The sequence below is a fragment of the Roseateles sp. P5_D6 genome (assembly GCF_054049415.1).
The window spans coordinates 1-52,061 of the sequence record NZ_JBFUMK010000035.1 but is presented as its reverse complement, the minus strand read 5'-3'; the positions used below and the strand labels follow the sequence as shown (position 1 = coordinate 52,061).

Annotated in this window: 51 protein-coding genes; 34 read left to right on the top strand and 17 right to left on the bottom strand. The window is 67.2% G+C overall.

The window, feature by feature from the left end; all coding sequences use genetic code 11:
• The 12 genes from ACXJKM_RS29050 to ACXJKM_RS28995 all read left to right on the top strand — a co-directional run.
• The coding region (locus ACXJKM_RS29050; protein WP_457356530.1) for a glycoside hydrolase family 1 protein at positions 1-1,051 on the top strand (1,051 nt) is incomplete at its 5' end.
• Positions 1,048-2,490: an MFS transporter gene (locus ACXJKM_RS29045; RefSeq protein WP_457356529.1), complete on the top strand. Its 1,443-nt coding sequence runs from the start codon at positions 1,048-1,050 to the stop codon at positions 2,488-2,490. The genes ACXJKM_RS29050 and ACXJKM_RS29045, both read left to right, overlap by 4 nt.
• A gap of 123 nt (positions 2,491-2,613) precedes the next feature.
• Positions 2,614-3,312 carry a substrate-binding periplasmic protein gene (locus tag ACXJKM_RS29040; RefSeq protein WP_457356528.1) on the top strand — a complete coding sequence of 233 codons (699 nt, stop codon included), beginning with the start codon at positions 2,614-2,616 and terminating at the stop codon, positions 3,310-3,312.
• 97 nt (positions 3,313-3,409) lie between these two features.
• A complete protein-coding gene (locus ACXJKM_RS29035; RefSeq protein ID WP_457356527.1) occupies positions 3,410-4,972 on the top strand; it encodes a sugar ABC transporter ATP-binding protein in 1,563 nt (520 codons plus the stop codon).
• Positions 4,969-5,952, top strand: a complete 984-nt coding sequence (locus ACXJKM_RS29030; RefSeq protein ID WP_457356526.1) for an ABC transporter permease — start codon at positions 4,969-4,971, stop codon at positions 5,950-5,952. Before ACXJKM_RS29035 ends, ACXJKM_RS29030 begins: the two co-directional genes overlap by 4 nt.
• A gap of 30 nt (positions 5,953-5,982) precedes the next feature.
• A complete protein-coding gene (locus tag ACXJKM_RS29025) occupies positions 5,983-6,924 on the top strand; it encodes a substrate-binding domain-containing protein (RefSeq protein WP_457356525.1) in 942 nt (313 codons plus the stop codon).
• Positions 6,925-6,954: 30 nt separating this feature from the next.
• The gene (locus tag ACXJKM_RS29020) at positions 6,955-7,974 is read left to right on the top strand and encodes an aldo/keto reductase (protein WP_457356524.1); all 1,020 of its coding nucleotides are present in this window, start codon (positions 6,955-6,957) and stop codon (positions 7,972-7,974) included.
• Positions 7,974-8,822: an amidohydrolase family protein gene (locus ACXJKM_RS29015; protein WP_457356523.1), complete on the top strand. Its 849-nt coding sequence runs from the start codon at positions 7,974-7,976 to the stop codon at positions 8,820-8,822. Before ACXJKM_RS29020 ends, ACXJKM_RS29015 begins: the two co-directional genes overlap by 1 nt.
• Positions 8,823-8,826: 4 nt before the next feature.
• Positions 8,827-9,837 (top strand): zinc-binding alcohol dehydrogenase family protein, encoded by a 1,011-nt coding sequence (locus ACXJKM_RS29010; protein ID WP_457356522.1) that lies wholly within the window; start codon positions 8,827-8,829, stop codon positions 9,835-9,837.
• Positions 9,838-9,994: 157 nt separating this feature from the next.
• Positions 9,995-11,125 carry a mannitol dehydrogenase family protein gene (locus tag ACXJKM_RS29005; RefSeq protein ID WP_457356521.1) on the top strand — a complete coding sequence of 377 codons (1,131 nt, stop codon included), beginning with the start codon at positions 9,995-9,997 and terminating at the stop codon, positions 11,123-11,125.
• Between the two features lie 14 nt (positions 11,126-11,139).
• Entirely contained in the window at positions 11,140-11,469 is a 330-nt protein-coding gene (locus tag ACXJKM_RS29000) for an L-rhamnose mutarotase (RefSeq protein WP_056197501.1), read from the top strand.
• Positions 11,459-12,994, top strand: coding sequence for a UxaA family hydrolase (locus tag ACXJKM_RS28995; RefSeq protein ID WP_056197503.1), 1,536 nt, complete (start codon positions 11,459-11,461; stop codon positions 12,992-12,994). The genes ACXJKM_RS29000 and ACXJKM_RS28995 overlap by 11 nt, the downstream gene beginning before the upstream one ends.
• 22 nt (positions 12,995-13,016) lie before the next feature.
• On the opposite strand, the gene ACXJKM_RS28990 is transcribed toward ACXJKM_RS28995, so the two are convergent.
• A complete protein-coding gene (locus ACXJKM_RS28990; RefSeq protein WP_056197505.1) occupies positions 13,017-13,748 on the bottom strand; it encodes a FadR/GntR family transcriptional regulator in 732 nt (243 codons plus the stop codon).
• Positions 13,749-13,892: 144 nt separating this feature from the next.
• Positions 13,893-14,621, bottom strand: coding sequence for a FadR/GntR family transcriptional regulator (locus tag ACXJKM_RS28985; protein WP_457322484.1), 729 nt, complete (start codon positions 14,619-14,621; stop codon positions 13,893-13,895).
• A 311-nt stretch (positions 14,622-14,932) separates the two neighbouring features.
• Here ACXJKM_RS28985 and ACXJKM_RS28980 point away from each other — a divergent pair, with 311 nt between their 5' ends.
• The 15 genes from ACXJKM_RS28980 (at position 14,933) to ACXJKM_RS28910 (ending at position 35,560) form a co-directional block, all read left to right on the top strand.
• Positions 14,933-16,594 (top strand): GH35 family beta-galactosidase, encoded by a 1,662-nt coding sequence (locus tag ACXJKM_RS28980; protein WP_457356520.1) that lies wholly within the window; start codon positions 14,933-14,935, stop codon positions 16,592-16,594.
• Positions 16,591-17,904: a GDSL-type esterase/lipase family protein gene (locus ACXJKM_RS28975; RefSeq protein WP_457356519.1), complete on the top strand. Its 1,314-nt coding sequence runs from the start codon at positions 16,591-16,593 to the stop codon at positions 17,902-17,904. The genes ACXJKM_RS28980 and ACXJKM_RS28975 overlap by 4 nt, the downstream gene beginning before the upstream one ends.
• A gap of 88 nt (positions 17,905-17,992) precedes the next feature.
• Positions 17,993-19,555 (top strand): family 43 glycosylhydrolase, encoded by a 1,563-nt coding sequence (locus tag ACXJKM_RS28970; RefSeq protein ID WP_457356518.1) that lies wholly within the window; start codon positions 17,993-17,995, stop codon positions 19,553-19,555.
• Between the two features lie 70 nt (positions 19,556-19,625).
• The gene (locus ACXJKM_RS28965; protein WP_457356517.1) at positions 19,626-19,772 is read left to right on the top strand and encodes a hypothetical protein; all 147 of its coding nucleotides are present in this window, start codon (positions 19,626-19,628) and stop codon (positions 19,770-19,772) included.
• A 90-nt stretch (positions 19,773-19,862) separates the two neighbouring features.
• Complete coding sequence (locus ACXJKM_RS28960; protein ID WP_457356516.1) at positions 19,863-21,503, top strand: alpha-L-fucosidase; 1,641 nt, start codon at positions 19,863-19,865, stop codon at positions 21,501-21,503.
• Positions 21,504-21,596: 93 nt separating this feature from the next.
• Entirely contained in the window at positions 21,597-22,700 is a 1,104-nt protein-coding gene (locus ACXJKM_RS28955) for a glycoside hydrolase family 5 protein (RefSeq protein WP_457356515.1), read from the top strand.
• Positions 22,697-25,555: a beta-galactosidase GalA gene (gene galA, locus ACXJKM_RS28950; RefSeq protein ID WP_457356514.1), complete on the top strand. Its 2,859-nt coding sequence runs from the start codon at positions 22,697-22,699 to the stop codon at positions 25,553-25,555. The genes ACXJKM_RS28955 and galA overlap by 4 nt, the downstream gene beginning before the upstream one ends.
• A 63-nt stretch (positions 25,556-25,618) precedes the next feature.
• Positions 25,619-27,115 carry a tryptophan halogenase family protein gene (locus tag ACXJKM_RS28945; RefSeq protein WP_457356513.1) on the top strand — a complete coding sequence of 499 codons (1,497 nt, stop codon included), beginning with the start codon at positions 25,619-25,621 and terminating at the stop codon, positions 27,113-27,115.
• Between the two features lie 97 nt (positions 27,116-27,212).
• The gene (locus ACXJKM_RS28940; RefSeq protein ID WP_457356512.1) at positions 27,213-28,163 is read left to right on the top strand and encodes a PA14 domain-containing protein; all 951 of its coding nucleotides are present in this window, start codon (positions 27,213-27,215) and stop codon (positions 28,161-28,163) included.
• A gap of 37 nt (positions 28,164-28,200) precedes the next feature.
• Positions 28,201-29,193: a hypothetical protein gene (locus tag ACXJKM_RS28935; RefSeq protein ID WP_457356511.1), complete on the top strand. Its 993-nt coding sequence runs from the start codon at positions 28,201-28,203 to the stop codon at positions 29,191-29,193.
• Between the two features lie 24 nt (positions 29,194-29,217).
• Positions 29,218-30,135 (top strand): alpha/beta hydrolase, encoded by a 918-nt coding sequence (locus ACXJKM_RS28930; RefSeq protein ID WP_457356510.1) that lies wholly within the window; start codon positions 29,218-29,220, stop codon positions 30,133-30,135.
• A gap of 17 nt (positions 30,136-30,152) precedes the next feature.
• Positions 30,153-31,601, top strand: a complete 1,449-nt coding sequence (locus ACXJKM_RS28925; protein ID WP_457356509.1) for a nucleoside hydrolase-like domain-containing protein — start codon at positions 30,153-30,155, stop codon at positions 31,599-31,601.
• A complete protein-coding gene (locus ACXJKM_RS28920; protein WP_457356508.1) occupies positions 31,598-32,176 on the top strand; it encodes a hypothetical protein in 579 nt (192 codons plus the stop codon). The genes ACXJKM_RS28925 and ACXJKM_RS28920 overlap by 4 nt, the downstream gene beginning before the upstream one ends.
• 61 nt (positions 32,177-32,237) lie before the next feature.
• Complete coding sequence (locus ACXJKM_RS28915; RefSeq protein WP_457356507.1) at positions 32,238-33,386, top strand: hypothetical protein; 1,149 nt, start codon at positions 32,238-32,240, stop codon at positions 33,384-33,386.
• 353 nt (positions 33,387-33,739) lie between these two features.
• A complete protein-coding gene (locus ACXJKM_RS28910; RefSeq protein ID WP_457356506.1) occupies positions 33,740-35,560 on the top strand; it encodes a hypothetical protein in 1,821 nt (606 codons plus the stop codon).
• 87 nt (positions 35,561-35,647) lie between these two features.
• On the opposite strand, the gene ACXJKM_RS28905 is transcribed toward ACXJKM_RS28910, so the two are convergent.
• The 3 genes from ACXJKM_RS28905 to ACXJKM_RS28895 all read right to left on the bottom strand — a co-directional run bounded on the left by ACXJKM_RS28905 (position 35,648) and on the right by ACXJKM_RS28895 (position 38,268).
• Positions 35,648-37,204, bottom strand: coding sequence for a methyl-accepting chemotaxis protein (locus ACXJKM_RS28905; protein WP_457356505.1), 1,557 nt, complete (start codon positions 37,202-37,204; stop codon positions 35,648-35,650).
• A 60-nt stretch (positions 37,205-37,264) separates the two neighbouring features.
• Positions 37,265-38,020 carry a ThuA domain-containing protein gene (locus tag ACXJKM_RS28900; protein ID WP_457356504.1) on the bottom strand — a complete coding sequence of 252 codons (756 nt, stop codon included), beginning with the start codon at positions 38,018-38,020 and terminating at the stop codon, positions 37,265-37,267.
• 98 nt (positions 38,021-38,118) lie between these two features.
• A complete protein-coding gene (locus ACXJKM_RS28895; RefSeq protein ID WP_157281602.1) occupies positions 38,119-38,268 on the bottom strand; it encodes a hypothetical protein in 150 nt (49 codons plus the stop codon).
• 178 nt (positions 38,269-38,446) lie between these two features.
• Between ACXJKM_RS28895 and ACXJKM_RS28890 the strand changes: the two genes are divergently transcribed.
• Positions 38,447-38,995: a hypothetical protein gene (locus ACXJKM_RS28890; protein WP_056199530.1), complete on the top strand. Its 549-nt coding sequence runs from the start codon at positions 38,447-38,449 to the stop codon at positions 38,993-38,995.
• Positions 38,996-39,082: 87 nt separating this feature from the next.
• Here the strand turns inward: ACXJKM_RS28890 and ACXJKM_RS28885 are convergent, their stop codons facing one another.
• Positions 39,083-39,700 carry a BON domain-containing protein gene (locus ACXJKM_RS28885; protein WP_457356503.1) on the bottom strand — a complete coding sequence of 206 codons (618 nt, stop codon included), beginning with the start codon at positions 39,698-39,700 and terminating at the stop codon, positions 39,083-39,085.
• A gap of 225 nt (positions 39,701-39,925) precedes the next feature.
• Here ACXJKM_RS28885 and ACXJKM_RS28880 point away from each other — a divergent pair, with 225 nt between their 5' ends.
• Entirely contained in the window at positions 39,926-40,429 is a 504-nt protein-coding gene (locus ACXJKM_RS28880; RefSeq protein WP_457356502.1) for a hypothetical protein, read from the top strand.
• Positions 40,430-40,483: 54 nt separating this feature from the next.
• Here the strand turns inward: ACXJKM_RS28880 and ACXJKM_RS28875 are convergent, their stop codons facing one another.
• The 4 genes from ACXJKM_RS28875 to ACXJKM_RS28860 are packed head-to-tail and all read right to left on the bottom strand — an operon-like array spanning position 40,484 to position 42,143.
• A complete protein-coding gene (locus ACXJKM_RS28875; RefSeq protein ID WP_457356501.1) occupies positions 40,484-40,882 on the bottom strand; it encodes a response regulator transcription factor in 399 nt (132 codons plus the stop codon).
• Positions 40,883-40,895: 13 nt separating this feature from the next.
• On the bottom strand, positions 40,896-41,432 hold the full coding sequence (locus ACXJKM_RS28870) for a ferritin-like domain-containing protein (protein ID WP_457356500.1): 537 nt from the start codon (positions 41,430-41,432) through the stop codon (positions 40,896-40,898).
• Positions 41,425-41,871: a BON domain-containing protein gene (locus ACXJKM_RS28865; protein WP_457356499.1), complete on the bottom strand. Its 447-nt coding sequence runs from the start codon at positions 41,869-41,871 to the stop codon at positions 41,425-41,427. The genes ACXJKM_RS28870 and ACXJKM_RS28865 overlap by 8 nt, the downstream gene beginning before the upstream one ends.
• A gap of 14 nt (positions 41,872-41,885) precedes the next feature.
• Positions 41,886-42,143: a hypothetical protein gene (locus ACXJKM_RS28860; protein ID WP_457323593.1), complete on the bottom strand. Its 258-nt coding sequence runs from the start codon at positions 42,141-42,143 to the stop codon at positions 41,886-41,888.
• Positions 42,144-42,332: 189 nt separating this feature from the next.
• Here ACXJKM_RS28860 and ACXJKM_RS28855 point away from each other — a divergent pair, with 189 nt between their 5' ends.
• Positions 42,333-42,968, top strand: coding sequence for a response regulator (locus tag ACXJKM_RS28855; RefSeq protein ID WP_056197556.1), 636 nt, complete (start codon positions 42,333-42,335; stop codon positions 42,966-42,968).
• 59 nt (positions 42,969-43,027) lie between these two features.
• Here ACXJKM_RS28855 and ACXJKM_RS28850 read toward each other — a convergent pair whose 3' ends face one another.
• Both ACXJKM_RS28850 and ACXJKM_RS28845 read right to left on the bottom strand, forming a co-directional pair.
• A complete protein-coding gene (locus tag ACXJKM_RS28850; RefSeq protein WP_157281608.1) occupies positions 43,028-43,204 on the bottom strand; it encodes a hypothetical protein in 177 nt (58 codons plus the stop codon).
• Between the two features lie 102 nt (positions 43,205-43,306).
• Positions 43,307-44,230 (bottom strand): VTT domain-containing protein, encoded by a 924-nt coding sequence (locus tag ACXJKM_RS28845; RefSeq protein WP_457356498.1) that lies wholly within the window; start codon positions 44,228-44,230, stop codon positions 43,307-43,309.
• A gap of 84 nt (positions 44,231-44,314) precedes the next feature.
• Between ACXJKM_RS28845 and modB the strand changes: the two genes are divergently transcribed.
• The 4 genes from modB to ACXJKM_RS28825 are packed head-to-tail and all read left to right on the top strand — an operon-like array spanning position 44,315 to position 47,218.
• Positions 44,315-44,998 (top strand): molybdate ABC transporter permease subunit, encoded by a 684-nt coding sequence (modB, locus tag ACXJKM_RS28840; protein WP_457356497.1) that lies wholly within the window; start codon positions 44,315-44,317, stop codon positions 44,996-44,998.
• The gene (modA, locus tag ACXJKM_RS28835) at positions 44,995-45,726 is read left to right on the top strand and encodes a molybdate ABC transporter substrate-binding protein (RefSeq protein ID WP_457356496.1); all 732 of its coding nucleotides are present in this window, start codon (positions 44,995-44,997) and stop codon (positions 45,724-45,726) included. Before modB ends, modA begins: the two co-directional genes overlap by 4 nt.
• Positions 45,723-46,424 carry an ABC transporter ATP-binding protein gene (locus ACXJKM_RS28830; RefSeq protein WP_457356495.1) on the top strand — a complete coding sequence of 234 codons (702 nt, stop codon included), beginning with the start codon at positions 45,723-45,725 and terminating at the stop codon, positions 46,422-46,424. Before modA ends, ACXJKM_RS28830 begins: the two co-directional genes overlap by 4 nt.
• A complete protein-coding gene (locus ACXJKM_RS28825; RefSeq protein WP_457356494.1) occupies positions 46,421-47,218 on the top strand; it encodes a TOBE domain-containing protein in 798 nt (265 codons plus the stop codon). Before ACXJKM_RS28830 ends, ACXJKM_RS28825 begins: the two co-directional genes overlap by 4 nt.
• On the opposite strand, the gene ACXJKM_RS28820 is transcribed toward ACXJKM_RS28825, so the two are convergent.
• From ACXJKM_RS28820 to ACXJKM_RS28800, 5 genes are read right to left on the bottom strand one after another with little or no spacing between them, the layout of a single operon-like run.
• Positions 47,215-47,676, bottom strand: a complete 462-nt coding sequence (locus tag ACXJKM_RS28820; RefSeq protein WP_457356493.1) for a nuclear transport factor 2 family protein — start codon at positions 47,674-47,676, stop codon at positions 47,215-47,217. The two genes, ACXJKM_RS28825 and ACXJKM_RS28820, sit on opposite strands and share 4 nt — an antisense overlap.
• Before the next feature lie 2 nt (positions 47,677-47,678).
• Positions 47,679-48,122, bottom strand: a complete 444-nt coding sequence (cynS, locus tag ACXJKM_RS28815; protein WP_457356492.1) for a cyanase — start codon at positions 48,120-48,122, stop codon at positions 47,679-47,681.
• Positions 48,119-48,997: an ABC transporter ATP-binding protein gene (locus ACXJKM_RS28810; RefSeq protein WP_457356491.1), complete on the bottom strand. Its 879-nt coding sequence runs from the start codon at positions 48,995-48,997 to the stop codon at positions 48,119-48,121. The genes cynS and ACXJKM_RS28810 overlap by 4 nt, the downstream gene beginning before the upstream one ends.
• On the bottom strand, positions 48,987-49,859 hold the full coding sequence (gene ntrB / locus ACXJKM_RS28805; RefSeq protein ID WP_457356490.1) for a nitrate ABC transporter permease: 873 nt from the start codon (positions 49,857-49,859) through the stop codon (positions 48,987-48,989). Before ntrB ends, ACXJKM_RS28810 begins: the two co-directional genes overlap by 11 nt.
• Positions 49,856-51,238 carry a CmpA/NrtA family ABC transporter substrate-binding protein gene (locus tag ACXJKM_RS28800; RefSeq protein ID WP_457356489.1) on the bottom strand — a complete coding sequence of 461 codons (1,383 nt, stop codon included), beginning with the start codon at positions 51,236-51,238 and terminating at the stop codon, positions 49,856-49,858. The genes ntrB and ACXJKM_RS28800 overlap by 4 nt, the downstream gene beginning before the upstream one ends.
• Between the last annotated feature and the right edge of the window lie 823 nt (positions 51,239-52,061).

The window sequence follows — 52,061 nt, the reverse complement described above, 5'->3', positions numbered from 1 at the left end:
CTTCTATCACCGCCTCTTCGCCAGCATGAAGAAGCACGGCATCGAGCCCTGGGTGACGCTCTTCCACTGGGACCTGCCGCAGGCGCTGGAAGACCGCGGCGGCTGGACGTCGCGCGTGACGGTCGACGCCTTCGGCCGCTACGCCGACACGGTCGTCAAGGCCTTCGCTGGTGAAGTGAAGCACTGGATCACGATGAACGAGATCCGCTGCTTCACGCAACTGGCCTACGGCTATGGCACCAAGGCACCGGGGCGCAAGGAGAGCGCGGCCGTCGTCAACCAGACCTTCCACCACGCGCTGCTGTGCCACGGCCACGGCGTGCGCGCGGTGCGCGAGTTCGGCGGCGCAGGCGCCGTGGTCGGCCTGACCGACAACTGCGATGTCTGCGTGCCCGTCACCGAGACACCGGCCGACATCGCCGCGGCCAAGGCCTGGTTCCTGGAGAAGAACGCGCACGTGCTGGGCGCCATGCACGCCGGCCACTACCCGGCCGACTATCTGGCCCGCGTGGGCAGCGATGCCCCGCAGGTGCTGCCCGGTGACTTCGAGCTCATCAGCCTGCCCACCGACCACCTGGGCCTGAACATCTACACCGCCACGTACGTGCGCGCCGGCAAGGATGGCGCCGCCTGGGAGGCCGTGCCGCTGCCGGCCAACTACCCGCGCGCCGACAGCCTCTGGCTCAACCTGGTGCCCCAGGCCATCTATTGGGCCACCCGTTTCTGCCATGAGCTGTACGGCCACGCTTCGCTGTACATCACCGAGAACGGCTGCGGCTACAACGACGAGCCAGTCGTGAACGGCGAGGTGCTGGACCTGCACCGCCGCGACTTCCTGCGCAACCACCTGCGCGAGGCCCACCGCGCGATTGCCGACGGCGTGCCGCTGCACGGCTACTTCCTGTGGAGCTTCATCGACAACTACGAGTGGGAAGACGGCTACCAGCGGCGCTTTGGCATCGTGCACTGCGACTACGCCACGCAGGTGCGCACCCCGAAGCTGTCGGCGCGCTACTACGCCGAAGTCATGCGCGAGCGGTGCATCCTGTGAACGCGAGCACCCTTCACCTGGAGCGCGTCGTGCCGCCGGCGGCGGATCGCCTGCCGATGCGGCAGAAGATCGGCTTTGGCCTCGGGTCCATCCTGGACATGTGGGGCCACTGGCTCTATCCGTCGCTGGCCTACCAGGTCTTCAACATCTTCCTCGGCGTGGCCCCCGGCCTGATCTCGACGGTGCAGATGATCAAGATCTTCGTCGACGCCGGCTCGGACGCCGTCTTCGGCTGGCTGTCGGACAACACGCGCACGCGCTACGGGCGCCGCCGTCCCTTCATCCTGGTGGGCGGCGTGCTTGCCGGCATCGGCCTGCCACTGATGTTCGCTGTCGGCAAGGGGTGGACCCAATCCGAGTACTTCATCTTCATGCTGGTCAGCACGGTGATCTACGTGCCCATCATGAGCTGCTTCAACATGCCCTGGAGCAGCCTTGGTGCGGAGATGACGCCGGACTACCACGAGCGCACGATGGTGATGGCGATCCGCAACGCCATCCAGAAGGGGCCCGAGCTGGCGATGTTCTTCGCCGCCCAGTTCACGACGCTGGCCATCTTCAACCAGGCCAACGGCAAGCCCGACATCCTGCGCGGCGCGCAGACCTATTGCGCCATCCTCGGCGCCATCATGGTGGCTGCTTCCATCGCCATCTTCCTGCTGGTGCGCGAGCGCTACTACGAGAAGCTGGTGTCGCGCACACAGACCCACATCCCGTTTGCCGACACGCTGTGGCGCACGCTGCGCTGCAGGCCCTTCCGCCATGTGCTGGGCATGATGCTGGCCTACGGCACCGGCACGGCCATGGTGGGCACGCTCGGCTACTACGCGACGGTCTACTACGTCTGCGGCGGCAACGTCGTGGAGGGCGCGAAGTGGAACACGGCCATGGGCCTGTCGGGCATGGCCTTCGGCTTCGCGGGCATCCCCTTCTTCGCGTGGATCGCGCGCCGCCAGGGCAAGCGGGTCGGCCTGGCGGCAGTGCTGTTCCTGGCCATCTGCGCCTTCATCGGCGACTGGTGGCTGTACGACCCGGCGCGGCCTTATCTGCAGCTGCTGGCCTGTGGCTTCGTGGCTTTCACAGGTGCAGGGTTCTGGACGCTGTACAACGCCACGCTGGGCGACGTGGTGGACTACGACGAGATGCAGACCGGCCAGCGCCGCGAGGGCTCGTTCTCGGCCTGCCAGTCGTGGATCTCCAAGGTCGGCATCGCGCTGGGCACGGGCGCCTCGGGCTGGATCCTGCAGTTCACCGGCTTTGACGCCAAGCTGGAGGCCCTGCAGACGCCGCACGCCATTTTTATGATGCGCATCCTGCTGTCCACCATCCCCGTCATCGGCCTGGTGCTGGCGCTGCTGTCGCTGCTGCGCTTCGAGCTGACCGAGAAGCGCATGGCCGAGATCCGCGTGCAGCTGGAAGCCACGCGGGGGCAGGTATGACAGCCACCGGAGCGCGTTGATTTCGCCACCCAGGTCGACGCAAAGCACCCCAAAACGATGATGCAGGAATGCAAGAAGAGCCCACGCCCTTCCTGGGCTCGATGGCATCTGCTCGCCCTGACCTTGACCTTGCTCGCGTGGGTGTGCCCATGTCCCGCTGAACCGGCGGTCTTGCGCATCGTGGCGCCGACCAGCCAGTCGATGCCGGTGCTCAGGATGGCTGAGCAGCGACCCGTCGCAGGTTTGCTCAAGGACCTGGGCGAGGTGTTCGCCCGGCAACTGGGGCTGAGCCCAGTTTTCCTGCCGCTCCCGAGCAAACGCGCGGCCCTGGCCGTGGAGTCTGGTGCCGCCGATCTGCTGTGCTACGCCAAGCCGGAATGGCTGGAGGCCGATGTGCTCTGGACGCAGCTTTTCCTGTCGGGCACGGGCATCATCGCGGCCGGCCCGGACTCGCCCGCCGTGTCGCAGTTGCAGGATCTGCGCGACGAACCACTTGGCACCGTGCTGGGCTACCGCTACCCGGCAATCGATCAGGTGCTGGCGCGGCCGATCGCCCGAGAGGACGTCGCCGACGCAGAGACGAATCTGCGTCGTCTGGCCCTGGGGAGAGTCCGCTACGCCGTGACGGACCGCGCCGCGTTGGCGCATTACGTCAAGAGCCATCCGACGTCAAACCTGCGCGAAGTGCTCGAGGTCGAGCCCTACCGGCTGGGCTGCGCGCTGTCACCGGCCAAGGCCGACCTCCTTCAGCCTCTGAACCGCGTCATCGATCGCATGCGCGTCGACGGCACGTTGGAGAAGCTGTTGAATCGCTACCGCTGATCGGCAATCCGGCCCGGGTATTCACTGGTCTTACCAAATTTTCCATATGGCAAAGTGGCATGACCAATATTTTGACTATTAAGGAAACCTTGTCGCGATGACCTCGCTCCAGGCCGAGTCCTCCACTTCATCGTTGCTGAGCATGCGCGGCGTCTGCAAGCGTTTCGACAGCGTCACCGCGTTGTCGGGCGTCGAGCTGGACGTTCGTCGCGGCGAGGTCCACGCGATCTGCGGTGAGAACGGCGCCGGCAAGTCGACGCTGATGAAGATCCTGAGCGGCGTCTATACACCCGACGAAGGCGAGATCCGCATCGACGGCCAGCCCGTTCGCATCGGCGGCCTGCATCACGCGCAGGAACTCGGCATCGTCATGATTCACCAGGAGCTGAACCTGGTGCCCCACCTGACCGTGGCCGAGAACATCTGGCTGGGTCGCGAGCCGCGGCGGGGCTGGTTTGTGGACAGGGCTCAGCAGCGCAAAGGCGCGCTCGCCTGCCTGCAGCGGCTGGGCATGGACATCGACCCGGATACCGAGGTTTCGGCCCTGTCGATCGCGCAGCAGCAAATGGTCGAGATCGCCAAGGCCCTGTCGATGGATGCGCGGCTGCTGATCATGGACGAACCCACGTCATCGCTCGGCGAGGCGGACGCTTCCCGCCTGCTGGCGGTGGTGCAGGAACTGAAGCGCTCCGGCGTGGGCATCGTCTACATCTCGCACCGGCTCGACGAACTGGACCACATCGTCGACCGCGTCACCGTGCTGCGCGACGGCCACTACATCACCACCCGGCACTGGGCCGAGACGTCGATCGACGAGATCGTCAGCCTGATGGTGGGCCGCGAGCTGAACCAGCAGTTCCCGCCGGCCACGCGCCAACCTTCCACCGAAGTGCTGCTGCGGGTGCGCGGCCTGCGGCGTGAGGGTGTCTTCGGGCCGCTGGATTTCGAGCTGCGGCGCGGCGAGATCCTCGGCTTGGCCGGCCTGGTCGGCGCCGGCCGCACCGAGGTCGCACGGGCCATCTTCGGTGCCGATGCTGTCGATGGCGGCGAGATCGAACTGGATGGCCAACGCCTGCAGATCCGCTCGCCGCGCGATGCCATCGCTGCCGGCATCGCCTACGTCTCCGAAGACCGCAAGGCCCACGGCCTGGCGGTGAAGATGAGCGTGGCCCACAACATCACGCTGGCCAACCTGGGCGCGCTGGCCAGCGGCCTGGGCTTCATCGACGCGGCGCGCGAGCGCAGCACGGCCGAGCGCTTCATCAGCCAGCTCGGCATCCGCACGCCGTCGCCGGACCAGATCGCCCGGCTGCTGTCGGGCGGCAATCAGCAAAAGGTGGTGATTGCCAAATGGCTGTTCCGTGAAGCGCGCGTGATCCTGTTCGATGAACCCACCCGAGGCATCGACGTGGGCGCCAAGTACGCCATCTACGAGCTGATGGACCGGCTCGCGGCCGAAGGCGTGGGCGTCGTGCTGATCAGCTCCGAGCTGCCGGAGATCCTGGGCTTGAGCGACCGCGTGGCGGTGTTCCGCCAGGGCCAGCTCGCCACGCTGCTGAACACCCGCACGTGCAGCCAGCACGACATCATGCACCATGCCTCCGTCGGCTCATCCGAGCCGGCCAAGCCCTCCATGGCATCCCTCGAACCGACGACATGAACGACCGCCAGAAAGACCTGATCCAAAAATTTGCCGCGCTGGCGGGCCTGCTCATCCTGGTGCTGGTGTTCTCGCTGACGAGCAACGCCTTCTTCTCGGTCGGCAACGCGATGACGGTGTCGCTGCAGGTGAGCACCATCGTCTACCTGGGCATCGGTGCGACCCTGGTCATCCTGACCGGCGGCATCGACCTGTCGGTGGGCTCGGTGCTGGCGCTATCGGGCGTGGTGGCGGGCATGCTGGTCAAGAACGGCATGCCGGTGCCGCCGGCCATGGCCATCGGCGTCGTCGTCGGCGCGCTGTGCGGTGCCATCAACGGCCTGTGTGTGACCCGCCTGCGCCTGCCGCCTTTCATCGCCACGCTGGGCATGATGCTGGTGGCGCGCGGCGTCGCGCTGCAGCTCACCGACGCGCGGGCCATCTCCGGTCTGGGCGAAGCCTTTGGCGAACTGGGCAACGGCGCGCTGTGGCGCATCGAGAAGATCGACGAGCAGGGCTTCCCCGATATCGTCTTCCCCGGCATCCCCTATCCGGTGCTGCTGATGATCGTGCTGGCCATCGTCGCGGGCATCCTGCTGCGGCGCACGACGCTGGGGCGGCATCTGCACGCTGTCGGCTCCAACGGCGAGGCAGCGCGGCTGTCGGGTGTCAACGTCGGGCGCGTCGCTATGTTTGCCTACATCGCCTCGGGCGCGCTGGCGGGCCTGTGCGGCTGCGTGCTGATGTCCCGCCTCGTCACCGCGCAGCCCAACGAGGGCGTGATGTACGAGCTCGATGCGATCGCGGCAGCCGTCATCGGTGGCACCTCGCTGCTGGGCGGTGTCGGCACCATCTCCGGCACGCTCATCGGCGCCTTCGTCATCGGCATCCTGCGCAACGGGTTGAACATGAACGGCGTCTCGTCCTTCACACAACAGATCATCATCGGTCTGGTCATCCTCGTCACCGTCTGGATCGACCAACTCCGCAACCGGCGCTGAAGACCGGTTCCATTCCTCAGGAGACATCCCATGCCCCGTCCTTTGATTCACGCGCTCGTGAGCGCCTGCCTGGCTCTGCTCGGCACCGCATCCCAAGCCGGCGAGATCGCCGTCATCGTCAAGACCACGAACTCGACCTATTGGCAGAACGTCAACAAGGGCGCCGAGACCGCCATCAAGGAGATCGCCGGCCACACGCTGACCTTCTCCGGCCCGGCCAGCGAATCAGCCATCGCCGACCAGGTCAACCTCGTCGAGAACGCCATCAACCGCAAGGTGGCCGGCATCGTGCTCGGCCCGTCGGACCCCGACGCGCTGGTGCCGGTCATCAAGAAGGCCTGGGAAGCGCGCATCCCCGTCGTGTTGATCGACTCGCACGTGTCCGAGGCCGGCAAGCCCTACTACCAGTCCTTTCTGACGACGGACAACCGCGCCGCCGGTGAGCTCTGCGCCAAGCAGCTGATCGAGAAGGTCGGCACCACCGGCAAGGTGGCCGTCATGTCCTTCGTTGCCGGGGCCGGCTCCGAGGTCGGGCGCGTCGGCGCCTTCACAAGCTACCTGAAGGCCAACTCCAAGCTCGAGATCGTCGGGCCCTTCTATTCGCAGTCGCAGATGGCCACCGCGATGAACCAGACCACCGACGTGCTGGCCGCCCACCGCGACCTCAAGGCGATCTTCGGCGCCAACGAGCCCACCGCCGTCGGCATGGGCCGCGCGCTGGTGCAGAGCGGCCGCGCGGGCAAGCTGGTCGCCATCGGCTTCGACGGCAACCAGGACCTGCAGAAGTTCGTCCAGGACGGCACGCTCACGGGCATCGCGGTGCAGAGCTCCTTCCAGATGGGCTACCTGGGCGTCAAGACCATCTCCGACGTGTTGCAGAAAAAGCCCGTGCCCAAGTTCCGCGACACCGGCGTCGTGTGGGTCAACAAGGCCAACCTGCAGTCGCCCGAGGCCAAGGCCGTCCTGTACTGAGTCGACAAGCGACGAACTTCAATGCCGCGCTTGAATCACCTTCCCAGCCGCCCTCTCACCGGCGCCGGCCTGCAGCTGACGACGCTGGGCCTGGGCGCCGCGGCCCTGGCCGGCCTTTACGAGGCCGTGGATGACGCCACGGCCATCGCGACGCTGCAGGCCGCCTGGGGCGCCGGCGTGCGCTATTTCGACACGGCCCCTTTCTACGGCTACACGCGCAGTGAACGCCGCGTCGGCGAGTTCCTGTCGCGCCAGCCGCGGGACAGCTTCGTGCTGTCCACCAAGGTTGGGCGCCTCATGCATTCCGACCCGAAAGTGGCGGCCGGCAGCGACGGCTGGGCCAATCCCCTGCCCTTCCGCCCGGTGTATGACTACAGCTACAGCGGCGTGATGCGCTCCTTCGAGGACAGCCTGCAGCGACTGGGATTGGCGCGCATCGACATGCTGCTCGTCCACGACATCGGCCGCTTGACCCACGGCGACCAGCACGACCTTCATTGGCACGCGCTGACCACCGGTGGTTTCCGGGCACTGGAGGAACTGCGCAGCCAGGGCGTCGTGCGGGCCATCGGCCTGGGCGTGAACGAATGGGAAGTGGCGCAGGACGCCATCGCCGCCGCCCCCCTGGACTGCGTGCTGCTCGCCGGCCGCTACACGCTGCTGGAGCAAGGCAGCCTGGGCTTCCTGGACCAATGCGCAACTGCAGGCGTGCGCGTCGTCATTGGCGGCCCCTTCAATTCGGGGCTGCTGGCCGGACAGGCCAAGTACAACTATGGCGGCGTGCCGCCGCAGGTGATGCGCCAGGCTCAGGCCCTGGACGGAACCTGCGCCGAGTTCGGCGTGCCGCTGCAGGCCGCGGCGCTGCAGTTTCCGCTGGCGCATCCGGCCGTGGTCAGCGTGCTGGCGGGCATGCGCTCGCCTGAACAGGTCGCAGCCAACGCCGCCTGGCTGGAGCGCGCCATCCCGCGCGAGCTCTGGCATCGGTTGCGCGGCCGTGGCCTCATTGCCGGCAATGCGCCTCTGCCCGAGCGCGACCTCCAGGACGACTGATGAAGGTCGACTCACATCAGCACTTCTGGCGCCTGGCCGATCGCGAGGGCCAATGGCCGCCCGCTTCGCTGCAGGCCATCCACCGCGACTTCGGCCCCGAGGATCTCGCACCTCACCTGCAGGCCGCCGGCATTGACGCCACCGTGCTCGTGCAGTCCTTGCCGAGCATCGACGACACCCGTTGGATGCTGGCACTTGCCGAACGCACGCCCTGGGTGCGCGGGGTCGTCGGCTGGGTGGACTTCAAGGCCGCCGATGCGGCAGCGCAGATCGCCGCGCTGGCCCGCCACCCGCTGCTCAAGGGCCTGCGCCCGATGCTGCAGGACCTGCCCGAAGACGACTGGATCGCCGACCCGGCCTGCAGCCCGGCCGCCGAGGCCATGCAGCGCCATGGCCTGGTGTTCGACGCGCTGGTGCTGCCGCGCCAGTTGCCGGCGCTGTGCCGTTTCGCCGCACGCCACCCGCGGTTGAACCTCGTCATCGACCACGCTGCCAAACCCCTGATCGCGCGCGGCGAGCTCGAGCCCTGGCGCAATGACATCGCCGCATTGGCCGCCCTCCCCCAGGTGCACTGCAAGCTCTCGGGCCTGCTGACCGAGGCAGGCGAGCGCCGCGATGCGGCGGCCCTGCACCCTTACGCCCAAGCGCTCTGGACGCTGTTCGGCCCGCGCCGCCTGCTGTGGGGCAGCGACTGGCCCGTGCTGCGCCTGGCTGCCGACTACGCCGACTGGTGGCAGCTCGCCCACCAGTTGGCCCGCCAATTCCACCCGGTTCCCCAACCTGACGACCTGCAGGCGCTTTTCGGGGGCAATGCCGCTCGCCTCTACCGCCTCGCCTCCACCACCTAGAACCATGTTGACTGTTTCCTGCGAATCCCCCGGCGTTCTCGTCGCTCACCAACGCCCTCGCCCCGAGCGCGGCCCCGCGGAGGTGTTGCTGCGCGTGAAGCGCGTGGGCGTGTGCGGCACAGACCTGCACATCTTCACCGGCCACCAGCCCTACCTCAGCTACCCGCGCGTCATGGGGCACGAGCTCTCGGGCATCGTGGAGGACGCCGACGCCGACAGCGGCCTGAAGCCGGGCGACGCGGTCTACGTGATGCCCTACCTGTCCTGCGGCCACTGCATCGCCTGCCGCCAGGGCAAGACCAACTGCTGCGTTCGCATCCAGGTGCTGGGCGTGCATCGCGACGGCGCCTTTGCCGAATATGTCAGCGTGCCGCAGCGCTTCGTCGGCAAGGCCGATGGCATCACGCTGGACCAGGCCGCGATGGTGGAGTTCCTGGCCATCGGCGCACACGCGGTCCGCCGCGGCGAGGTTGCGGCCGGCCAGCGCGTGCTGGTGGTGGGCGCAGGCCCCATCGGCATCGGTGCAATGCTGTTCGCCCGCCTGCGTGGCGCCATCGTCACCGCCCTCGACAGCCGCCAGGACCGCCTCGACTTCGCGCTGCGCCATGCCGGCGCCACTGCGGCCGTGGCCCTGGGTGAAGGCGACGAGGAGCAACTGTCGCGGCTCACCGAGGGTGAGTTCTTCGACGTGGTGTTCGACGCCACCGGCAACCCAGGCGCCATGGAGCGCGGCTTTCGCTTCATCGCCCATGGCGGGCGCTATGTGCTGGTGTCCATCGTGCAGGGCGATATCCGCTTCTCCGACCCGGAGTTCCACAAGCGCGAGGCGACGCTGCTCAGCAGCCGCAACGCCACGACGGAAGACTTCGAGACCGTCATGAAGGCGATGCGCGAGGGTCTGGTGCCCGACGTGGCGCTGGCCACGCACCGGCTGACGCTGGCCGACGTACCCGCCGGCTTCCCGCGCCTGCTGGACCCTGCCGAGGGCGTCATCAAAGCCATCGTCGAATGCTGAGCATGAAGCCCCTCGTCCAAGGAGTACCTTGGCCGGTCCCCCGAGGGGACGGCGATGCTTGCCGGTTCGACCGGCAAGCACATCGCCCTGGCGGGCCGGCTTGGGAGCGGCCCGGCGCTCGGCCCGCGATGCCTGAATTCGAAACCGCTCGGCACCCATGAACCCAGGCCAGCCCATCCTGCAGTTCGGCACCAGCCGCTTCCTGCAGGCACATGTCGACCTTTTCGTCAGCGAAGCCACCGAGCGCGGCGAGGCGCTGGGCGGCATCACGGTGGTGCAGAGCACCGGCAACCCGGCAAGCACGATGCGCACCCAGGCCATGGCCCGTGCCGAAGGCTTCGACGTCATCGTGCGCGGCCTGGCGCAGGGCCAGCCCGTGGAAGAGCGCAGAACCTGCCGCTCCGTGCGCGAAGCCTTCCATGCCGCGACGGACTGGCCCGCCGTGCGCGGGCGCATGCGGGGGCCTGTGCAGGTGATCGTTTCCAACACCGGCGACGGTGGCTGGGTGCTGGACGCTGCTGACGCCGTCGCCCTGCTGTCCGACGACGCCGCGGCGCCCTCATCCTTCCCCGCCAAGCTGCTCGTGCTGCTGCACGACCGCTGGCAGGCGCAGCCCGACGCAGAGCTGACGCTGCTGCCCTGCGAGCTGGTGTCGCGCAACGGCGACGCGCTGCGCGACCTCGTCGTGGCGCTGGCGCGCCAATGGCAGTGCAAGCCGGCCTTCATCGACTGGCTGCAGGCCCGGCCGGTGTGGGCCAATTCGCTGGTGGATCGCATCGTGTCCGAGGCCCTGGAGCCGGTCGGCGCCGTGGCCGAGCCCTATGCACTGTGGGCCGTCGAGGCGCAGCCGCGGCTGCAGCTGCCTTGTCGACATCCCGACGTCGTCCTCACCGACGATCTCGCGCGCTTCGAACGGCTCAAGCTCTTCTTGCTCAATCTTGGCCACACACTGCTCGCTGAGCAATGGCAGAAGGGCCGCCTTGCAGCCGACATGACAGTGCTGCAGGCCATGCAGGACCCGGCGCTGCGCGAGCCGCTCGAAGCCGCCTGGCAGCAGGAGGTGCTGCCGGTGTTCGACGCGCTGGGCCAGGGCGATCAGGCGCGGGACTACCTGGTTGCCCTGCGCGAACGGCTATTGAACCCCTTCCTGGCCCATCGGCTGGCCGACATCGCGCAGAACCATGAACAGAAAAAATCACGGCGCCTGCGTCCAGTGGTTGAATTAGCACGGCTGCATGTGCCCGGCCTGGTGCAGCCCCGGCTGAACGCCGCGCTGGCCGCGCAATGAACAAGGAACACGCAATGCAACGCATGGGCATGGTGATCGGCATCGAGCCGGACCGTATCGCCGAATACAAGCGCCTGCACGCGGCCGTCTGGCCCGCGGTGCTGGCGCGCCTGGCCGCCTCCAACATCCGCAACTACAGCATCTTCCTGCGCGAGCCGGAGAACCTGCTGTTCGGCTGCTGGGAATACCACGGCAGCGACTACGAGGCCGACATGGCGGCCATCGCCGCCGACGCCGAAACCCGCCGCTGGTGGACCTTCTGCAGCCCCTGCCAGCGTCCGCTGGAAAGCCGCGCGCCTGGCGAGCACTGGGCAGCCATGGAGTGCGTCTTCCATGTCGACTGACGAAGCGCCGCCGCTGATCCTGCTGCACGCCAGCGACAACGTCGCCGTGGCGCGCGTGGCGCTGGCGGAAAACGCAGAAATCGCCGCGCCGGGTGGTGCTGCCTTGCGTGTTCGCGCTGCCATCGACGCGGGCCACAAGATCGCATTGCGCGCCATCGCGCCCGGTGAGGTGGTACTGAAGTACGGCCAGCCCATCGGCGTGGCCAGCACCGCCATCCAGGCCGGCGACCATGTGCACGTCCACAACGTCGACATGGCCAAGGAAGCGCCACCCCAGGCGGCCAGCCGCTCGCCCGCAGCGCCACTGGCCGCTGGCGAGGCGGCCAGTTTCGAGGGATTCGTGCGAAATGACGGCCGCGTCGGCACGCGCAACTACATCGGCGTGCTTTCCAGCGTGAACTGCTCGGCGACCGTCTGCAAGGCCATCGCCCAGGCTTTCAGTGGCGAGGCGCTGGCTGCCTTCCCTGGCGTGGACGGCGTGGTCGCCATCACGCACGGCAGCGGCTGCGGAATGAGCGCCGAGGGCGAAGGCCTGGAACTGCTGCGCCGCACGCTGCGCGGCTACGCGACCCACCCGAACTTTGCCGGCGTGGTGCTGATCGGCCTGGGCTGCGAAGTGAATCAGGTCGACCCGCTGGTGCAGGGCCTGCCTGCCGCAGCGCGTGAACGCATCCATGTGCTGACGATCCAGCAGGCCGGCGGTACCCGCGAAGCCGTCGAGCAAGGCAAGCAGCTGGTCCGCGAACTGGCCGCGCAGGCCAGCACGGCGCGACGCAGCACGGTCGCGCTGTCCCATCTCGTCATCGGCCTGCAATGTGGTGGCTCGGACGGCTATTCCGGCATCAGCGCCAACCCGGCACTGGGCGCCGCGGTGGACCTGCTGGTGCGCCACGGCGGCACGGCCATCCTGTCGGAGACGCCGGAGATCTACGGCGCCGAACACCTGCTCACCGCGCGCGCCGCATCACCTGAAGTGGCCGAGCGGCTGCTGGCCCGCATCCGGTGGTGGGAGACGTATGCCGCCCTGCACGGCGCGCAGCTGAACAACAACCCGTCGCCCGGCAACAAGGCGGGTGGCATCACCACCATCCTCGAGAAGTCGCTGGGCGCCGTGGCCAAGGGCGGCAGCAGCACGCTCAATGACGTGGTCGAGTACGCGCAGCCCGTTCAGGCGCACGGCCTGGTGTTCATGGACACGCCGGGCTACGACCCCGTGTCAGCCACGGGCCAGGTGGCCGGTGGCGCCAACCTGATCTGCTTCACAACGGGGCGTGGCTCGACCTATGGCTGCAAGCCCACGCCTTCGCTGAAGCTCGCCACCAACAGCCGCCTGTTCGAGCGCATGCCCCTGGACATGGACTTCAATGCCGGCGGCATCGTCGAGGGCTCGCAAACGGTGGCCGAGGCTGGCGAGGCGCTGTTCCGGCTGATCGTGGAGACGGCGTCGGGCCGTCTCACGCTGAGCGAGCAGCATGGCCTGGGTGACAACGAGTTCGTGCCCTGGCAGCTGGGCGCCGTCATGTGAGGCGCGTGGTGCCAGCGCCGCGCTAGACGGCGATGGCGCGCCGCACAGCCGATTCGGACGGTTCGCCGATCCAGCGACCGTGCGAGGCCAGCAGATGGCTGCACATGGCCGCCGCTGCGGCCTGTGGGTTGCGCGCCTCCAGCGCGTGCAGGACTGCTTCGTGCTCAGCCATCGCCGCCTGCCAGGTGTGGGTTGACTCGACACGCCCGCTCATGCGCGAGGAGATCGGGCTGTGGCGGCCGTCGAACAGCGTTCCCACCATGCCGACAAGCACCGAATTGCCGCACATCTCGGCAATGCTGAGGTGAAAGCGCCGGTCCGCCTCGACAGGCTTGCGGTCATGGGCGTGATCTTCGCGCATCGCTTCCAACGCGTCCTCGATGCGCCTCAGCCCGGCCTTGGTGACCCGGGCCGCGGCCAGCGTGATGACCGCACTTTCGAGCACGACGCGCGCCTGCATGAGCTCGGCGGGGCTCTCGCCCAACGCGGGTGTCGCCACATTGCCGCGCTCGGTGGCGGCGCAGAGGTACACGCCCGAGCCGCCGCGGATCTCGACGCGGCCGTCAATCTCCAGCGCGATCAGCGCCTCGCGCAACGATGGCCGAGACACACCCAGCTGCAGCGCCAGCTCACGCTCCGCCGGCAGGCGTGATCCGTCGGCGATGCCTTCGGTCTCGATCAACGCTCGAATCCGGTCCGCGACCAGCTGATATTGGCGGCGGGCGTCGCCGCCGCCGCGAGGTTGACTGGCCATGGCTCACTTGAATCAAAAAATTGGACTGACCAAATGCTATCGCGCGCCACGCGAAAGATTCGGCTTCGCAAGGAAAACCCTGGCGAAATCGCTCAAGGATCTGACCGTTTGAGGCGCCATGCCGGCGCGAGGCTGGTCGTTGCCTCAGTCGGCGACAGCCGCCCCGGCCGGCGGATCGGACGGTTCGCCGATCCATCGGCCGTGCGACGCCAGCAGGTGGCTGCCCATCGCGGCAGCCGCAGCCTGCGGGTTGCGCGCCTCCAGCGCATGGAGGATGGCCTGGTGCTCCGCCAGCGCCACGTGCCAGGCATGCGTTGGCTCGAAGCGCCCGCTCATGCGCGAGGAGATCGGGCTATGGCGGCCATCGAACAGCGTTCCCACCATGCCGACAAGCACCGAATTGCCGCACATCTCGGCAATGCCCAAGTGAAAACGCCGGTCGGCCTCGACCGGCTTGCGCCCAAAGGCATGGTCTTCACGCATCGCCTGCAAGGCCTCCTCGATACGCTGCAATCCAGCCGGCGTGACCCGGGCTGCCGCCAGCGTGACGACCGCGCTTTCGAGCACGACCCGCGCCTGCATGAGTTCGCCGGGGCTGTCTCCCAGGGCCGACGTTGCCACATCGCCCTGGTCCTGGCCGGCACAGACATACACGCCCGAGCCGCCGCGGATCTCGACGCGGCCGTCGATCTCCAGTGCAATGAGTGCCTCGCGCAACGACGGCCGTGACACGCCGAGCTGCAAGGCGAGGTCACGCTCCGCCGGCAGCCGCGACCCGGCCTCTCGGCCTTCCGTCTCGATCAAGGCTCGAATGCGGTCCGCGACCAACTGGTACTGGCGGCGCGTGTCGCTACCGCGAGGGTGTTGAGCCATGTTTCCCTGGATGTGGCAATTGGACTGACCACATGCTAACGCCCCAAATTGCGAAACTCGCGGCCACGTCACGAAAATCCCACTGAATAGCCCCTTTGTGCAGGATCAATTAGGGTATTCACTGGTCTTACCAAAAAGTCGAAATGGCAAAGTGGCAATACCAAAGTGGTTTGACCGAACGCCGCAGGCCATCGGCCTGAAAGCGCGAACTGCCTTCGCTTCAGGCCGCCGCGACACCCTCCAGGTTCGCTGCACCTATTGATCCCTCTGCCGGCCGGCGCGCAAGTGCTGGCCGGCCCGTTCCCGCCGCCATGCCGAATCTTCTTTCGCGCCGTCTCGCCCAAGTGGCGCTGGCGGTTGCCCTGCCCCTCGCCGCCACGGCCACCCTCGCGGCCGACATGCCCCGCCTCGCCCAGCGCGACGGCCGTCACGCGCTGATCGTTGACGGCGCGCCATTCACCATCCTGGGCGCCCAGGTCCACAACTCCAGCAACTACCCAGAGGCGCTGAAGAAGGTCTGGCCCGCCATTGCCGACATCCACGCCAACACCGTGGAGGTGCCGGTGGCCTGGGAGCAGATCGAACCCGTCGAAGGCCACTTCGACTTCTCCTTCGTCGACACCCTCGTCAAGCAGGCGCGCGAGAACAAGGTGCGCGTGGTGCTGCTGTGGTTCGGCACCTGGAAGAACACCAGCCCGCAGTACACGCCCGCCTGGGTCAAGTTCGACAACCAGCGCTTCCCGCGCATGGTCGAGCCGGACGGCAAGAACAGCTACTGCCTCTCGCCCCTCGGCGAAGAAACGCTCAAGGCCGACAGACGAGCCTTCACGGCGCTGATGGCCCACCTGAAGAAGATCGACGAGAACGAGCGCACCGTGCTGATGGTGCAGGTGGAAAACGAGGTTGGCACCTTCGGCCTGGTGCGCGACTTCGGCAAGACGGCACAGGCCGCTTTCGAAGCCGACGTGCCAGCCGCCGTGCTGGCGCGCAAGAAGGCGCCGGTGCCGGGCGCGGCCAAGGGCAACTGGCGCGCCGTCTACGGCGACTACGCCGACGAGTACTTCCACGCCTGGGCCAAGGCCCGCTACATCGGCGAGATCGCCAAGGCCGGCCGCGCCGTCTACGACCTGCCGATGTATGTCAACAACGCGCTGCGCGACCCGCTGGAGCAGCCGCCCAAGCCCTGGAACAAGAACTTCGCCAGCGGCGGCCCGACCTACGACGTCATCGACATCTACAAGGCCGCCGCGCCCGCCATCGACATCGTCGGCCCCGATATCTACAACCCCGAGTCGGCCAAGCTCAACGCCAATCTGGCCAAGTTCAAGCGTCCCGACAACGCCTTGTTCGTGCCCGAGATCGGCAATGCCGAGCTCTATGCCCGCTACCTCTATCAGATCCTGGGCAGCGGCTCCATCGGCGTCTCGCCCTTCGGCATCGACTACTTCGATTACGCCAACTACCCGCTCGGCGCCAAGACCAACGACAAGGCCACGCTGGAGCCTTTCGCCAAGATCTTCGCCGCCTTCCGGCCGATGCAGCGCCAGTGGGCGCGATGGGCCTTCGAGGGCCGCACGCACGGCGTGTCCGAGCCCGACGACCATGCCGATCAGTTCGTCACGATGAAGGGCTGGAAGGCCCACGTCACCTTCGGCCAGTGGCAGTTCGGCGAGCGTGAATGGCCGGGCAACCAGAAGGAGGCGCCGGCGCATGCCGCCAAGCTCGTCGGTGGCGTGTCCATCGCGCAGATCGGCGACGACGAATTCCTGCTGGTGGGCCAGCAGGCACGCGTGCGCATCGACGACATCGAAGGCAGCAGCCGCGCGCTGATCGAATACGCCGAGGAAGGCCACTTCGACGCCAGCGGCAAGTGGGTGACGGAGCGCCGCTGGAACGGCGACCAGGTCGACTGGGGCCTGAACTTCGTCGCGAACCCGCGCGTGCTGAAGGTCAAGATGGGGCGCTACAAGTGAGCGGCGTTCGCACGGCAATCCTAGGCGCGCTGCTCACCACGGCGGCCCTGGGCGCCCTGGCGCAGGCAGCGCCCGACATCACCCTCCTGCCGGCGCCATCGGCCGCCTGGCGCACTGTCGTCGGCCACTGGGAGAAACAGGTCGAGCTGACAGGCGACGGCGTCGTCGTCCCGGCGCCGACCGCCGACTACGCACGAGCCAGCACGCTGGCCGCTAGCGCACTCACGACCGGCGGCAAACGCGAGGCCGTGTTGCTGGACTGGAAGGATCTCTGGCAGGCCACGCTGCGCATCGAAAGCCGCGAGCCGCTGGACTTGCGCCCCTACCTGGGCGGCACGCTGGAGTTCGACCTCGATGTGGCCGAACTCGCCAAGGGCGGTGTGCGTGCCAAGCTCAGTTGCGGCGACGGCTGCGAGCGCGGCGTCAACCTCATCGAGCCGGCCCGCAGCTGGGCCGGCAAGGGCTGGCAGCACGTCGCCCTGGCCATGAGCTGCTTCACGCGCGAAGGCGCCGACTTCTCCAAGGTCAGGCTGCCATTCGCCATCGACGCGACCGGCACGGGCCGCGTCAGCGTCGCCAACGTGCGCATCACGCGCACGGCCAAGGCCGGGCTGGCCTGCCCCGACTACCGCACCGAGTCCGTCACGCCGGCCATGCTCAACGAATCCTGGGCCGTCGACTGGTGGCAGCCGCGCCACGAACAGAAGCTGCAGGAGAAGGCCCGGCTGATCGCCGCCGGCACGCCGCCCGAAGTCGTCTTCATCGGCGACTCCATCACCCAGGGCTGGGAGAAGGACGGCAGCGAGGTCTGGCAACGCCACTACGCGCCCCTGCACGCACTGGCGCTGGGCTTCGGCGGCGATCGCACCGAAAACGCGCTGTGGCGGCTTCAGCACGGCGAGGTCGACGGCATCGCGCCCAAGGTGGCCGTGCTGATGATCGGCACCAACAACACCGGCCACCGCGCGGAGGCGCCGGAGCGAACGGCCGCCGGCATCAAGCGCCTGCTCGACGAGCTGCGCCAGCGCCTGCCCAAGACCCAGCTGCTGATGCTGGCCATCTTCCCGCGCGGCGAGAAGCCCGACGACTTCCTGCGTGGCATCAACCAGCGCGTCAACAAGCTCCTCGAAGGTCTGGCCGACGGCCGCAGCGTTCACTTCCTGGATATCAATGCCGCGCTGCTCAATACCGACGGCACGCTTGGCAAGGACGTCATGCCCGACCTGCTGCATCCCAACGCCAAGGGCTACGACATCTGGCAGCGGTCCATGGCGCCGACGCTGCAGAAGCTGCTGAGGTCGACGCCATGACGCTGGCGGCCGCCGCTGCCAAGCCGACCCGGATGCCGGGCGGCCTGCCGTGCCGCGCGTGGGCGCACGACCATTTCGTGTCCAAGGCATGAACACGCCGGCCACGCTGCCCCTGGTTCCGCGGCATCCAGCCGTGGTGGCAGCCCTCGGCAGCGCAGGCACGACCCGCCCTACCCAGTCCTGGGGCCGCGGCATCGACGGCCAGCGGCTGGCGGACCTGGGCGACGGAAGCTTTCGCAACCCCGTCGTGGCCGGCGATCATCCCAACCCCGCCATCCTGAAGGACGGCCCCGACTACTACATGACCTTCTCGTCGCGGCAGTCCTGTCCGGGTGCCGTGATCTGGCATTCACGCGACCTGGTGAACTGGGTGCCCATCGCCGCGGCGCTGAACCAGCCGCTCGGCACGGGCTCGCCGACGGATCTTGTCCGGCACAACGGCCGCTACTTCCTCTACCTCCCCTTGCTACGGCCTCAGGGGGTCGGCATCCACGTCATGCACGCCGACAGCATCCGCGGGCCCTGGAGCGATCCCGTCGACCTGGAGCTGCAGGGATGCCTGGACCCAGCCCATGTCGTGGGCGAGGACGGCAGGCGCCATCTCTTCGTCAACGGCGACCGGCGCGTCGGCCTTACGGACGACGGGCTGGCCACCGTCGGCGGGCTTGTCCATGCCCAGACGGCCCGCAGCGCCGCACCGGCCGCGATCGCCGGCGCCAAGCTGCTGCGCCGGGGCGACTTCTTCTACCGCGTCCAGGCCCAGGGCGCCAACGCGCTTGACGGCCATGTGGTCAAGGTGGCGCGAGCGCCTTCCATCGCCGGGCCCTGGCAGGACGGCCCGTTCAGCCTGATCGATAGCGCAGCGGACGGGCCGTGGCGCACCAGCGGCCCTGCCAGCCTGGTGGAAGGCCAGGCAGGCGACTGGTGGATGCTGTGCCACGGCCACGAAAGCGGCTACCGTACCCTCGGGCGGCAGGTGCTGCTGGCGCCGATCGAATGGACGCGTGACGGCTGGCCGCGCAGCAATGGCGACCCGCTCGACCGGGCCCAGCGCAAGCCGCGCGGTGGATCGGTGCTGGCAGCGGGTCTCTCGCTCAGCGACGACTTCACGCATGACCGCCTCGGCCTGCAGTGGACCTTCCAGGACGCAACGCCCGAGGACCTGCAGCGCGCCCGCTATGACGGCACCGGTCTGACGCTGCGGGGCAAGGGCACGGGGTTGTCCGACTGCTCACCGCTGACCTGCCTCGCGGGCGATCGCAGCTACACCGCCGAGATCGAATTCGAGCTTGAAGGTGCGGCCCAGGGTGGGCTGGCTCTCTTCCATGACGCGCGCGGCTTCGTCGGCGTGGGCATCGGCGACGGCCAGATGCACACCTACAGCTATGGCCAGCGCCACGGCTGGATGCGGCAGGCCGTGCAAGGGCAGCATCACCGCCTGCGCGTGACGAACCGCCGCCACCTCGTGACCTTCGAGCACGCGATCGGCGACGGTCCCTGGACCTGCAACCCGTGGCTCACTGAGGTTTCAGCCCTGCACCAGACCGCCGCCGGCAGCCTTGCAAGCCTGCGGCCGGCGCTGTTCGCCGCCGGCGAGGGCGAGGTGCGCCTGCGCCGCTTCAGCTACAACGGCATCGGGCCCGAGCCCTGAGATCCCTCCCAAAGCCCGAGCGCGACGGAGACATTCGCGCCGAGCATTTCCGCAAGAGAAAGGTTGATCCATGAAGTCCAAGTTATTGAAGGGCCTGTGCTTGTGGTCAGCGCTGCCCGCGCTGGCTCACGCCCAGGGCTGTGGCAGCGGCATGGCTGACACCGGTGCGCCGCGCCTGCCTGACCTGATCAAGGCCCTGGTCGACGCTACAAAGTAAACGTCCCCACCGGCAACCACAGGGCCGGCATCGCAAAACGGGCATGGCGTGCTTCGGCGCGCCATGCCCATCTCCACATCTGACACCGCCATGTCCGCACATCTCCCGACCCGCCGCTCCTTCCTTCAGGCCGCCACCGCTGCCGCTGGCGCCACCGGCCTGCCCGCGGCGCAGGCTGCGCCCGCCCCGTTCAAGCCCACCTGGGACTCCCTCGTCGAGGGCTACCGCACACCGGACTGGTTCCGCGACGCAAAGTTCGGCATCTGGGCGCACTGGAGCGCTCAGTGCGTGCCCGAGATGGGCGACTGGTACGCCCGCCAGATGTACACCCAGGGCAACTGGCAGTACGACCACCACGTGCGCACCTATGGCCACCCGACCAAGGTCGGCTTCATGGAGATGCAGAACCGCTGGAAGGCCGAGGCCTGGGAGCCCGAGGCCCTGATGGACCTCTACGCCAAGGCCGGCGCCAAGTATTTCGTCGCGCTGGCCAACCATCACGACAACTTCGACGCCTACGATTCCAAGTACCACGGCTGGAACTCAGTGCGCGTCGGCCCCAAGCGCGACCTCGTCGGCGAATGGGCCAAGGTGGCGCGTGCCAAGGGCCTGCGCTTTGGCGTCAGCAACCATTCGGCGCATGCCTGGCACTGGCTGCAGACGGCCTACGGCTACGACCCCGAAGGCCCGCTGGCCGGCCAGCGCTACGACGCCTACCGCTTGACCAAGGCTGACGGCAAGGGCACCTGGTGGGAAGGCCTGGATCCGCAAGACCTCTACACCGGCCGCAACATGGTCATGCCCGACGGCATCAACACCATCCGCACGGCCAACGAGTGGCATGAGCAGAACGACCGCGTCTGGGACGAGAAGGCGCCGCCGCACAACCCGGCGTTCACCCGCCAGTGGTTCCTGCGCTGCCGCGACCTCATCGACAGCTACCGACCCGACCTCGTCTATTTCGACAACTCCGGCCTGCCCCTGGGCCAGGCCGGGCTGGACATCACGGCGCACTACTACAACGCCAGCATGGCCTGGCACGGCGGCAAGCTGGAGGCCGTTGTCAATGCCAAGGTGCTGCCGCCCGAGCGCCGTGCCGGTGTCGTCGAGGACGTCGAGCGCGGCCAGCGCGAAGGCATCGAGCCGCTGCCCTGGCAGACCGACACCTGCATCGGCGACTGGCACTACAACCGTGGCGTGTTCAACAACCACAGCTACAAGTCGGCCGCCAGCGTGATCCACAGCCTGTGCGACATCGTCTCCAAGAACGGCAACCTGCTGCTGTCCATCCCCGTGCGCGGTGACGGCAGCATCGATGCCGACGAGCGCCGCTTCCTCGAGCAGATGGCCGAGTGGATGGGCCGCAATGGCGAGGCCATCCACGGCACACGGCCCTGGCGCAGCTTCGGCGAAGGCCCGACCCGCGTGGGCGGCGGCATGTTCAGCGAAGGCAAGGCGCACTTCGGCGCCGAGGACATCCGCTTCACGACCAAGGGCGGCGCCCTCTACGCCATCGCACTGGGCTGGCCCAAGGGTGGCCTGCTGCGCATCCAGGCGCTGGCACAGGACTCGGCGCTGGCGCCGGGTGCCATCGAGCGCGTGGAGGTGCTGGGCTCGACGGACAGCCTGGCCTTCACGCGCAGCCGCAAGGGGCTGGAGGTGAAGCTGCCCGAGGGCCTCGCCGGCACGCCGGCCGTGGCGCTGAAGATCCGCGGCGCAGGGCTGGCATGAAGCTGAACCTGGTCATCGCGGCGGCGCCGCGGTGATCCTGGAACCCTTGCGCTGAAGACGGATACGCCGTCGCCGATGTTCACTGAGAAACCCATGAAGACCATTCTTTCGACGCTTCTGCTGCCCCTCGGGCTGGCCTGCGCGTTTGCGGCTTGCGCCGCCGACGGCACCGGCATGCGCGAATTGACCAGCCTGCAGCTCTCCCGTGAGATGTCGCCCGGCCTGAACCTGGGCAATACGCTCGATGCCGTACCGAGCGAAACCGCCTGGGGCAACCCACCCGCCAACCAGGTGGTGATGAACGCCTTCAAAGCAGCCGGCTTCAACACCGTGCGCATCCCGGTGGCCTGGAACCAGTACGCCGATGCCAACGGCAACATCAGCCCCGCCTGGATGGCCCGCGTCACGCAGGTGGTGGACTACGCCCGCAAGGCCGGGCTGTACGTGCTGCTCAACACCCATTGGGACGGCGGCTGGGCGGACCACCCCACTTACGCCAAGCAGGCCGAGGTCAATGCCAGGTTGACGAAGTTCTGGACCCAGATCGCCAAGAACTTTGAGGGCTACGACGACCACCTGCTGTTCGCCGGCACGAACGAAGTGCACATCGAGAAGGAATACGGCCGGCCCACGCCCGAAAACTGCACGGTGCAGAACAGCTTCAACCAGACCTTCGTCAACACCGTGCGCGCCACCGGCGGCAATAACGCCAAGCGCCACCTCATCGTGCAGTCCTACAACACGAGTCACATCGATGCACTGGGATGCAACGCCAAGCTGCCCGCCGACACCGTGCCCGCACGGCTGATGATGGAAGTGCACTACTACGACCCCTTCCCCTTCACCATCGACGACAAGAGCAAGATCTGGCAGTGGGGCAAGATCGCCACCGACCCTGCCGCCACCGTGACCTGGGCCAACGAGCCCCAGGTCGATGCCGCCTTCCAGGCGCTGAAGGCCGCCTTCATCGACAAGGGCGTGCCGGTGGTGCTGGGTGAATACGCCGTCGCCATGAAGCGCGCCTACCCAGGCATGGACCGCTACCGCATGTACTGGAACGAGTACATCACCGGCTCGGCCGTGCGCCACGGCATGGTGCCCGTCTACTGGGACACCGGCGGCCTGTTCGACCGCAAGACTGGCGCGCGCAAGGACGCCGTCATTGAACTCATCGTCAACGCTGCCAAGCTGCCATGAGCAAACTCTCCCGTTTTTCCACCTGGCTGCTTGCGCTGGCGCTGTGCGCAGGGCCCGCTGCAGCCAGTGACAACCCGCGCCAGCGCACCCGCATCGACGACGGCTGGCGCTTCGCGCTCGGCCACGCGCATGACCCGGCGCAAGACTTCGACCACAGCACGCGGGCCTTCTTCTTCGCCAAGGCCGGCTTTGGCGACGGCCCCGCATCGGCCGAGTTCGACGACCGGCCGTGGCGCCGCGTCGACCTGCCGCACGACTGGGCGGTGGAACTGCCCTTCGACGCACGCGGCAGCACGACGCACGGCTCCAAGGCCATCGGCAGGGCTTTTCCGGAGAACAGCGTCGGCTGGTACCGGCGCGAACTCGCTGTTCCTGCGTCCGCGAAGGGCAAGCGCATCGCGCTGGAGTTCGACGGCGTCTTCCGCGACAGCGTGGTCTGGGTCAACGGCCACTACCTGCGCCACGAGGCCAGCGGCTACTCGAGCTTTCGCGTCGACATCAGCAACTACCTGCACTATGGCGGCCGCAACGTCGTCGCCGTGCGCGTGGACGCCAGCACGCAGGAAGGCTGGTGGTACGAAGGTGCCGGCATCTACCGCCACGTCTGGCTGACCCAGACCGAGCCACTGCATGTGGACCACTGGGGCACTTTCGTGCGCGCCACGGTGAACGGCAACCGCGCCGACGTGGCCGTCGACGTGACGGTGCGCAACGACGGCAAGGCCGCCGAGTCGTTCAGCCTGGAACACGAGCTGCGCGACCCCGAGGGGCACGTCGTCGCGCGGGGCAGCGTGCCCACCCGGCGCGTGGCGGCGGACGCCACCGCCGAGGCCAGCGCCACGCTGCGCGTGACCGCACCGAAGCTGTGGTCGCTGCAGACGCCGCAGCGCTACACGCTGACGACGCAGGTCAAGCGCGGCGGCCAGGTGGTCGACAAATACGACACGCCGTTCGGCATCCGCACCCTCCGCTTCGACGCGAACCAGGGCTTCTTCCTGAACGGCCAGCACGTCAAGCTGCACGGCACCAACAACCACCAGGACCATGCCGGCATTGGCGTCGCGCTGCCTGACGCCATGCACGACGCGCGGCTGAAGATGCTCAAAGACATGGGTGTGAACGCGATCCGCTCGGCCCACCACCCGGCCACGCCCGAACTGCTGGACGCCTGCGACCGCCTTGGCATCCTCGTCATTGACGAGCACCGCATGATGGGCACCGCGCCGCAGTTGCGCGACGAGATGGAACGCATGGTGCGGCGCGACCGCAACCACCCGTCCGTCATCCTGTGGTCGGTGGGCAACGAGGAATGGGCCATCGAGAACAGCGAGATCGGCACCCGCCTGGCGCGCGAGATGCAGGCCATCGTCAAGCGCATGGACCCGACGCGCCCTGCGACGCTGGCTGCGTCCAGCTCCGGCGGGCCCGAAGGCACGGCAGTAGGCTCCGAGGTGCTGGGTTTCAACTACAAGGCGCAGCACGACATCGACGCGATGCACAAGCGCTTCCCCGAGCGTGCGTCTGTCGTTACCGAGGAAGGCCTGACCTATGCCACGCGCGGCATCTACGCCGACGACCCGGCGCGGGTGCACGTCGCCGCCTACGACAAGCGCTCCGGCGGCGCATCGACAGCGTCCATCGAGGAGGCCTGGCGCTTCAACGCCGAGCGCCCCTTCATGGCCGGCATGTTCGTCTGGACCGGCTTCGACTACCGCGGCGAGACCACGCCCTACGGCTGGCCCGCCGTCTCCTCGCAGTTCGGCATGATGGACACGACCGGTGCGTTGAAGGACAGCGGCTACTACCTGAAGGCTGCCTGGACGTCCGAGCCGATGGTGCATGTGCTGCCCCACTGGAACTGGCCCGGCCGAGAAGGCCAGCCCGTCGACGTGCGCGTCTACGCCAACACCGACGAAGTGGAACTGCTGCTGAACGGCAGCTCGCTCGGCCGCAAGCCGCTGGCGCGCTACGCCCACCTGCAGTGGAGCGTGCCCTACGCGCCGGGCAGCCTGACGGCGCGCGGCTACCAGGCCGGCAAGCTGGTCGTGACCGAGACCGTGGCCACCACCGGCGACGGCAGCGCCGTGCGGCTGACGGCGGACCGCGCACGCATCCGCGCCGACGGCGACGACGTGGCGGTGGTGCGTGTCAGCGTCGTTGACCGTGAGGGCCGCGTCGTTCCCACCGCCAACCAGCGCCTCAGCTTCGAGGTTTCAGGCCCCGCGCGGTTGATCGGCATGGGCAACGGTGACCCGGGTTCTCACGAGGCCGACAAGCCGGCCGAGTTCCATCGCTACGCCGCGCTCGGCCACTGGCGCCTGCAAGGCGTGGCACGTTCGGAAGACGCCGCGGCATTGCTGGCCGGTGCCGGCGAGGCCAAGGGGCGTGACCCCTTCGCCTGGGTGCCCGCCGACGCGCAACCGGCCGACAGCGCCTGGAACGTGGTGCATGCCAGCTTTGCGCGCCCGCCTGCGACGGCAAGACGCGCATCGCTGTTCGTGGGCGACATCGCACCCGGTGTGCAGGTCTACCTGAACGGCCGCCCGGTGACACCGCGGTCCGAGGAAGCCATGGGCGTGATCGACCTCGACCCGGCGCAGTTGAAGGACATCAACACGCTCAGCCTGGTCTTCGCCACGCCCGCTGGCGGCACGCGCAAGCTCTTCGACGACGCACAAGGCGGCCGGCGCTGGGCCACGCTGCGCACCTCCACCGCCGCTGCGCCTTGGCAGCGCAGCGTGTTCAACGGCCAAGCACAGGTGATCCTGCAATCCACCGGCAGCCCGGGCCGCGCCACGCTGCGTGCCCGCGGCGACGGCCTGGACCTGGGCAACCTGACCCTCGACGCCTTCTGAGCCGCGCCATCTGCGACCCCACCGCCCATCTGGAACCGGCAAGCTGAACCCAAAGAGCCCCTCATGAGCCAGAGCTTCAATCGCATCGTCATCGTGGGCGGGGGCACCGCAGGCTGGATGACCGCCGCCGCCATCGCCACCGGCCTGAAGGGGCGCAGCACCGTGGAGGTGGTGGAGTCCGAGGAGATCGGCATCATCGGCGTCGGCGAGGCGACCTTCCCGTCCATCCGCACCTACAACCGGCTGATCGGCATCGACGAGGCCGAATTCCTGCGCGCCACGCACGGCACCTACAAGCTGGGGATCGAGTTCCGCGACTGGCGGGTGCAGGGCGAACGCTATTTCCACACCTTCGGCGACTTCGGCGAGATGCAGGGGCCGCACGCGCTGTGGGGCCAGTACCGGCGCCTGGCCGACCCGGCGCTCGGCGGCCTTGGCGAGCAGTGCCTGCCCACCGTCATGGCCATGCAGGGCCGCTTCGTGCCGCCCGACGACGAGGGCCGCGCACCCTACAAATACGCCTATCACTTCGACGCCACCCTCTATGCCGGCTTCCTGCGCCGCCTGGCCTTCGGCCGTGGCGCGCGCCGCACCGACGGTCGCATCGTCGGCGTCACGCGGCGCGCCGACGGCGGCGTTCACAGCCTCAGGCTGGCCGATGGCCGCGAGATCGAAGGCGACCTCTTCATCGACTGCTCCGGCTTCGGCTCGCTGCTGCTGGGCAAAACGCTGGAAGAACCCTTCGTCGACTTCAGCCGCTGGCTGCCGGTGGACAGCGCCTGGGCCTGCCCCTGCGAGCGCACCGGCACAGCGCTGACGCCCTACACCCGCGCGACCGCGCTCGAAGGCGGCTGGGCCTGGCGCATCCCGCTGCAAAGCCGCACCGGGCATGGCCATGTCTTCAGCAGCCGCCATATCGACGCCAACCGCGCGCGCGATCAGCTGCTGCAGCAGCTGGACGGCAAGCCCCTGGCCGAACCGCGGCTGCTGCGCTTCACCACCGGCCACCGCGAGCGCTTCTGGGTCCACAACGTCGTGGCCCTCGGCCTGTCTTCGGGCTTCCTCGAGCCGCTGGAATCGACCAGCATCTTCCTGATCCAGAGTGGCCTGGGCCACCTGATGGGCTTGTTAACGTCCGGTCAGCCGATCAGCGAGGGCGTGGTGGCCGACTACAACGCGCGGGCCGTGCGCGAGTTCAGCCGCATCCGCGACTTCATCATCCTTCACTACTGCCTCACGGCACGCCGCGACAGCGCGCTGTGGCGCGACATGGCGGCGATGGAACTGCCCGAGACGCTGGCCTTCAAGATCGACGCCTGGCGCCGCCTGGGCCTGCTGCACCTGCAGGGCGACGAGGGCTTTGACGAGCACAGCTGGCTGGCCATCCATGCCGGCATGCAGCACTGGCCCGAACGCACCGACCCGGTTCTGCAGGAAATGCCGCCCGACGAGGCGCGACAGGCCCTGCAGCAGCGCCGCCACGCCATCGCCGAGTCGGTTGCCCGGCTCCCCTCGCATGAGGCCTTCCTTGGCCAGGGGTTGGCCAGGGGCGGTGCATGAACGGCGCCCCGCCCCGCCGCCGTGCCGCCTGGCGCTGGCGGTGGCAGGCTCCCATCTATGCCCATGAACCCGTTTTAAGTTGCTGAAGTAGAAGACCATGAACCCGATTCCACCCGAGGCCGGCAAGCCCACCACCGAAACCGGACAGCAGCAGCAATGGCGGCGGGGGGTCAACGGCTATGCGCTGACCATTGCGGTGATCGTCCATCTCATCCTGCTGGCGGCGGTGCTGATGTGGCGCACCCGCGTGCCGCCCCCAGAGAAGCCCCGCATCACGGATGTGAGCATCGTTGAGCTCAAGACCCCGCCAAAGCCTCCCGAGCCCCCGCCACCCGCCCCMAAGATGCCCGAYCTGCCGCCCCCGAGCATGCCGCCCATGCCCGAACTCCCGGTGATCGAGGTGCCCAAGGTCGCGCCCGTGCCGCAAGCCGTCGCGCCGGTGGTGGCGGTGGCGCCGGCACCGCCSGCTGTCAGCGTGGCCCCGCCGCCAGCGCCTGCCCCGGCGGCCAGCAGCGCGGCGCCGGCCAAGCTGTTTGAGGAATGCGCGGACTCACCGGACCGGCCGATGGTGGCCGAGGTCTACCGCCTCCGACCGGACRCCAAGTCGGTGAACGAAATGCGCCGGCGCAAACCCATCAAGACCGTTTGCCTGGCCCAGCTCGACATCACGCCGCGCGACCACCGCGAGGGCTTCCCTGGCCTGGACATGAACGAATGGTTCGGGCTGGACATCCGCTTCACCGTCAACATGCCGCAGGACCTCACCATGGACCTCATGCTGCTGTCTGATGATGGGGCCATCCTCACCATCGATGACGTGGAGGTGATCAACAACGACGGCATCCATGCGGCTTATCCGCTGATGGAAACCGTGAAGCTGGCCAAGGGTTTGCGCAATTTCCGTGTGCGCTACTTCCAGGGGCCTGGCTACGGTCTCGCGCTGATCCTGGGTTGGAAGAAGCCGGACGGCAAGGACTACCAGTACATCCCCCGCCGGCTGCTCGGGCGCCCGCCGGCCGCAGCCGCAGCCGCCTCGGCCCCGCAGTAGGCACGGCGACATTCGACGGTCCCAGGGAGAACACAAGATGAAGAAGACACAGAAGGATCAGGCCAGCCACCGAACGCGCAATGCGGTGGGCGCCGCGGTGCTGCTGCTTGCCGGCGGCGCCGCTGCCTGGCTGTACGGTCACAAGCCGGCCGGCGAAGCACCGGTTGCCGTGCAGGCTTCGGCGCCCGTAATGCCCGCAGCGCTCGCAACACCAGCCGAAGCAGCCAGCGCCGCAGCCGTCGCGGTCCAGGCAGTACCGACGCCTGCCGCGAGCAGGCCCGTGCTGCCCGGTCGCGCCAATGTCGCAGCACCGCCCGAAGGCGAATCGCCGACCGAGTCGCTGCGCAAGGTGCAGCTGGGCCTGAACGGCGGGACTGCGGAGGATGCGCTGAAAGCGGCCCAGACGCTTCAGCATTGCTCAATGATGTCCAAGGTCCCGGAAGCCCTCTTCGCCCTCCGCGATCAACCGGACCTGATGCCAGCCAATGTCAAGAAGGCGCTCAAGGACATGGGCGGCGAGGAGGGCGTGAGCAACGAGACGATCACCAACGCCCAGCGCGAGCAGCGTCGCTGCCAGGTCTTTGACGCCGCCACGCTGGCGCGCAGCGGTGAGCTCCTGCAAAAAGCCTATGAGGGCGGTGCTGCAGGAGCGGCGATGGCCTACCTGCAATCTCTGCAGGCTCCCGACGCCAAGGACAAGGCGGACCCGGCGCTGCTCGCCAGGCTGCAGGCCGATGTGCGCAAAGCTGCGCTGGCGGGTGATCGCAACACATTGATGTCGTTTGCCATGGCATCGGGCGATATGGCGCGCGACCTGGGCATTACGCCGACACAACGTAGCGGCTATAAGAATGCCTATCTGCAGATCACGGAAGAGCAAATTCCGGGCATGGCAAAGGGGATGGAAAAGGTAATCGATGCGGTATCACAGATGAACCCGTCGGCACCCCTCACCGCCGCGCAGCAACGCGAGGCCGACGCGCTGGCAAAACAGGTGGTCGACGCCTGGCGGCGCGGCCGCAAGGGTTGATCACTTCGGAAACAAGCACTCCAAATGCAATACACCAAGACCCTGGCCACCATCGCCCTGTTGGCACTCGCCACCGCCGCTCCGGCGCAAGGCGTCGAGACCGTCACGCCTGATCGGGCGCGCGCCAACTTTGGCCGCCCGATCACCCTCGCCGCCGACGACGTGCGTGCCTTCCCCGCGCCGCCCGCCGGCTTCGCCGACCCGCGCGCCAGCGTGGCGCCGGGGCGCATCGAGGAGCTGAGCTACGCCTCCGGCGTCACCGGCACGCGGCGCTTGGCCGTCGTCTACCTGCCGCCCGGCTACTCGGCGCAGCAGCGCTACCCGGTGCTCTACCTGCTGCACGGCATCGGCGGCAACCAGCACGAATGGCAAGGCTATGTGCGGGCCAACAACGTCTTGGACAACCTGATTGCCGACGGCAAGGCGCTGCCGATGATCGTCGTCATGCCCAATGGCCGCGCGCTGCTCGATGACAGTTCGCCGCCCGCGGACCGCGTGTTCACGGCGGAGAACGCGGCCGGGTTTGCCAAGTTCGAGCGCGACCTGATCGAGTTCCTGATCCCGGCGGTCGACGCCAAGTACCCGACGCTGGCAGACCGCCAGCACCGTGCGCTGGCCGGCCTGTCGATGGGCGGCGGCCAGTCGCTGAACTTCGGCCTGGCCCACCTCGACACCTTTGCGTCAGTGGGCGGGTTCTCCTCGGCACCCAATACCAAGCCGGCCACCGAACTGCTGCCCGACCCTGCCGCCGCGCGGCGCCAGCTCGCGCTGCTCTACCTGTCCTGCGGCAACAAGGACGGCCTGATCAACGTCTCACAGACCGTGCACCGCGCGCTGAAGGAGCGCGGCATCCCGCACCTGTGGAACGTGGACGAGTCCGGCCATGACCGCGAGAGCTGGGCCGAGAACCTCTTCCACTTCTCGCAGCGGCTGTTCCGCTGAGCAGGATCCCGATCTACATGCTCAGACTCGCATTCACTGCGCTGCTCGGCGCGCTCATGCTGTCAGGCGGTGCTTCAGCCGCGCCCGAAGCGCCGGCCGTCAAGCCGCGCCTCGTTGTACTCACCGACATCGAGAACGAGCCGGACGACACCCAGTCCCTGGTGCGGCTGCTGCTCTACGCCAACGACATCGACCTGCGCGGCCTCGTGGCCACGACCTCGGTGCACATGAAGCAGGGCGTGCATCCCGAGTCGATCAAACGGGTGATCCAGCGCTACGCCCAGGTCCTGCCAAGCCTGCGCCAGCACGACCGCGCCTACCCCGATGCCGCGCTGCTGCTGGCCCGCGTCGTGACGGGGCAGCCCGGCTACGGCCTGCAGGCCATCGGTGACGGGCGCGACAGCCCCGGCTCCGAGCTGCTGCTGCGCGAGCTCGAACGCCCCGACCCTCGCCCGCTGTGGGTCAGCGTCTGGGGTGGGGCCAACACGCTGGCGCAGGCCCTGCACAGCCTGCGCCGCACGCACCCGAAAGCAGCCGTCGACGCGGCCGTCAGCCGCCTGCGCGTCTACACCATCTCCGACCAGGACGACACCGGCGCCTGGCTGCGCCGCGAGTTCCCGGGCCTCTTCTACATCGTCAGCCCCGGCAGCTATGCGCGCCCCACCTGGGCCGCGATCCACCGCGAGATCGAGGGCATCGACAACCAGCACGTCAGCAACGCCTGGATCGTCCGCAACATCCAGCAGGGCCACGGCCCGCTGGGCGCCGCCTACCCCGACATCGCCTACGGCATGGAAGGCGACACGCCCTCCTTCCTCGGCCTCATCCCCAACGGCCTGAACGCGCCCGAGCACCCGAACTGGGGCGGCTGGGGCGGGCGCTACGAGCTCTACACCCCGCGCCGCGAGGACACCGACCCGGACGGCTTCACCGGCGGCGTGCCCGTCGAGACCGAGACGCGCCCGATCTGGACCAATGCCGTGGATCGCTTCCGGCCCGTTGTTCCTGCAGCTTACGGCCGCCCCGTCAAGGCCGGGGAGCGTGAGTTCAACGATGCGCTCGTGACGCTGTGGCGCTGGCGCGAGGCCATCCAGAACGACTTCGCCGCCCGCCTGCTGTGGACGACGCGTGCGCCTGCCGAGGCCAACCACGCGCCGGTCGTGCGCCTGGCCCATGCCACCGAGCTGCATGTACGCGGCGGCGACTGGGTCGCCCTCGACGCCAGTCCCAGCAGCGACCCCGACGGCGACAGCCTGAGCTTCCTGTGGCTGGCCTACCCCGAGGCCGGCACGCTGAAAGCCCCGCTGCCGCTGGGCACCGAGGTTCAAGCCCGCATCGGCCTGCGCACACCCGAGGTGGACGCGCCGGCCACCGCCCACGTCATCGTGCAGGTCACCGACAAGGGCACGCCCGCCCTCACCCGCTACCAGCGCGTCATCCTGCACATCGAGCCGAAGGCCCCATGACGCGTCGACAACGCCACGCGGCGCGCTGGCTCGCCCTCGCCGCGACCGGCTGGTTGACGGGATGCGTGATCAACGCAGCCAAGCCCTACGACGGCGCGGCGCTGGATCCGCACGGTGAGCGCGCCATCGCCGTGGTCGGCGTCACGGTTGATCGCCCCTGGCGCTTCGAACGGTTCGGGGTGGTCCTGGACCAGTACGACGTGCCCCAGCAAAAGATCACGGGCAATTGCTTTTCGTACAACCGGATCGAGGCCGGCGCGCCCGGCGTCGCTGGGCCGACACGCTTCTTCGCCTTCGAGGTGCCCGCAGGTCACTACATCTACAGCGCCTTCAACCGTAGCAACGAAGTCGGCGGCGCCCAGTTCCCAGAAGGTAACCGGGCATTCCATCTGCCAGCGGGGCGGGCCGTGTACATCGGCAACTTCGTGCTCGACAAGGACACCATCACGCTACGCCGTGACACCGCAGAGGCCCTCGCCGCACTCAAGCAAACCCTGCCGAAACTGGCCGCACAAGTGGAGATTGCGGCCGCAGTCACGGCGGCTCCGGCCCGGCCGTTCATGTGCACGCCCTGACAGCCTTGCTCACGTTCCCGCGTCGATCAACAGATCCGCGACCTTCGAACCATCGCCGAACATGAAAAACATCTCGTTGAAGTTTCTCCTTGCGCTGCTATTGGGCGTCGCCTTCGCTTCACCCAACGACGCCTGCACGATTTTTGTGCTCACCGATGCAAGAAAAACGTTGTTCTTCAACAATGAAGACTATTCCAATCCAGTCACCCGCATCTGGTTCCTGCCAGCTGAAAAGGGCTACCACGGGGTGGCCTATGTCGGATTCGACAACGACTGGGCACAGGGAGGCGTCAATACCGCTGGCTTGGCCTTTGACTGGGTGGCCGGATTCGCAGAGCCGTACGTGCCCGACCAACAATTGCTCAGGGTTCGAGGCAACCCCAGCGAACGGATGCTGGAGAGTTGCGCAACGGTCGAGGAAGCCATCGCGTTTTATCGGAAATACCGGGAGCCCAGCTTTTCAACTGCCCGGATCATGATTGCCGACAAGACGGGCGCCTCGGTCATCATCGGCGCCCGAAACGGGCAGATCCATCTCGACAGGTCGGTCCAGTCAAGGGGCTTCGGCTATGGACAGCAGGCACTCGCGGAGTTGCTGAAAAAGGACCTAAAGCCCACGTTGGAAAACGGCTTGCCGATCCTGGATGCCAGCAAGCAGCAAGGCGAATTCGCGACCAAGTATTCCAGCGTTTACGACCTGCAGTCCGGCGACATCGTCATTGCCTCCTCTGTCAATCCGCAGTCTTCCATCACGTTGAATCTGGAAAAGGAATTGGCGAAAGGCGGCCATTACCATGACATGGCTCAACTGCCCGCGCAGCGGAGCCAGCCCCTCCTGCCGCTGCGGCCGGGCATGAAGCGGCATCTCGCTGACGGGTACACACCCATTCCCGACCCGGACCCGCTCATCGACCAACGATTCAGAACCATCTTCGCGGACGCCGCCGGTGGAACGCTGAAGGCCGATCAGTTTTCGGAGGCGTTGTGGGCCCAACTCGGCCCCAACGCAAAAGCCACTCAGGAAGAGTTCAAGCGGATGGGGAAACTGCAATCGTTCGTTCTTCTTGAACGCAACGAGACAGGCCATCAACGAAGCTACCTGTACCTGGCTGATTTCGAGACCGTCAGCATCCTGCAGCGCTTGGTGCTCGACGACAAGAATCGGCTGGCGGGCTTGGCATCGGAAGGCACGAAGCAAAACCCCAGGTAGCGGCTCTGCTCGTTGGCGCGTCGCAAGCTGAGCCGGAAAGCTCACCTGGCCGCTGGAGAGTCCCTATGGTCGCGACAGCGTCCGCGAGACCGTCTCTGTGCACGCCCTGATTCGCCATTGCCTAGCGCACTCTTCTCCATGCCGGAAGCCGGGCCTTACCAAGGCAACCGCGACTGGCCACGGCGGCCGCACCGCGAAGCGTCGCGTGCCGACCTGGCTGTCGCTAACCAGACCTTCGTACAGACGCGAAGTCGAGTAAAGACAACAGCGACAGTGATTCCGCCGCGCGCTGACGACGAAAATCGGACCCGCGGCGTCTCACTCGCCTCTCACACATCGAAAAGGAATTTCCCATGCGCAACGGACCCTGGGCGAACACGCTCGCTGCCGCCCTCTGTCTGCTGTCGGCCTGCTCCGCTGGCGCCCAGCAATCCGGCCCGACGAATCTGGAACCGCGCGTGGTGGTGGCCGGCAAGAGGGGCGACCTCTCCGCGTGGTTCCGGGCCGAAAGCCAGCGCTTCGTCGTGTACTCCGACGCCAGCCAGGAAGACGTCACCCAGCTGCTGGACAACCTGGAGAAGCTCGACCATCTGCTGCGCATCTACACCCAGCCCCTGCGCCAGGCCGAACAGCCGGAACCCAAGCTGACGCTGTACTACCACAGCCGCGCCTCTGCCCTGGGTGAGATCGACGCCAGCGTGCCGGCCGATGCCGTGGGCCTGTACAGCAGCTGCACCTCCGGCGTCCAGGGGTTCGGGGTGCATCTGGAACGCGTCCCCAGCCTCCGCGACGAGCAGCTGGACAAGTCCCCGCTGAACGACACGCTGTCCTATGTCTTCGAGGCGTATGCGCGGCACTTTCTCTATCGCCATACGGACATCCGCACCCCGACGTCGTTCATCGATGGCTTCGCGCAGTACTTCTCCGCAGTGCGGTTCTCGGAAAAGCAGATGGTGGTGGGTCGAACACCGAAAGCCATCGCCCGCTACCTGAAGTTCATCGATGACGGCCGAAGGTACAGCCTCGAATACGACGACGTCCTGCAACACAGGCTCGCCAACGCCCACAACTACGCCGGCGACGCGGGCGTGCGCCTGGAGTTCGAGGCGAAGTCCTGGCTGTTGACGCACTACATGCTGTCAACGGAAGACAGGCGCAAGCGCCTGAACCGGTATCTCGGGCTCGTGGACCGCGGCGCTTCCCCGACGACGGCCTTCGAACGGGCCTACAACGTCAAGGCATCCGAGATCAGCGCGGTGATGTGGCGGTATGGCCTTCGGGGCATGGAGGCCCTGCGGGTGGCACAACCATCCCTTCCGGCTGCACGGCTGAGGTTCCATGCGCTGCCCCGCGCGGCGGGCGAATTCGTGCTGGCGGATGCCGCCTTGAAGGCGTGCCCGAACCGGCCAGCCGGGGAGGCGCTGCTGAAGAAGGTCGCCGGCCTGGCGGCGCAGTTCCCGAACGACGACCTGGCCCGCCTCACCTTGAGCCGGGCGCAGATCGACTGGGGCAACCCGCAGGACGCCCTGCCGGCGCTGAATGCCGTCCTGCAAGGGGATGACGCCAACTTCGAGGCCCGGTATCTGTTGGGCATGGCTAATCTGCGCCTGGCCGAGCGCAACGAGGGCGATGCCAGGCGCGCCTATCTCCAGGCCGCCCAGGGCCATCTGCAGCGCGCCCGCGGCTTGAACCCGCAATCGCCGGAAGCTGCCTTGGCCGTCTTCAAGACCGAAGTGGCCGCCACGGATGCCCCAGACAGTGCTGCGCTGCAGGGTGTCATCTCGGCCTGGCAGACCGCGCGCGAAGTCGACGCGCTCGCGCGTTCCGCAGCGCTGGCCTACGCCTATGCCGGCAATGCAGACGAGGCACACCAGACTCTCGTTTCGCTAGTACAGAACATGCGCGACGAGCCCACGGCTCAATGGGCCAGGCAGTGGCAGGGTCGCCTCAACGCAGGCGTAACCCGTGGCGACATCCTCGCCGAGATGCGCCGCGACCCCGTGCCCGACGCGCCCTTCAAGGAGTGGACGGTCGACAAGGAAAGCGTGATGCAAAAGGTGGAACTCAGCTACGCCCTGGAGATGGCGCAACCCTTCATCAAAGCCACGCAGGAGCAGCAAGGCAAGGCCGGGCAACCGGCAAGTGACCTCAGCGGCGGCAACCGGAAGAGGTAGGGCTGCGAACATCGCGCTGCAGGTACCGGTCACGCACCTGAGCGGTCGCGGACGGGGCCCGCTTGCCGATCCTCAGTCGTTACGCGCTCACTGCCCAGTTCCAAGCTTGAACACGCCAACCACCTCGGTCAGGCGCCGCGCCTGCTGACTCAGGCTGTCCGCGGCAGCCGCCGATTCCTCCACCAGCGCCGCGTTCTGCTGGGTCACCTGATCCAGCTGGTTCACGGCGTTGCTGACCTCTCCGATGCCAACGCTCTGCTGGTCCGCGGCGGCGCCGATCTCTGCAATCAGCGTCGCGACCTGCTGCACGTTGCGCACGATCTCTTCCATCGTCACGCCTGCACCTTCGACGAGCCGCACGCCGGCATCCACCCGCTCCACGCTCTCGCCGATCAATACCTTGATTTCCTTGGCCGCGGTCGCGGCGCGCTGTGCCAACGTGCGCACCTCGCCCGCAACAACCGCGAATCCGCGGCCATGCTCGCCCGCTCGCGCAGCCTCGACGGCGGCGTTCAGGGCCAGGATATTGGTCTGAAAGGCGATGCCGTCGATCACGCCGGTGATGTCGGCAATCTTGCGCGAGCTGGCACTGATGTTCCCCATGGTCGTGACCACCTCCGAGACGACCGCGCCGCCTCGCGTCGCCACCTTGCTGGCGGCACCAGCCAATGCAGCGGCCTCACGCGCGGACGCAGCGCTGCGCTGAACGGTGGCCGTGAGCTCCTCCATCGACGAAGCGGTCTCCTCCAGATTGGAGGCCTGCTCTTCAGTGCGCTGGGACAGGTCCGCGCTGCCGGTGGCGATTTCCTGCGAACCCGTCGCGATCGATTCGCTGCTCAGGCGCACCTGATCCACGATGCGCACCAGGCTCTGATTCATCGAATGCAGCGCCAGCAGCAGTTGGCCCGTTTCGTCCCGGCCATGCGACTTGATCTCCGAGGTCAAGTCACCGGACGCAACGGTCTCGGCGACGTGCAGCGCCTCGGCGATCGGCCTCGTGATTGAACGGCTCAGCAAGACGGCGATCAGGGTTGCAAGGCCCACGGCGACAGCCGACAGCAGGATCATGAGGAACTTCGCTGCAGCGGCGGTTTCCTTGGCCTCGGCGCCAAACTGCTCCATGCTCTCGGTCTGGGACCTGGCGAACTCCTCGACCGCATGCAGATAGACGCCTTGCAGCGGCAGGATGCCGGTGATGAGTTCTGTGCGCCCGTCCTCGACCTTTCCGGCCTTGATCATTTCAATCAGAGGCGCCTGGTGTTCCTTGAATTTCGCCCGGCCGTCGACCAGCGCCTGCAAGGCCGCTCGGCCCCGCTCGCTGTGCACGGTAGCCGTCAGCTTCTGGATGGCGTCGTTCACCACGGGCACGGAGGCCTCGATCTTGGCCAGCTCCTTGTCGACAACCCCTTTGTCGGAGGCGATCAATGCCGTCCTGATGGCTCGCAGCTGCGCGTTCACCTCGTTCTCGATGAGGTGAGCCAGCGACACCTTGACGAAACGGTCGTGCAGGATGATTTCGGTGCTGCCATTCACCGCGTTGATCTTCGTCACGCCGATGATGGCCAGCGCGGCCAGCAACGCGATGACCATTGCAAATCCCGCTGTCAGACGGGTCCCAATCTTCCAGTCTGTCGCAGCTTTCATGGCCGCCTCCTGTTGGTATGAGAGAACTGGTCTGCATCGCCAGACCACCGATTTATACGACTACTTGAGCCCCAGTGCCCACGCGATGCCGCCCAGCACGTGACTTTGGAAGGCTGGCATGAGCCACACATGCTCGTTGTGGCCCAGCGCTGTGTAGAACACCCGGCCCTTGCCGAAGTTCCGGCACCAGGAAATCGGAAAGTGCCCGGGCGCGTGGGTGTTCGGATGCCGATCCAGCACGAGCAGATCGTGCACGCCAGCGGGGTCATGGTTCTTGAAGACGTAGATCTCCTCAAGCTTGCCATCAAGGGTCCAGGTGGCGGGCAGATGGCGGTTCGCCGGGTGCGAGGCGTCGCGGTTGAGGGCTTCGATGCTCACCTGCTCGCGGTGATAGTCGAACTCGCCGCCCAGCATGTCGATGTAGGGGCGGTAGGCGTGCAGGGTGTCGGTGGCGCTGTGGATGCCGATGAAGGCGCCGCCGTCCCTGATCCACTGGATGAAGGCCTCCTTGTCGGGCAGTGGCAGCTCGCCCGTGGTGCTGGCGAAGACGATGCCGTCGTAGCGCTTCAGCGCCGCAGGATTCAGCTTGCGCTCCAGCATGGTTCTGACCTGCTCGGCGTAGACCGCCGCAGCGGTGCCTTCGACGGGCGTGACGGCCGCCAGCTCCACGTCGAACGAGCCGGACGACTGTCCGAGCGACGCCAGCACGCGTTCCGCCGTCTCGATGGAGCTGTGGCGAAAGCCCATCGTCGTCGTGACGATGAGGAGCTTCTTGGGCGGCGCGGCCAGGGCGTCGGTGACCACCCCGCAAGCCATGGCGGCGAGGCATGTGAGCCAGATAAAGCATTTCATCGGTCAATCTCCAATTGGGTGAGATTCAGAGGCCGCCGTCCCCGCTCTGGCATCGGACGGTCTCAGCTTCGGCTTTCGGCGGCGGCGGCGGGCAGTGTGACCGACGCATCGAATGACAGCGCCGCGAAGGCGAAGGGAATGCGGCGGCGCAGCGTCATCCTGCACACCAGCAGGCCCATCACGAACGAGCAGGCGAGGCGGATGAGCGCCACCCAGAAGCATGAGCATTACTCAAGGCCTCACCCGGGCTTCGCCCACGCGGCCTCGTCCGACCTTTGCAGGGCCGTGACGCCGACACGGCCGGCACGGGTGGATTCCTAAGCTCAGCGGCGTGGCACCTGCCCTGTCGAGGGCATGACGCTGCCACCCATCAAGCCAAAGGAGATCCCCATGACGAAGCAAATCCGCACCTCCCGCCTTTTGTGTGCCCTCGCACTGGTCGGCCTCGCCGGCGCGGCTTCGGCCAATCTGACCAAGCCCGTCTATTCGCAAGCCAAGGATGAGGTCAAGGCCATGTTCAAGGCCGAGCGCGACAAATGCGGTTCCCTTGCGGGCAATGCCAAGGACGTGTGCGTCGAGCGCGCCAAGGCTCATGAAAAGGTCGCCCTGGCCAACCTCGAATACCAGTACACAGGCACGGTCAAGGATCACAACGATTACCTGGAGTCCCGCTACGAGGCACGCTACAAGCTGGCCAAGGAAATGTGCGATGACAAGTCCGGCAATGCCAAGGACGTCTGCGTCGCCGAAGCCAAGGCCGAGCATGACAAGGCCAAGGCCGACCTGAAGGCCAACAAGGCGGTCGCGTCCGCGCAGTCAGATGCGCTTGAGACCAAGCTGAAGGCCGACTACAAGGTCGCCAACGAACGCTGCGATTCGCTATCGGGCGACGCCAAGGACAGCTGCCAGGCCAGCGCCAAGGCCCGCTACTTCCAGTGATGAGGCGCCACCGCTGCGATACCGCAGCGGTGGCATGACGAAAAAACGCCGGCTCTCGAGCCGGCGTTCTCGCACCTGGAGAAACGTTCAATGCGCCGCACTGGCCGCGGCGGGCATGCCGTCCGCCACCGCGACCACTCGCCCCGCCTGCGGCAGAGTCAGGCGGTTATCCACGCCACGCACGCCCTGTGGGGCTCCGGCCAGCACCGTGGCGCGCTCCTTGGCGGCCGCATCGGGGGCCGGGCCTTCCAGACGCACGATGCCGCCTGTCGTCGTCACCTCAATCCGCGGCGCGCTGAGGGCCGGGTCGGCAGCAAGCGCCGTCTTGACCTTGAGACTGATGCCCGTGTCATCGATGGCCGTGCCAACGCCGTCCACGGCGCTGCGCGAGGCCTCGACGGCCGCGTTCTGAGAATCCGTGACCGTTTGACCGATGCGATGGCCGAAGTTGCGCACGCTCGCAATCGCGTCATCGAGCTGGGTGCCCGGGGTGCGGGAGTCTTGCAGGGTGGCAACGGTGATCGCCGTGATAGCGGCGCCCAGGCCCAGTGCGAGGAGCCAGGCGCCAGCGCTAGAGCGCCTGCGAGGTCTCTCGTCGTCACGCAAGCGGCGTACGGGCGGTGCGACGGCAGGATCGGTGGACTCACCATAAGGCGGCAGACGGGCGCGCCAGTCGTCGGCGTGGGGGCTTGTGACGGGTTTCATGGCGATCTCCTGACGGGCCCGGTGGGCCTCACGCTGCAAGTCTGGCTGGCGGCCATGGCCCCACCCGTCAGCGAGTGCAGTCGCAGGCTGTAGGACCGCGCGCCACTGCATCGGCGCGTGCATGCGGGCTTCCCGTTGTCCGATAGCTGCTACTGCCGCAGGCCGACACCGCCGACGAAGCTCACCACCCATCATCCGACTCATCAAACCTTGAAGTGCTGCGCCATGAATCTCCGCCTGCTCTTCCCGCTGCTCGGCCTGTCTCTCGTCCAGGGTGTTCATGCCCAGGGCGTGCCAGCCAGTAGCGGCATGGGCGCTGGCATCGGTCTGGCCAGCCAAGCGACGCCGCAATACGCATCGGACCCCGAGCTGAATTGGCGCGACCCGCAATGGCTTAGTCGCCAGCGCGAACGCTCGCGCTGGCGCTATCAGCTGGGGCTCGAACAGCAACTTCGCTCACCCGCGCAGCTCGGGCCGCAAGCCGCCGTGCGCGAGGCCCTGTGGGCTGGCGTCAGCTACAACTTCAACACCAGGTTGAGTGGCGGTGTGGAAACTCCGGTCTGGCAGCGTGACAGCGGCTGGGCATCACGCATGGCTTTCGAACGCCCAAAGGGAGAAGGCTTGACTGGCTTGCGCGGTGCGTTCTCGTACCAGCTGAGTTCACAAAGCCGGCTGACGTTGCGCCCACAGGCCCGCCGCGTCATGCTCAGCTATTCAGCGACCTGGTGAACAGCAAAGCGGGCGCCTCAGCGCCCACCTGTCATCGACCGTCGGTTAGGTTGACTACGCCATCTGCGGAGATCGCCCGGCAGCCAGATCGGCGCAATAGTTGATCAGTTCATCGAGCTGGCGGCATTTATCGAACACGCGCTCTGCGCCCAGTGTGGCGCACCGGCGGCGCATGTCCTCGGTCGCGTAATTGGTCAGCACGATGCGGCGCGCCGCCATGCCCAAACGCTGGGCCGCACGCAGCACGCCCAGACCGTTGCCGGAATTCAGGAAGATATCGACGATGACCACATCGGCCTTCTGGGCGGCCTCACGGCTCATCCAATGCACGGCCGACTCCTCATCGCCGGCGCTGCCGATGACTTCGACGTTGGCCATTTCCTCGAGAGTGCCCGCTAGATTCTCACGGATCACGGGGCTGTTCTCGACGATGAACGCGCGCAACGCAGGCATGGCAAGCTCCGGTTCAGGCACGGGCCATCCAATCCTTCAACTCGTCGGCATGCTCTTCCTCGTCAGCCAGGATGTCCTCCAGCAGGCGCCGGGTCGTGGAATCCTTGTCCCCGACCAGATGGATCATCTGCCGGTAGCTCTCGACAGCAACCCGCTCGGCGATGAGGTTGGACTTGATCATGGCCTTGAGATCGTTGACGCCGTCGTAGTCCGCGTGGCTGCGCTCAGGCAGGCCCACAGGGTTGAAGTCGGGTTCGCCGCCCAGCTGCACGATGCGCTCGGCCAGCCGGTCGGCATGGCCCAGCTCCGCATCGGCATGGACGAGAAATTCCGCAGCAATGCTGGGCGATTCCAGCCCCGTGGCCATGAAGTGGTGCCGGCGGTAGCGCAGCACGCAGATCAGCTCGGTGGCCAAAGCACCGTTGAGGAGGCTGACGATGTCTTCACGCCACGGCCCGTAGGCCGGCGTGACCGCGCCATCATCGAGATGACCGCGCGCCGCCTCCAGGCCGGCCTCATCCAGTTGCAGAGGCCTTTGCTTGTCAACCATTGCGTGCCACCACGAGCTGGTTGTCCACTGAGCGAACACCGTTCACGGCGGAGGCCAGCGTCGTCGCGCGAGCCTGCGAGCCGGCGTCGGGGGCCGTACCGACCAGCGTGACGCGGCCGTCCTCGGCTCGCACGTCGATCTTGGTGGCCTTGAGCCTGTCATCGGCCATCAGCGCGGCGTTGATCTTGGTGACGATGGTCGCGTCGGTGGCGGCGTCAGCAGCGGCCGCAGTCGCGTCCTTCAGCTTGGTCTCCGCCTTGTCCACGGCTTGGCGGGCATCGGTCTTTGCCTCGTTACCGGCCTGCTTGGCGTCGGCGATTGCGCCGTCAAGCTTCTGGCCGGCAGTGCGTTCGTCGTTCTGCTTGCTGCAGGCGGCCAGGGCGGCGACCAGGGCCAGGGCGGCAATCAGCGGCGTGCGGGGGGTGGGGATGCGGTTCATCATGCGTCCTTTCTTCATCGCTGAAGGTGTTGGGAAAACGATGTGGGCAACTGTGGCGGCTGCGCCTGCGGCGCGGCGGCAGCCACGGCGCCTATCGGGTGTCGGACAACGCCGACTCGTTGCCAGTGGCGCATCTCCTCGCCACGGCGAACGTTCTGTTGAAGGAGGTCGACAAAGGCCGTCAGCAAGGCGGCGCCAAGTGCGGCGCTGAGGGCCAGCACGAGCCAAAGCGGCGGGAGGAGACGGGCCAAGGTATCGGCCAAGGTTTTCATCACTCGCTCCATGGTCTGCGTGACCTGAGCCGACTTTGCAAAAAACCGATGGCTCTGGCTACCGGCCACATTCGTGTGGGCCCGTAGGACAAGCGGCCGGCCTATACCCCTTGTAGGACAGCGCTGATCGCGCACGCCGTTTGCCCTCGCTACGCTTTACTCGTTATCACAACTGATTCGGAGCGCAACATGATTCGCATTGGCATCGTTGACGACCACGCCATCGTGCGGTCCGGCCTGCGTCAGTTCCTCGGCGAAAACGTCGACCTGCGCGTGACAGGCGAGGCCGGCAACGGCCGCGACGCGCTCGAGCTGGCGCGCACCGGCGAGGTCGATGTCTTGTTGATGGACATCTCCATGCCCGGGCAGAGCGGCGTGGATGCCTTGTCGGCCATCAAGACCCGCTTCCCCGAGTTGCCCATCCTCATCCTCAGCGGCTTCCCCGAGACGCACTACGCTACGGCGCTGCTGCGCCAGGGCGCCAGCGGCTATCTGAACAAGGAGTGCGATCCGGAGGAGATCGCCAACGCCATCCGCACCGTCGCGCGCGGCCGGCGCTACATCAGCCCGGCCGTGGCCGAGTTGCTGGCCGACGGCGTCGCCGGGGGCGGCTCCGACCGGCCGCTGCACGAGTCGCTGTCGGAGCGTGAACTGCAGGTCTTCCTGCGCCTGGCCAAGGGAGAGACGGTGGGCGACATGGCCAAGGCCATGTTCCTCAGCGTCAAGACCGTCAGCACCTACCGCACCCGGGTGCTGGAGAAGATCAAGCTTGAGACCAACAGCGACCTGACCTATTACGCACTGAAGAACGGGCTGATCCAGTAAGCGCAGCCCGGAAATGACAACGGCCCCTGACGGGGCCGTTTTTGCGAAGCCGGCTTGGCTCAGCGACCGATGTTCATCGGCGCCATGGACATGGAGGCACGCGATTGGGTTGCAATGCGGCGCTCGAGGTCGGCGTGGTCAATGGCGCTGGACAGATAGCGCTCTTCGACGTCCGAGACGGTGTCAACGGTCAGCGCGGTGCGCAGAGATTGCAGCAAGTTTTGGATCAGGCTCATGGTGGTTTGGGCTCGTGGCCCGCTCGTTGATCTAGGGTAAACCCGATTATAGGGTAAACACTAGATCCAACGTGCGCAGCCCAACCTCGGTCGAACGTGGATTCATTCCGCTTCGAGGGCAAGGCCGGCCTGCGCCCAGGCGTCGATGCCGCCTCGCAGCACACGGGCCTGGTGCCCCCTGGCCTTCAGCCACTGCGCGGCGCGCGCGGCGGACACATCGTTGGGACAGGCGCAGTAGGTGATGAACTCCGCCTCCAACGGCCAGCCTGCCAGGGCCGCGTCGCCCAGGGCGCCGAGGTCGAGATGGCGCGCGCCGGGAATGCGGCTGCCCAGCGGCACGCCACGCACATCGACGAAAACGACATTGCTGCCCTGCTGCATCAACGCCAACACGTCGTCGGGGCCGAGGCGCTCAAGACGGCTCAACTCGCGTCGGACGGCGGCGCGCCGCCACAGCCGCCAGCCGAGATAGGCGGCGACGATCGCTGCGCCGAGGGCCAGGGCGGCACCGCCCAGTTGGCTCAGCTCCCGCAGCACGGCATCGATCTGCGCATGGAAGACACGGCCGGCCGCCAGGCCCGCGGCCGCCCAGAGGGCCGAGCCGAGCAGGTTCCAGGTCAGGAAGCGCCCCGCTGTCATGCCCAGGGCACCCGCCAGCGGCGGCGCGAGCATGGACAGTCCCGGCACGAACTTGGCGATGAGCAGGGTCAGCACGCCCCGGCGGGCGAAGCTGATCTCGTTCTGGCGCACGCAGCTGTCCGGCGAGATGGAAATGCGGCACAGCGCCGCCAGCACGCGCCGTCCCAGGCGCCGGCCCGCCCAGAACCAAAGCACATTGGCCACCATCGCCGCCAGCGTGATCGCGGCGAAGGCGCGCAACGCGAAGCCCTCGCGTGCCGCTGACTCCGCGCCCAGCAGCAGCAGCAAGGGCGTGGACGGCAGCGGCGCGCCGAGCTGGTGCAGCAGCACGGCGACGGCCACGGCAAGCAGGCCGTAGCGGGCAAAGAGATCGATCAGCAGTTCCATGATGTTGCTTGACAGCATAGTGCGCCGTGGCCTGTCCACGCTTCGGCCGGCCATTCGTGATGTAGTTGATTACATTACGCCACCATGCCAACCGACCTCTGGAGCCAGTTCGATGCCGCGCCGCTGGCGCTGACGCTGCGCGTGGCCCTCGTCGCAACGGCGCTGGCCCTGGCGCTGGGCGTGGCCCTGGGCTGGGTGTTCGCGCGCACCAGGCTCCCGGGCCGAGGCCTGCTGGAGGCCATCTGCATGCTGCCGCTGGTGCTGCCGCCGACCGTGCTGGGTTACGGCATCCTCGTGCTGATGGGTCGGCGCAGCGTGCTCGGTGGCTGGCTGCGCGAGCACTTCGACTACACCATCATCTTCAACTGGCACGGCGCCGTCATCGCCTCGACGCTGGTGGCCCTGCCGCTGGTGCTCAAGGGCGCCAGCAGCGCCTTCTCCCAGGTCGACCGCAACCTTGAAGCCGCCGCGCGCACGCTGCGCCAGTCGGGCTGGAGCACCTTCCTGCGCGTGACGCTGCCGCTGGCCTGGCCCGGCATCCTCGCCGGCACGCTGCTGGCCTTCGCCCGCGCGATGGGCGAGTTCGGCGCCTCGCTGATGGTGGCGGGCTCCATTCCGGGCCAGACCCAGACCGCCTCCATGGCCATCTACGACGCCGTGCAGGCCGGGCGCGACGACCTGGCACTGATGCTCGCCCTCATCGTCTCGGCCGTGTCGGTCGCCATCCTCGTGCTGTCCAACCGCTTTCTGCAAAGCTCGCCGTCATGAAGCGCCTGCTGCTCCTGTTGACCGCCATTCCCTTGCTGGCCTCGGCTCAGCAACTCACCGTCTCGGCCGCCGCCAGCCTGACCGACGCCTTCAAGGAGATCGCCCCGCGCTTCGAAGCGGTCAAGCCCGGCGCGACGCTGCGCTTCAACTTCGCCGCCTCCGGCGTGCTGCTGCAGCAGATCGCCCAGGGCGCACCGGTGGACGTCTTCGTCAGCGCCGACCAGGAGACGATGAACCGCAGTGCCGACCAACAGCTCATTGCCACCGGCACTCGCCGCGACTTCGCGAGCAACACCCTGGTCCTGGTGGCGCCGCCGGACAGCCCCGTCAGGCGTGTGGCCGACCTGACCTTGCCCACCGTAAAGCGCATCGCGGTTGGCAAGGTGGCCTCCGTCCCCGTGGGCCAATACACGCAGCAGGCCCTGGGGGCCGCACAGCTCTGGTCGGCGGTGAGCCCCAAGCTTGTCTTCGCCGACAACGTGCGCCAGGTGCTGGACTACGTCGCTCGCGGCGAGGTGGAGGCCGGTTTCGTCTACCGCACCGACGCCGAGATCGCCAAGGACAAGCTGCGCGTGGTCGCGGCGGTCGGCGGCCACACCCCCATCACCTACCCGGCCGCCGTCGTGGCGGGCAGCCGGCAGGCCGCGTTGGCGCGAGACTTCGTCGCCTTCCTCGGCGGGGCCGAAGCCCAGGGCATCCTGGCCAAGTACGGTTTCGGCAAACCTTGATCGACGTTCGCCTGCAACTTTCAGTCAGCGACGCCCGGCGCCGCTTCGACCTCGACGTCGCCTTTGCCACCGACGCGCCCTTCGTCGCCCTTTACGGCCCGTCGGGCGCCGGCAAGTCGCTGACGCTGCAGGCCATGGCCGGACTGCTGCCAGTGCGCGCTGGGCATATGAAGCTCAACGGCCTCGCACTGCTGGACACCGCCGCCGGCATCAACCTGCCGCCCGAGGCTCGTGGCGTCGGCTATCTGTTCCAGCACTACGCCCTGTTCCCCCACCTCAGCGTGCGCGACAACATCGCCTTCGGACTGACGAACTGGCGCAAGCGTCTGAAGCCCGAGGACGCGGCGCGGGTGGACGAGCTGATCGAATCCTTCGGCCTCACGGCCATGGCGCGCAGCAAACCGGCCACGCTCTCCGGCGGCCAGCAGCAACGCGTGGCGCTGGCGCGGGCGCTGGCCTGCAACCCCAAGGTGCTGTTGCTGGACGAACCCTTCGCCGCCCTGCACAGCGCGCTGCGCCGCGAACTGCGCACTGAGCTGCAGCGCGTGCTGGCGCAACGGGGCATCCCGGCTGTCATGGTCAGCCACGATGCCGACGACGTTCTGACGCTGGCCGACGAGATCGTGCTGATCGATGGTGGCCAGGTCAGCCAGCGGCTGCAGGCCGACGACTCCGAACTGCGCGCCCGACTGCTATGAGCACCCCCGACCACCCGCTGCTGCAGGGCGAGCTGCGCCTGGCCGGCCGGCTGGACGGCCGCTTCTTCGACCTGCTCGCGGCTCTCGCGCTGACCGGCTCGCTGCAGAAGGCCGCCCGCGCCACCGGCTACAGCTACAAGGGCGCCTGGCTGGTACTGGATGCGGCCACGGCGCTGACGCACTCACCGCTGGTCGACAAGGCCACGGGTGGCGCCGGTGGCGGCGGCACGCGACTGACTGCCGAGGGCGATGCCCTGCTCGCCGCCTGGCGTGAACTTCAGGCCCGACACAGCGCCTTCCTGCACGAACAGGCCGCCTGGCTGGCCACCCAACCGGCGCTCGACGCGCTGCTGAAAAGGATGAGCATGAAGACCACCGCCCGCAACCAGTTCTTCGGCCGCATCTCGGGCGTGAACCCCGGCCCGTCGACGACGACGGTGCGCGTCGCGCTGGACGGCGGCCAGCATGTCACCGCCTCACTGACGACCGAGGCCGCGCTGGAACTGCAGGTGCAGACGGGCCAGGAGGCGCTGGCCCTCGTGAAGTCCAGCGAGATCGTGCTGGTGACGGATTTCGGCGGCTACAGGCTGTCGGCCCGCAACCAACTGGCCGGCACGGTGTCGCGCGTGGAGCGCGGCGCGGTGTCGTCGCTGATCGGCGTGACGCTGCCGGGCGGCACGGTGGTCACGGCGAGCGTCACCAATGACGCGGTCGACGGCCTCGGCTTGGCCGTGGGGCAAGCGGCGACGGCTGTGTTCAAGGCCTACGCGGTGATGCTGGCGGTCCGCGCCTAGAGCCCCAGGTCACTCAGGCTCGGATGCTCATCCGGCCGCCGGCCCAGCGGCCAGAAGAACAGCCGCGCCGATGTCGCAATGGGCAGGTCGTTGATGCTCGCAAAGCGCCGCCGCATCAGGCCCTCTGCGGTGAACTCCCAGTTCTCGTTGCCATAGCTGCGGTACCAGTGGCCGGAGTCGTCGTGCCACTCGTAGGCAAAGCGCACAGCGATGCGGTGGTCGCTGAAGGCCCASAGYTCCTTGATGAGGCGGTAGTCCAGYTCRCGCRCCCACTTGCGCACGAGAAAGCCATGCACCTGCTCGCGGCCGACCGGGAATTCCGCGCGGTTGCGCCAGACCGTGTCGTCCGTGTAGACGCCGACGACGCGGTCGGGGTCGCGGCTGTTCCAGGCGTCCTCGGCCATGCGAACCTTCTGCACCGCACTCTCGTGCGTGAACGGCGGCAGCGGCGGCTTCATGCTCAGTACGTCTTGTAGGGAAGGAACTTGCCGCTCATGACGATGCTGACCCGGTCGCCGGCCGCGTTGGGCTCGCGCTGCAGGTCCATCTTGAAGTCRATSGCGCTCATGATGCCGTCGCCRAAYTCTTCRTGGATCAGCTCCTTGAAGGTAGTGCCGTAGACGCTGATCAGCTCGTAAAAGCGGTAGATCAGCGGGTCGGTCGGCACACTGGTCGGCAGGCTGCCCTTGTAGGGCACGACCTTGAGCCACTGGGTTTCGCACTCGGTCAGGTCGAAGTGCTTGGCCAGCTTGGCGGCCTGCTCGTCGTTGAAGGTCATYTGGCCSAGGCAGCCGGCGGTGACCCAYTCYTTRCTGAGGCCGATGTCGGCGGCGACGTCGGCCCACTTGATGCCTTTGGCGACCTTGGTGGCGATGATTTTTTCGGTGACTTCGAGGCGGCTCATGCTTGGCTCCTGTGAATGGCGGGGTGGGTGTCGAGGGAAACAATTTCGGCGGTCTGAAGCCCGGGGCGAACCTCGGGCGGCTGCTCCGGCGCGCGGCCATGCGACAGCGTGGCGCTGCGCTCGACGAGGAAGTCGACGAGGTGATTGCGGATGCGATAGAACTGCGGGTCGTGGTGCAGCGACGCGCGCTGGCGGTCACGGCTCATCGTGTTGACGACGATCTCCGCCACGCGCGCCTGCGGGCCGTTGGCCATCAGCAAGATGCGGTCGGCCAGCAAGATGGCTTCGTCCACGTCGTGCGTGATCATGAAAACGGTCTGGCGCGTGGCGGCGCAGATCTTCAGCAGCTCGTCCTGGATGGTGCCGCGCGTCAGCGCGTCCAGCGCGCCGAAGGGCTCGTCCAGCAGCAGCATGCGCGGCTCGATGGCGAAGGCGCGGGCGATGCCCACGCGCTGCTTCATGCCGCCGGAGAGCTGGCTGGGCTTCTTGTCCAGCGCGGGCGTGAGACTAACGAGGGCGACGTATTTCTCGACCTGCGCATCGACCTCGGCGCGCTTCCAGCTCGGCCATTTGCTGCGCACCGCAAAGGCGATGTTCTGGCGCACCGTCAGCCACGGCATCAACGCATGGCCCTGGAACACGACGCCGCGCTCCAGCCCTGGCGCATTCACCTCTCGCTGGGCCATGAAGACATGGCCATTGCTCGCCTGCTCCAGCCCGGCCAACACGTTGAGGATGGTCGTCTTGCCGCAGCCGCTATGGCCGATGATGCAGACGAACTCGCCCTCGGTCAGCGTGAAGTTAACGTGATCGAAGACGGTCGCATCGCCGTAGCGCTTGGCCAGGCCCTGGACTTGCACGAGTTCAGTCGGCATAGGTCACCGCCTTCTGCGCGCGGGCGAAGAGCAGGTCCAGCGCCATGCCGACGAGGCCGATGACGAGGATGGCGAAGATGACGTTGGGCAGGCTGAGGTTGTTCCACTCGTTCCAGACGAAGTAGCCGATGCCCGTGCCGCCCACCAGCATCTCGGCCGCGACGATGACGAGCCAGGCGATGCCCATGCTGATGCGCATGCCCGTCAGGATGGTGGGCGCCGCCGCCGGCAGGATGACCTCGAAGGCACGGCGCAGCGGGCTCACCTCCAGCGTGCGCGCCACGTTCAGCCACTCGCGCCGCACGCCGGCCACGCCGAAGGCCGTGTTGATCAGCATCGGCCACAGGCTGCAGATGAAGATGACGAAGATGCCGCTCGCGGCCGAGTCCTTGATCGTGTAGAGGGCCAGTGGCATCCACGCGAGCGGCGAGATGGGCTTGAGCACCTGGATGAAAGGGTCGAGCGCGCGGTAGATCAGCGGGCTCATGCCGATGACGAAGCCCAGTGGGATGGCGACCAGCGCCGCGAGCAGATAGCCCAGCCCCACGCGACCCAGCGAGTACCCCAGTTGCAGGCCGATGCCCTTGTCATTGGGGCCGCGGTCGTAGAAGGGTTCGGACAGGTGGTGAACGACCGTGCGGCCCATCTGCGCGAGCGTCGGGAAGCCGCTCTTCGCCGCCACCGGCGTCGCGTCGACGGGCTTGCCCATCAGCTTGGCGTATTCGATCTGCTCGGGCGTCATCGCCGCTGCAGGTGCGGCGCTGGCGCCGCTGCCCAGCGTGGCCAGGTGCCACAGGCCGAGCAGGCAGATCAGCAGCAGCAGTGACAGCAGGCCGGCGCGGAAGGCGAGAGACGGCTTCATGTGCGTTTGATCGCGAAGCTGTTCACGTAGGCGTCTGGCTTGGCGGGATCGAACTCCTTGCCCATCACCTTGAACTTCGGATAGCCGCCCGTCTTGTCCTCGGGCACGGCCTGATCGAGCGCCTTCATCTGCTTGCGCGCGTCGGTCAGCAGGAACACCTTTTCGGCGATCTGTTTGTAGTTCACGTCGCCCTTCAGATAGCCCCAGCGCTTCATCTGCGTGAGCATCCACACGGCCATGCTCTGCCAGGGCATGGGGTCGAAATCGGCACGGTCCGGCACGACCTTGACGTTGCCCAGGCCATCGGCGAACTTGCCCGTCAGCACTTGGGCGATGACGGTCTCGGGTTGGTTCAGATAGGCCTGCGGCGCGATGACCTTGGCGATCAGTTCGCGGTTCTTGGCTTCGCGGGCCATGGCCGCGGCGGTCAGCACCGCGCGGTACAGCGCGATGAAGGTGTTGGGGTTCTTCTGAATGAACTCCGTGCTCGTGCCGAAGGCGCAGCAGGGGTGGCCGTTCCACAGCTCCTTGGTCAGCAGGTGGATGAAGCCCACCTCCTCGTACACGGCGCGTTGGTTGAACGGGTCCGGGCCCAGGAAGCCGTCGATGTTGCCGGCGCGCAGGTTGGCCACCATCTCGGGCGGCGGCACCACGCGGATCTGGATGTCGCGGTCCGGGTCCAGCCCCGCTTCCGCCACGTAGTAGCGCAGCAGGAAGTTGTGCATCGAATACTCGAAGGGCACCGCGAACTTGAAGCCCTTCCACGTCGCCGGGTCGCGCTTGTCCTTGTGCTTGACGCTGAGCGTGATGGCCTGGCCGTTGGTGTTCTGGATCGTGGCCACGTTCATCGCCGTGGCAGGCGCACCCAGGCCCAGGCTGATGGCCAGCGGCATCGGCGACAGGAAGTGCGTCGCGTCGTACTCCTTGTTGATCATCTTGTCGCGGATCAACGCCCAGCCCGCCGTCTTCACGACTTCCACGTTCAGTCCCTGCTTGGCATAGAAGCCGAGCGGGTGGGCCATGATCAGCGGCGTGGCACAGGTGATGGGGATGAAGCCGATCTTCAGGTCCTTCTTCTCCAGCGAGCCTTGACCGCCCTGCGCCATGGCCTGCAACGAGGCGATCGGCAGCACGCTGCCGATGGCGGCCATTGCGGTGTTGCGGCCGACAGCCCTCAGGAAGCGGCGGCGCAGCGCGTCCTGCGGGAACAGCGCCTTCACGATCGTGGCTTCGACGAAGCTGGCGGACTCGGCCTCGAAGTCGGCCGTTTCGCTGCGTTCGCGCAGTTCGGCAGCAGCATGGTCAGCAGCGCTGGCGTGCTGGCCGCAGGCGCAATGCATCAGCAAAGGCCGGTCGGCGTCGTAGGGATCGTGGGTCATCGAGTGCTCCTCAGGATGGGAGCGACTCTAGGAATCAGTGCGTCGTCGCGGAATCGTGGGGGGCGGCGAGTTTTTGTAGGGCTGGAACTACCAGGGAAAACCTGGGTCTGCAGCGGTTGGCGGCGGCGGGGCGAGAGCCAGCGCCGCTGGCATCATCAGGCGTCAACGCACGGCAGAGAACTTGTAAGTGCGCGCCGCTTTTGACGGAAATTTAATGCTGTATGGAATGCAGTGGAACGGGAGAATTTTTGTGTTGATTCAAGCACTTGCCTGCGCCGCAATGCGCCGATCTAGAGCGCAGCGCGCCTGCCTAGGCAGCGCCGCCTGTCTCCACAGAACACGTTCCCTTGATCTACTGCTACAGCAAACCTAGCAGCATAGCGAAATACTGTATGTTTATACAGCGTCGAAAAACTGCTAGCTTGCGCTGCGTAGCAGGCGCGCTCGCCCAAGCGGGCTTGGTGCGGACGAGCCAGCAACGCAGCGTGAACGTATCAGCCTTATCGGGGCTTTTTGGCGCACAGAACGGTCCGCCAACCACCTCTCGGACATGCCCCGCATTAGCTCCAGAGAGAATCGGGTAGCCGGGGGTATTTAGCCCCCAGCCCCCACACCACCCACCGTGCGGGTCCGCAGTGGGCGGTTCAACCAGTTGGCGCGCTCGACGAAGCCGTTATGTCGAGTAGCCCTGGGCCTTGCACCACAGAGCTTGGACGCTGACCAATCCTTGCGCTTTCAACCACGCGTTGGACATCGCCTGCTGTGTCACCGGGGTCCGTGCCATGTGCCAGTAGCCGTGGCTGCTGACCCCGTGCTGGATAGC

Bases quoted from the DNA above. Each gene is read 5' to 3' on its own strand.
- galA (WP_457356514.1), top strand. From the start codon at position 22,697: ATGAGCAAACTCTCCCGTTTTTCCACCTGGCTGCTTGCGCTGGCGCTG.
- ACXJKM_RS28825 (WP_457356494.1), top strand. From the start codon at position 46,421: ATGAGCACCCCCGACCACCCGCTGCTGCAGGGCGAGCTGCGCCTGGCC.
- ACXJKM_RS28915 (WP_457356507.1), top strand. From the start codon at position 32,238: ATGAAAAACATCTCGTTGAAGTTTCTCCTTGCGCTGCTATTGGGCGTC.
- ACXJKM_RS28995 (WP_056197503.1), top strand. From the start codon at position 11,459: ATGTCGACTGACGAAGCGCCGCCGCTGATCCTGCTGCACGCCAGCGAC.
- ACXJKM_RS29010 (WP_457356522.1), top strand. From the start codon at position 8,827: ATGTTGACTGTTTCCTGCGAATCCCCCGGCGTTCTCGTCGCTCACCAA.
- modA (WP_457356496.1), top strand. From the start codon at position 44,995: ATGAAGCGCCTGCTGCTCCTGTTGACCGCCATTCCCTTGCTGGCCTCG.
- ACXJKM_RS28870 (WP_457356500.1), bottom strand. From the start codon at position 41,432: ATGGTTGACAAGCAAAGGCCTCTGCAACTGGATGAGGCCGGCCTGGAG.
- ACXJKM_RS28885 (WP_457356503.1), bottom strand. From the start codon at position 39,700: ATGAAACCCGTCACAAGCCCCCACGCCGACGACTGGCGCGCCCGTCTG.
- ACXJKM_RS28990 (WP_056197505.1), bottom strand. From the start codon at position 13,748: ATGGCCAGTCAACCTCGCGGCGGCGGCGACGCCCGCCGCCAATATCAG.
- ACXJKM_RS29005 (WP_457356521.1), top strand. From the start codon at position 9,995: ATGAACCCAGGCCAGCCCATCCTGCAGTTCGGCACCAGCCGCTTCCTG.
- ACXJKM_RS28800 (WP_457356489.1), bottom strand. From the start codon at position 51,238: ATGACCCACGATCCCTACGACGCCGACCGGCCTTTGCTGATGCATTGC.
- ACXJKM_RS29015 (WP_457356523.1), top strand. From the start codon at position 7,974: ATGAAGGTCGACTCACATCAGCACTTCTGGCGCCTGGCCGATCGCGAG.
- ACXJKM_RS29025 (WP_457356525.1), top strand. From the start codon at position 5,983: ATGCCCCGTCCTTTGATTCACGCGCTCGTGAGCGCCTGCCTGGCTCTG.
- ACXJKM_RS28905 (WP_457356505.1), bottom strand. From the start codon at position 37,204: ATGAAAGCTGCGACAGACTGGAAGATTGGGACCCGTCTGACAGCGGGA.
- ACXJKM_RS28810 (WP_457356491.1), bottom strand. From the start codon at position 48,997: ATGCCGACTGAACTCGTGCAAGTCCAGGGCCTGGCCAAGCGCTACGGC.
- ACXJKM_RS28945 (WP_457356513.1), top strand. From the start codon at position 25,619: ATGAGCCAGAGCTTCAATCGCATCGTCATCGTGGGCGGGGGCACCGCA.
- ACXJKM_RS28935 (WP_457356511.1), top strand. From the start codon at position 28,201: ATGAAGAAGACACAGAAGGATCAGGCCAGCCACCGAACGCGCAATGCG.
- ACXJKM_RS28865 (WP_457356499.1), bottom strand. From the start codon at position 41,871: ATGAACCGCATCCCCACCCCCCGCACGCCGCTGATTGCCGCCCTGGCC.
- ACXJKM_RS28980 (WP_457356520.1), top strand. From the start codon at position 14,933: ATGCCGAATCTTCTTTCGCGCCGTCTCGCCCAAGTGGCGCTGGCGGTT.
- ACXJKM_RS29035 (WP_457356527.1), top strand. From the start codon at position 3,410: ATGACCTCGCTCCAGGCCGAGTCCTCCACTTCATCGTTGCTGAGCATG.
- ACXJKM_RS28985 (WP_457322484.1), bottom strand. From the start codon at position 14,621: ATGGCTCAACACCCTCGCGGTAGCGACACGCGCCGCCAGTACCAGTTG.
- ACXJKM_RS28900 (WP_457356504.1), bottom strand. From the start codon at position 38,020: ATGGCTTGCGGGGTGGTCACCGACGCCCTGGCCGCGCCGCCCAAGAAG.
- ACXJKM_RS28970 (WP_457356518.1), top strand. From the start codon at position 17,993: ATGAACACGCCGGCCACGCTGCCCCTGGTTCCGCGGCATCCAGCCGTG.
- ACXJKM_RS28965 (WP_457356517.1), top strand. From the start codon at position 19,626: ATGAAGTCCAAGTTATTGAAGGGCCTGTGCTTGTGGTCAGCGCTGCCC.
- ACXJKM_RS28920 (WP_457356508.1), top strand. From the start codon at position 31,598: ATGACGCGTCGACAACGCCACGCGGCGCGCTGGCTCGCCCTCGCCGCG.
- ACXJKM_RS28910 (WP_457356506.1), top strand. From the start codon at position 33,740: ATGCGCAACGGACCCTGGGCGAACACGCTCGCTGCCGCCCTCTGTCTG.
- ACXJKM_RS29000 (WP_056197501.1), top strand. From the start codon at position 11,140: ATGCAACGCATGGGCATGGTGATCGGCATCGAGCCGGACCGTATCGCC.
- ACXJKM_RS28960 (WP_457356516.1), top strand. From the start codon at position 19,863: ATGTCCGCACATCTCCCGACCCGCCGCTCCTTCCTTCAGGCCGCCACC.
- ACXJKM_RS28860 (WP_457323593.1), bottom strand. From the start codon at position 42,143: ATGAAAACCTTGGCCGATACCTTGGCCCGTCTCCTCCCGCCGCTTTGG.
- ACXJKM_RS28855 (WP_056197556.1), top strand. From the start codon at position 42,333: ATGATTCGCATTGGCATCGTTGACGACCACGCCATCGTGCGGTCCGGC.
- modB (WP_457356497.1), top strand. From the start codon at position 44,315: ATGCCAACCGACCTCTGGAGCCAGTTCGATGCCGCGCCGCTGGCGCTG.
- ACXJKM_RS28850 (WP_157281608.1), bottom strand. From the start codon at position 43,204: ATGAGCCTGATCCAAAACTTGCTGCAATCTCTGCGCACCGCGCTGACC.
- ACXJKM_RS28875 (WP_457356501.1), bottom strand. From the start codon at position 40,882: ATGCCTGCGTTGCGCGCGTTCATCGTCGAGAACAGCCCCGTGATCCGT.
- ACXJKM_RS28955 (WP_457356515.1), top strand. From the start codon at position 21,597: ATGAAGACCATTCTTTCGACGCTTCTGCTGCCCCTCGGGCTGGCCTGC.
- ACXJKM_RS28890 (WP_056199530.1), top strand. From the start codon at position 38,447: ATGACGAAGCAAATCCGCACCTCCCGCCTTTTGTGTGCCCTCGCACTG.
- ACXJKM_RS28880 (WP_457356502.1), top strand. From the start codon at position 39,926: ATGAATCTCCGCCTGCTCTTCCCGCTGCTCGGCCTGTCTCTCGTCCAG.
- ACXJKM_RS28930 (WP_457356510.1), top strand. From the start codon at position 29,218: ATGCAATACACCAAGACCCTGGCCACCATCGCCCTGTTGGCACTCGCC.
- ACXJKM_RS28845 (WP_457356498.1), bottom strand. From the start codon at position 44,230: ATGGAACTGCTGATCGATCTCTTTGCCCGCTACGGCCTGCTTGCCGTG.
- ACXJKM_RS29030 (WP_457356526.1), top strand. From the start codon at position 4,969: ATGAACGACCGCCAGAAAGACCTGATCCAAAAATTTGCCGCGCTGGCG.
- ntrB (WP_457356490.1), bottom strand. From the start codon at position 49,859: ATGAAGCCGTCTCTCGCCTTCCGCGCCGGCCTGCTGTCACTGCTGCTG.
- ACXJKM_RS28925 (WP_457356509.1), top strand. From the start codon at position 30,153: ATGCTCAGACTCGCATTCACTGCGCTGCTCGGCGCGCTCATGCTGTCA.